Annotated in this window: 61 protein-coding genes; 26 read left to right on the top strand and 35 right to left on the bottom strand. The window is 39.3% G+C overall.

Going from position 1 to position 56,170, the window contains the following annotated elements:
* Positions 1-14: 14 nt before the first annotated feature.
* Positions 15-899, top strand: a complete 885-nt coding sequence (locus DRF67_RS19220) for a ferric siderophore ABC transporter substrate-binding protein (RefSeq protein WP_115929924.1) — start codon at positions 15-17, stop codon at positions 897-899.
* A 15-nt stretch (positions 900-914) separates the two neighbouring features.
* Here DRF67_RS19220 and DRF67_RS19215 read toward each other — a convergent pair whose 3' ends face one another.
* The 10 genes from DRF67_RS19215 to DRF67_RS19170 form a co-directional block, all read right to left on the bottom strand.
* Entirely contained in the window at positions 915-1,307 is a 393-nt protein-coding gene (locus DRF67_RS19215; protein ID WP_115929923.1) for a hypothetical protein, read from the bottom strand.
* Positions 1,308-1,375: 68 nt separating this feature from the next.
* Positions 1,376-1,747 (bottom strand): four helix bundle protein, encoded by a 372-nt coding sequence (locus DRF67_RS19210; RefSeq protein WP_115929922.1) that lies wholly within the window; start codon positions 1,745-1,747, stop codon positions 1,376-1,378.
* A gap of 53 nt (positions 1,748-1,800) precedes the next feature.
* A complete protein-coding gene (locus DRF67_RS19205; protein ID WP_115929921.1) occupies positions 1,801-3,204 on the bottom strand; it encodes a nucleoside recognition domain-containing protein in 1,404 nt (467 codons plus the stop codon).
* Between the two features lie 300 nt (positions 3,205-3,504).
* Positions 3,505-4,014, bottom strand: coding sequence for a DUF6973 domain-containing protein (locus tag DRF67_RS19200; protein ID WP_115929920.1), 510 nt, complete (start codon positions 4,012-4,014; stop codon positions 3,505-3,507).
* A 54-nt stretch (positions 4,015-4,068) separates the two neighbouring features.
* The gene (gene accD / locus DRF67_RS19195; protein ID WP_115929919.1) at positions 4,069-4,923 is read right to left on the bottom strand and encodes an acetyl-CoA carboxylase, carboxyltransferase subunit beta; all 855 of its coding nucleotides are present in this window, start codon (positions 4,921-4,923) and stop codon (positions 4,069-4,071) included.
* A gap of 83 nt (positions 4,924-5,006) precedes the next feature.
* Positions 5,007-6,077: a class II fructose-bisphosphate aldolase gene (gene fbaA, locus DRF67_RS19190; RefSeq protein ID WP_115929918.1), complete on the bottom strand. Its 1,071-nt coding sequence runs from the start codon at positions 6,075-6,077 to the stop codon at positions 5,007-5,009.
* Between the two features lie 70 nt (positions 6,078-6,147).
* The gene (locus DRF67_RS19185; protein ID WP_115929917.1) at positions 6,148-7,014 is read right to left on the bottom strand and encodes an NAD kinase; all 867 of its coding nucleotides are present in this window, start codon (positions 7,012-7,014) and stop codon (positions 6,148-6,150) included.
* Between the two features lie 2 nt (positions 7,015-7,016).
* Positions 7,017-7,670, bottom strand: coding sequence for a CBS domain-containing protein (locus tag DRF67_RS19180; RefSeq protein WP_115929916.1), 654 nt, complete (start codon positions 7,668-7,670; stop codon positions 7,017-7,019).
* A gap of 187 nt (positions 7,671-7,857) precedes the next feature.
* Entirely contained in the window at positions 7,858-8,388 is a 531-nt protein-coding gene (locus DRF67_RS19175; RefSeq protein WP_115929915.1) for an RNA methyltransferase, read from the bottom strand.
* Between the two features lie 5 nt (positions 8,389-8,393).
* On the bottom strand, positions 8,394-9,014 hold the full coding sequence (locus DRF67_RS19170; protein WP_115929914.1) for a toxin-antitoxin system YwqK family antitoxin: 621 nt from the start codon (positions 9,012-9,014) through the stop codon (positions 8,394-8,396).
* Between the two features lie 55 nt (positions 9,015-9,069).
* Between DRF67_RS19170 and DRF67_RS19165 the strand changes: the two genes are divergently transcribed.
* Positions 9,070-9,669, top strand: a complete 600-nt coding sequence (locus DRF67_RS19165; RefSeq protein WP_115929913.1) for a hypothetical protein — start codon at positions 9,070-9,072, stop codon at positions 9,667-9,669.
* 13 nt (positions 9,670-9,682) lie between these two features.
* On the opposite strand, the gene DRF67_RS19160 is transcribed toward DRF67_RS19165, so the two are convergent.
* Positions 9,683-10,561 carry a bestrophin family protein gene (locus tag DRF67_RS19160; RefSeq protein ID WP_115929912.1) on the bottom strand — a complete coding sequence of 293 codons (879 nt, stop codon included), beginning with the start codon at positions 10,559-10,561 and terminating at the stop codon, positions 9,683-9,685.
* 243 nt (positions 10,562-10,804) lie between these two features.
* On the opposite strand from DRF67_RS19160, the gene DRF67_RS19155 reads away from it, so the two are divergent.
* A complete protein-coding gene (locus DRF67_RS19155; RefSeq protein WP_115929911.1) occupies positions 10,805-11,683 on the top strand; it encodes a cupin-like domain-containing protein in 879 nt (292 codons plus the stop codon).
* A 153-nt stretch (positions 11,684-11,836) separates the two neighbouring features.
* Here DRF67_RS19155 and DRF67_RS19150 read toward each other — a convergent pair whose 3' ends face one another.
* On the bottom strand, positions 11,837-12,367 hold the full coding sequence (locus tag DRF67_RS19150; protein ID WP_115929910.1) for a GNAT family N-acetyltransferase: 531 nt from the start codon (positions 12,365-12,367) through the stop codon (positions 11,837-11,839).
* A gap of 124 nt (positions 12,368-12,491) precedes the next feature.
* Between DRF67_RS19150 and mutS the strand changes: the two genes are divergently transcribed.
* Positions 12,492-15,080: a DNA mismatch repair protein MutS gene (mutS, locus tag DRF67_RS19145; protein ID WP_115929909.1), complete on the top strand. Its 2,589-nt coding sequence runs from the start codon at positions 12,492-12,494 to the stop codon at positions 15,078-15,080.
* A 28-nt stretch (positions 15,081-15,108) separates the two neighbouring features.
* On the opposite strand, the gene DRF67_RS21655 is transcribed toward mutS, so the two are convergent.
* From DRF67_RS21655 to DRF67_RS21635, 6 genes are all read right to left on the bottom strand, one after another.
* Positions 15,109-15,270 carry a hypothetical protein gene (locus DRF67_RS21655; RefSeq protein ID WP_165851845.1) on the bottom strand — a complete coding sequence of 54 codons (162 nt, stop codon included), beginning with the start codon at positions 15,268-15,270 and terminating at the stop codon, positions 15,109-15,111.
* 42 nt (positions 15,271-15,312) lie between these two features.
* On the bottom strand, positions 15,313-15,474 hold the full coding sequence (locus DRF67_RS21650; RefSeq protein ID WP_165851844.1) for a hypothetical protein: 162 nt from the start codon (positions 15,472-15,474) through the stop codon (positions 15,313-15,315).
* A 149-nt stretch (positions 15,475-15,623) separates the two neighbouring features.
* A complete protein-coding gene (locus DRF67_RS21645) occupies positions 15,624-15,785 on the bottom strand; it encodes a hypothetical protein (RefSeq protein WP_165851843.1) in 162 nt (53 codons plus the stop codon).
* A 37-nt stretch (positions 15,786-15,822) separates the two neighbouring features.
* Positions 15,823-15,981, bottom strand: coding sequence for a hypothetical protein (locus DRF67_RS21640; RefSeq protein ID WP_165851842.1), 159 nt, complete (start codon positions 15,979-15,981; stop codon positions 15,823-15,825).
* A 35-nt stretch (positions 15,982-16,016) separates the two neighbouring features.
* A complete protein-coding gene (locus DRF67_RS19140) occupies positions 16,017-16,175 on the bottom strand; it encodes a bacteriocin (RefSeq protein WP_115929908.1) in 159 nt (52 codons plus the stop codon).
* Positions 16,176-16,204: 29 nt separating this feature from the next.
* The gene (locus tag DRF67_RS21635) at positions 16,205-16,360 is read right to left on the bottom strand and encodes a hypothetical protein (protein ID WP_165851841.1); all 156 of its coding nucleotides are present in this window, start codon (positions 16,358-16,360) and stop codon (positions 16,205-16,207) included.
* A gap of 149 nt (positions 16,361-16,509) precedes the next feature.
* Here DRF67_RS21635 and DRF67_RS19135 point away from each other — a divergent pair, with 149 nt between their 5' ends.
* The 3 genes from DRF67_RS19135 to DRF67_RS19125 all read left to right on the top strand — a co-directional run bounded on the left by DRF67_RS19135 (position 16,510) and on the right by DRF67_RS19125 (position 18,130).
* Complete coding sequence (locus DRF67_RS19135; protein ID WP_115929907.1) at positions 16,510-16,998, top strand: TlpA family protein disulfide reductase; 489 nt, start codon at positions 16,510-16,512, stop codon at positions 16,996-16,998.
* A 9-nt stretch (positions 16,999-17,007) separates the two neighbouring features.
* Positions 17,008-17,664 (top strand): thioredoxin family protein, encoded by a 657-nt coding sequence (locus DRF67_RS19130; protein WP_115929906.1) that lies wholly within the window; start codon positions 17,008-17,010, stop codon positions 17,662-17,664.
* Between the two features lie 73 nt (positions 17,665-17,737).
* A complete protein-coding gene (locus tag DRF67_RS19125) occupies positions 17,738-18,130 on the top strand; it encodes a ribosomal maturation YjgA family protein (RefSeq protein WP_115929905.1) in 393 nt (130 codons plus the stop codon).
* Positions 18,131-18,143: 13 nt separating this feature from the next.
* Here the strand turns inward: DRF67_RS19125 and DRF67_RS19120 are convergent, their stop codons facing one another.
* The 5 genes from DRF67_RS19120 to DRF67_RS19100 all read right to left on the bottom strand — a co-directional run bounded on the left by DRF67_RS19120 (position 18,144) and on the right by DRF67_RS19100 (position 21,858).
* Positions 18,144-18,560 (bottom strand): energy transducer TonB, encoded by a 417-nt coding sequence (locus DRF67_RS19120; protein ID WP_115929904.1) that lies wholly within the window; start codon positions 18,558-18,560, stop codon positions 18,144-18,146.
* 12 nt (positions 18,561-18,572) lie between these two features.
* Positions 18,573-19,493 carry a YARHG domain-containing protein gene (locus tag DRF67_RS19115; RefSeq protein WP_115929903.1) on the bottom strand — a complete coding sequence of 307 codons (921 nt, stop codon included), beginning with the start codon at positions 19,491-19,493 and terminating at the stop codon, positions 18,573-18,575.
* A complete protein-coding gene (locus DRF67_RS19110) occupies positions 19,490-20,128 on the bottom strand; it encodes a DUF2306 domain-containing protein (RefSeq protein WP_115929902.1) in 639 nt (212 codons plus the stop codon). Before DRF67_RS19110 ends, DRF67_RS19115 begins: the two co-directional genes overlap by 4 nt.
* A 6-nt stretch (positions 20,129-20,134) precedes the next feature.
* Positions 20,135-20,542: an energy transducer TonB gene (locus DRF67_RS19105; RefSeq protein WP_115929901.1), complete on the bottom strand. Its 408-nt coding sequence runs from the start codon at positions 20,540-20,542 to the stop codon at positions 20,135-20,137.
* Positions 20,543-20,655: 113 nt separating this feature from the next.
* Complete coding sequence (locus tag DRF67_RS19100; RefSeq protein WP_115929900.1) at positions 20,656-21,858, bottom strand: BaiN/RdsA family NAD(P)/FAD-dependent oxidoreductase; 1,203 nt, start codon at positions 21,856-21,858, stop codon at positions 20,656-20,658.
* 113 nt (positions 21,859-21,971) lie between these two features.
* Between DRF67_RS19100 and DRF67_RS19095 the strand changes: the two genes are divergently transcribed.
* The 5 genes from DRF67_RS19095 (at position 21,972) to DRF67_RS19075 (ending at position 26,912) form a co-directional block, all read left to right on the top strand.
* Positions 21,972-22,466 carry an acyl-CoA thioesterase gene (locus DRF67_RS19095; RefSeq protein ID WP_115929899.1) on the top strand — a complete coding sequence of 165 codons (495 nt, stop codon included), beginning with the start codon at positions 21,972-21,974 and terminating at the stop codon, positions 22,464-22,466.
* Positions 22,467-22,555: 89 nt separating this feature from the next.
* Positions 22,556-23,608: a thiamine-phosphate kinase gene (gene thiL, locus DRF67_RS19090; protein WP_115929898.1), complete on the top strand. Its 1,053-nt coding sequence runs from the start codon at positions 22,556-22,558 to the stop codon at positions 23,606-23,608.
* Between the two features lie 96 nt (positions 23,609-23,704).
* Positions 23,705-24,526, top strand: a complete 822-nt coding sequence (locus tag DRF67_RS19085) for a helix-turn-helix domain-containing protein (protein ID WP_115929897.1) — start codon at positions 23,705-23,707, stop codon at positions 24,524-24,526.
* Positions 24,527-24,682: 156 nt separating this feature from the next.
* On the top strand, positions 24,683-25,918 hold the full coding sequence (locus tag DRF67_RS19080; protein WP_115929896.1) for a multidrug effflux MFS transporter: 1,236 nt from the start codon (positions 24,683-24,685) through the stop codon (positions 25,916-25,918).
* A gap of 85 nt (positions 25,919-26,003) precedes the next feature.
* The gene (locus DRF67_RS19075) at positions 26,004-26,912 is read left to right on the top strand and encodes a DUF6268 family outer membrane beta-barrel protein (protein ID WP_115929895.1); all 909 of its coding nucleotides are present in this window, start codon (positions 26,004-26,006) and stop codon (positions 26,910-26,912) included.
* Positions 26,913-27,021: 109 nt separating this feature from the next.
* Here the strand turns inward: DRF67_RS19075 and DRF67_RS19070 are convergent, their stop codons facing one another.
* From DRF67_RS19070 to pepT, 7 genes are all read right to left on the bottom strand, one after another.
* A complete protein-coding gene (locus tag DRF67_RS19070; protein WP_115929894.1) occupies positions 27,022-27,756 on the bottom strand; it encodes a LytR/AlgR family response regulator transcription factor in 735 nt (244 codons plus the stop codon).
* Positions 27,737-28,807 (bottom strand): sensor histidine kinase, encoded by a 1,071-nt coding sequence (locus DRF67_RS19065; RefSeq protein ID WP_115929893.1) that lies wholly within the window; start codon positions 28,805-28,807, stop codon positions 27,737-27,739. The genes DRF67_RS19070 and DRF67_RS19065 overlap by 20 nt, the downstream gene beginning before the upstream one ends.
* A gap of 77 nt (positions 28,808-28,884) precedes the next feature.
* Positions 28,885-29,481 carry a porin family protein gene (locus DRF67_RS19060; RefSeq protein WP_115929892.1) on the bottom strand — a complete coding sequence of 199 codons (597 nt, stop codon included), beginning with the start codon at positions 29,479-29,481 and terminating at the stop codon, positions 28,885-28,887.
* A gap of 153 nt (positions 29,482-29,634) precedes the next feature.
* Positions 29,635-29,883 (bottom strand): hypothetical protein, encoded by a 249-nt coding sequence (locus DRF67_RS19055; protein WP_115929891.1) that lies wholly within the window; start codon positions 29,881-29,883, stop codon positions 29,635-29,637.
* A gap of 155 nt (positions 29,884-30,038) precedes the next feature.
* A complete protein-coding gene (locus DRF67_RS19050; RefSeq protein WP_115929890.1) occupies positions 30,039-31,346 on the bottom strand; it encodes a hypothetical protein in 1,308 nt (435 codons plus the stop codon).
* 153 nt (positions 31,347-31,499) lie between these two features.
* Entirely contained in the window at positions 31,500-32,066 is a 567-nt protein-coding gene (locus tag DRF67_RS19045; protein WP_115929889.1) for an energy transducer TonB, read from the bottom strand.
* A 6-nt stretch (positions 32,067-32,072) separates the two neighbouring features.
* Positions 32,073-33,320, bottom strand: coding sequence for a peptidase T (gene pepT, locus DRF67_RS19040; RefSeq protein WP_115929940.1), 1,248 nt, complete (start codon positions 33,318-33,320; stop codon positions 32,073-32,075).
* 188 nt (positions 33,321-33,508) lie between these two features.
* Here pepT and DRF67_RS19035 point away from each other — a divergent pair, with 188 nt between their 5' ends.
* A complete protein-coding gene (locus DRF67_RS19035; protein WP_115929888.1) occupies positions 33,509-34,357 on the top strand; it encodes a hydroxymethylglutaryl-CoA lyase in 849 nt (282 codons plus the stop codon).
* Between the two features lie 183 nt (positions 34,358-34,540).
* Positions 34,541-35,377, top strand: a complete 837-nt coding sequence (locus tag DRF67_RS19030) for a sulfurtransferase (RefSeq protein ID WP_115929887.1) — start codon at positions 34,541-34,543, stop codon at positions 35,375-35,377.
* A 636-nt stretch (positions 35,378-36,013) separates the two neighbouring features.
* Here the strand turns inward: DRF67_RS19030 and DRF67_RS19020 are convergent.
* From DRF67_RS19020 to DRF67_RS19005, 4 genes are read right to left on the bottom strand one after another with little or no spacing between them, the layout of a single operon-like run.
* Complete coding sequence (locus tag DRF67_RS19020) at positions 36,014-36,340, bottom strand: SUF system Fe-S cluster assembly protein (RefSeq protein ID WP_115929885.1); 327 nt, start codon at positions 36,338-36,340, stop codon at positions 36,014-36,016.
* A 3-nt stretch (positions 36,341-36,343) separates the two neighbouring features.
* Positions 36,344-37,045 (bottom strand): 3'-5' exonuclease, encoded by a 702-nt coding sequence (locus tag DRF67_RS19015; protein ID WP_115929884.1) that lies wholly within the window; start codon positions 37,043-37,045, stop codon positions 36,344-36,346.
* Between the two features lie 16 nt (positions 37,046-37,061).
* On the bottom strand, positions 37,062-37,409 hold the full coding sequence (locus tag DRF67_RS19010) for a tRNA-binding protein (RefSeq protein WP_115929883.1): 348 nt from the start codon (positions 37,407-37,409) through the stop codon (positions 37,062-37,064).
* Entirely contained in the window at positions 37,406-37,915 is a 510-nt protein-coding gene (locus DRF67_RS19005) for a hypothetical protein (protein WP_115929882.1), read from the bottom strand. The genes DRF67_RS19010 and DRF67_RS19005 overlap by 4 nt, the downstream gene beginning before the upstream one ends.
* Positions 37,916-38,096: 181 nt before the next feature.
* Here DRF67_RS19005 and DRF67_RS19000 point away from each other — a divergent pair, with 181 nt between their 5' ends.
* Complete coding sequence (locus tag DRF67_RS19000; protein WP_115929881.1) at positions 38,097-38,966, top strand: ATP-grasp domain-containing protein; 870 nt, start codon at positions 38,097-38,099, stop codon at positions 38,964-38,966.
* A gap of 129 nt (positions 38,967-39,095) precedes the next feature.
* Here the strand turns inward: DRF67_RS19000 and DRF67_RS18995 are convergent, their stop codons facing one another.
* Positions 39,096-39,920, bottom strand: a complete 825-nt coding sequence (locus DRF67_RS18995; RefSeq protein ID WP_115929880.1) for a universal stress protein — start codon at positions 39,918-39,920, stop codon at positions 39,096-39,098.
* A 229-nt stretch (positions 39,921-40,149) separates the two neighbouring features.
* On the opposite strand from DRF67_RS18995, the gene DRF67_RS18990 reads away from it, so the two are divergent.
* The 11 genes from DRF67_RS18990 to DRF67_RS18940 all read left to right on the top strand — a co-directional run bounded on the left by DRF67_RS18990 (position 40,150) and on the right by DRF67_RS18940 (position 56,011).
* Entirely contained in the window at positions 40,150-41,268 is a 1,119-nt protein-coding gene (locus DRF67_RS18990; RefSeq protein WP_115929879.1) for a sensor histidine kinase, read from the top strand.
* The gene (locus DRF67_RS18985) at positions 41,265-42,029 is read left to right on the top strand and encodes a LytR/AlgR family response regulator transcription factor (RefSeq protein ID WP_115929878.1); all 765 of its coding nucleotides are present in this window, start codon (positions 41,265-41,267) and stop codon (positions 42,027-42,029) included. Before DRF67_RS18990 ends, DRF67_RS18985 begins: the two co-directional genes overlap by 4 nt.
* 288 nt (positions 42,030-42,317) lie before the next feature.
* Positions 42,318-43,439, top strand: coding sequence for an efflux RND transporter periplasmic adaptor subunit (locus DRF67_RS18980; protein ID WP_115929877.1), 1,122 nt, complete (start codon positions 42,318-42,320; stop codon positions 43,437-43,439).
* A 29-nt stretch (positions 43,440-43,468) separates the two neighbouring features.
* Positions 43,469-46,627, top strand: coding sequence for an efflux RND transporter permease subunit (locus tag DRF67_RS18975; RefSeq protein WP_115929876.1), 3,159 nt, complete (start codon positions 43,469-43,471; stop codon positions 46,625-46,627).
* On the top strand, positions 46,614-48,029 hold the full coding sequence (locus DRF67_RS18970; protein ID WP_115929875.1) for an efflux transporter outer membrane subunit: 1,416 nt from the start codon (positions 46,614-46,616) through the stop codon (positions 48,027-48,029). The genes DRF67_RS18975 and DRF67_RS18970 overlap by 14 nt, the downstream gene beginning before the upstream one ends.
* Positions 48,030-48,289: 260 nt before the next feature.
* Positions 48,290-48,865: a DUF4840 domain-containing protein gene (locus DRF67_RS18965; RefSeq protein ID WP_115929939.1), complete on the top strand. Its 576-nt coding sequence runs from the start codon at positions 48,290-48,292 to the stop codon at positions 48,863-48,865.
* Between the two features lie 97 nt (positions 48,866-48,962).
* Complete coding sequence (locus DRF67_RS18960; RefSeq protein ID WP_115929874.1) at positions 48,963-49,529, top strand: RNA polymerase sigma factor; 567 nt, start codon at positions 48,963-48,965, stop codon at positions 49,527-49,529.
* Positions 49,522-50,922 carry a porin family protein gene (locus tag DRF67_RS18955; RefSeq protein WP_115929873.1) on the top strand — a complete coding sequence of 467 codons (1,401 nt, stop codon included), beginning with the start codon at positions 49,522-49,524 and terminating at the stop codon, positions 50,920-50,922. The genes DRF67_RS18960 and DRF67_RS18955 overlap by 8 nt, the downstream gene beginning before the upstream one ends.
* Positions 50,923-50,957: 35 nt before the next feature.
* Complete coding sequence (locus DRF67_RS18950) at positions 50,958-51,920, top strand: T9SS type A sorting domain-containing protein (RefSeq protein WP_115929872.1); 963 nt, start codon at positions 50,958-50,960, stop codon at positions 51,918-51,920.
* A 443-nt stretch (positions 51,921-52,363) separates the two neighbouring features.
* Positions 52,364-53,899 (top strand): YifB family Mg chelatase-like AAA ATPase, encoded by a 1,536-nt coding sequence (locus DRF67_RS18945; protein WP_115929871.1) that lies wholly within the window; start codon positions 52,364-52,366, stop codon positions 53,897-53,899.
* A gap of 96 nt (positions 53,900-53,995) precedes the next feature.
* Entirely contained in the window at positions 53,996-56,011 is a 2,016-nt protein-coding gene (locus DRF67_RS18940) for a hypothetical protein (protein WP_115929870.1), read from the top strand.
* Positions 56,012-56,170 lie beyond the last annotated feature (159 nt).

Below are 56,170 nucleotides of genomic sequence, written 5' to 3'. Positions count from 1 at the left end.
CATTATTATTGAAGATGAGAAGCTATACAGCAAATAAAAACGAAGAAAACCGGGATAGGATAAAAAGCGCTTTGCTTTCTGTTCTGGTATGGTCTGCCGTTTTGCTTTTTGTTTTTTTATATAAATTAAAACCGGAGCTGGATCAGGAACCGGAAGCTGTGACAACCATGCTGGTCAACTTTGGAGACAACAGAAACGGCGATGGGATAGAGGAACCTGCGGAGCAACCGGGAAGTTTAGCCGCAGTGACGGAGGAAGTGACTCCCGAGCCTGCAGAAACACCAGTACCGGAAACAAAAACCGTAGTAAAACCTGAACCGGCACCCGAGCCTAAAAAAACAGAAGTTAAAGAAAAGGTAATTACAGGAAACAGCTCAAAAAATACAGTTGCCAAAAAAGAAGAATCAAAAAAAACAGTTAAAAAAGAGGCAACAAGCAGCAGTGCTTCCAAGAATACTAAAAAGTCAGGAGCTACAACAGCGAATTCAAAAACCGGAAACGGTGACGGAAAAGGAAATGCTGCGATTGGAAATCTTATTAAAGGAAGAGGAACCAAAGCCGGAAGCCAGGGAACCGGGACCGGAATAGGAAATGCAGGAGACCCTTTAGGTGGAGACGGAAACGGAGATAGTAAAGTAGGGATCGACAGAAAACTGGTAGGCTATATTCCCGGAACCATGGGACGGGGAGGTGCGCAGCCATCTCATAGCTGTACAGCCAGTGGATCTATAACCATTGCCTATACGGTAGATAAAGCAGGAAATGTAGTGTCTGCAAGAAGAGCAGGAGGGGTTTCAGATCCTTGTGTATCATCTACATCTGTAACCTGGGTAAAGAAATACGTAAAAGCAGAGAAAGCCAGTACTTCTTCCACAGGAACGTATAAAATTACCTTCTAACAATACAAAAGCACTTTATTCAAGTGCTTTTTTTAATTCATTTATTCTATTGATTATGGGAAGAGCAAAAATACCACTGGTCTGAAGATACAGCTCGTAAAATGTCTTTGCCTTATCCTGGAAGTCTTTATTCTTATCTTCACGACTCTTAAAATAAAAAAGATTGCCCAGCATTTCATAATAATCTTTATGGTCTCTTTCCTGTCTTTCGTTGACAAGGCTGATCATTTCTTCTTTGGTCATGGAAGATACTTCCGTAAAATCCATTTTGAAGATATCCCTCATTAAAGTATCAAAATCCAGCTCCTTCTGCATTAAACTTTCTTCCGGTTTATCCAGAATAAGTTTCTCCAGGGCTTGTGTTAATTGACGAATGAGTCTAAGTGTGAATTCTTTATCTGTTATCATAATGGTAATTTTGTTGCTAGTTGCTAGTTGCTAGTTGCTAGTTGCTAGTTGCTAGTTGCTAGTTGGGTTTATGTTCGCCAGTTTAACTGGACGTATTTTATAAAGTTATTGATTTTTCCACCCAAGAGTTTGTATTGTTCTGATTTTTCTTTAAAGTCTGAATTTGAATTTAGCTCCGGATAAAGCCTGGTTATTTTAGATAGGTGGCATACCGTTTCGTCGCAGCTTGCCTGAGAATAGGTAAGGAATCTAATGAAGTCACCTTTGTAGCTGTTTCTTCCATATCCCTCTGCAATATTTGTGACAATTGAATCCGCTGATCGTCTTAATTGGCTGCCCAGTTCGTATAATTCATAGTTCGGTAGTTTGAGCGACAATTTATGCGTTTCAATAAACAACTCAAAAGCGATATTATAAATGTCAAGTTTTTCGTAACTCATTAATATTTCTTTTTAACGATTAAAAAACTAGCAACTGCCAACATGTAACTTTATTAAGCAAAAAACAAATAAGCCAGAGCAATTGAAGTAATTACCCCCACCAAATCGGCCAAAAGCATTGCAATTACCGTATATCTGGTATTCTTTACTGCAACAGCGCCGAAGTAAACTGCAATCACATAAAACGTCGTATCTGAGCTTCCTTGAAGGACTGCGGCCAGTTTACCCTGGAAGCTGTCTGCTCCAAATGTGGCCATCGTATCCACCATCATTCCTCTTGCTCCGGAGCCAGATAAAGGTTTAATCAAAGCTGTAGGAAGTCCGTCAACGAATCTCGGGTCAAGGTTGGCCACATTAGCGACCCATTTCATTCCGTCAATGATCACATCAAATACACCAGAAGTTCTTAACAAAGAAATGGCGATAAGCATTCCCACCAAATAAGGAATAATCTTGACACAGGTAGTAAAACCTTCTTTAGCCCCTTCAATAAAGGCATCAAAAACATTGATCTTTTTGTAAACGGCTCCGAGCACAATGGCAAGGAAAATAAAAAGAATAAGTCCGTTGCTCAGTACTTTACTGAAATCATCAAGCCCTTCTTTGCTCAGCTGCACCAAATAAACGACCAATAGCCCTATGATCACTGAGATTCCGCCAACATAGGCAATCACAACAGGGCGAAGAAGATTAATCTTTTGATAAAGAGAAACGATAATCATGGCCGCTAATGTGGCGGCAAATGTGGCGATCATACAGGGAAGGAAGATATCAGTAGGTGTTTTGGAGCCCATGGAGGCCCTTATAGCAATGATGGAGACCGGAATGAGGGTCATGCCTCCGGCATGGAGACAGAGAAACATGATCTGGGAATTGCTGGCGGTATCTTTGTTGGGATTTAAAGTCTGGAGACTCTCCATTGCTTTTAATCCGAAAGGAGTAGCAGCATTATCCAATCCAAGAAGGTTAGCACTGAAATTCATCAACATATGGCCGAAAGCCGGATGGTTTTTAGGAATTTCAGGAAATAATTTTGAAAAAAAAGGTTGAATAAAGCGGCTTAACAGATTGATTCCACCTGCTTTTTCTGCAATACTCATGAACCCCATAAACAAGGTCATGATCCCAATAAGACCCAGACAGATCTTCACTGCCGTTTCTGAAGTTCCGATGACGCCATCAGCCTCCTGCACGCGATATATTTTTACATTTTGTTTTAAAGAATCTGTTGTATAATGAATCCTGCTGTCGGTGAAGTCATTTTTTTTCATCAGGTTGTCTTTCACGAGAGGTGAGACTGTAGCTATGGACTGTGATGCAATCTGTACTGTATCACCTCCTTTTCCTACCACCATATCGTTGAAAATGGTTTTGTAGTGCGTTGATGAAATATATTTTATACTGGCAATGGCAATGGCAATGATAATGAATGCCGACCAAATTCTGCTGAGAACCATCCGATTGATTTAATTGTTTAAACTTATCAAAAATACTTTAAACGACAAAAATAACTAAAGTCTTTTGTTATTCTGTTGTGAAATAGAGCCGCTATTGATGGTTTCAGATTTTAAACCTATTTTAACGCAGTGTACGCAAAGGTTTTTAATCATGAAGTTTGATTTTTTTCGTTCGCGAAGGCGTTAGCACTAAGCAAAGGATTATACGTTGCTGAATGAAATGCCCTTGCGACCGAAATATGCATTAAGTTTATATTTTCTTTGCGAACGAACCTTAGCGTTTAAAATAAAATGATTTATTTAGTCTTCCAAATAAACAAGATATCCTTCAAAATCATCATCCAGATTCTTCAGCACTTTGGCATCATCCATTTTTTTGATTAATGCATCTATAAAAAAGCTTTTTTCGAAGAATTGTCGGTGAATTCCAGGTAAGAGTTCCATGAAATAATCCATTCCGATCTTGTTGTTATGAAGATCCATTTTGGTTTCCAGAGGTTTGTTTGGAAATAGCTCTTCATGCAGATCGGTGATTCTTTTGCAGAAATCCAATGCTTTCTCAGGAGACGAGACCTTAGAGCAGTACATCATAATGAAGCAACACCATAACGCATGTCTGAAAGCATTTCCGATGCCGTTATTGGATGCGGTTTTGGGAAATTTTTTCTGTGCTATTGTAAATGCTTTTACTGTAGCGTGAAAGCTTAATAGGGAAAAGAGAGGATGGGGAAGGACAAGCGATAAAAGACGCATAATCTTTTTAAAGCTCATACTCCGGATGGTGTTGAAAAATATCTTAAAAGTCCTCATAAATAAAAATCTCTCCCCAATTAGAGAGAGATTGTATTGTTTTTGTTACACATACTATGCTTTTACAGCTAACAAATTAACAGTTTTAGCAATAGTATCCTGAATTTCAGTTCTTTTTACGATGAAATCGACAAATCCTTTTTCCTGTAAGAATTCTGATGTCTGGAATCCTTCCGGTAAGTCTCTACCAATGGTTTCACGGATCACTCTTGGCCCTGCAAAACCGATCAGCGCTCCTGGTTCTGCCATGATGATGTCTGCTGTCATGGCAAAAGAAGCGGTGATTCCCCCAAAAGTAGGGTCACAAAGGTAAGCGATATACAGAAGGCCGGCTTCTGAAAGCTGGGCAAGCTTAGCCTGTACTTTGGCCAGCTGCATCAGTGAGTATGTTGCTTCCTGCATTCTTGCACCTCCAGACTGGCAGATGATCATATAAGGAAGTTTGTGCTGGATACAATAATCCACTGCTCTCCTGATCTTTTCTCCCATTACAGATCCTAAGGATCCTCCGATAAAAGCAAAATCCATACATGAAACCACCATTTCAGTACCTTTTACGGTTCCTACTGCATTTCTGATGGAATCTGTCAGCTTTGTTTTTGCTTTCACTTCTTTCAAACGGTCTTTATAAGGCTTTGTATCTTTGAAGTTTAAGATATCAATACTTTCAACATTGGCATCCAGTTCGGTGAATTTACCGCCGTCAAAAAGGATGTCAAAGAATTCCGCACTTCCTATTCTTACATGAAATCCATCTTCAGGAGAAACATAGTTATTTCTCTTTAGTTCATCATGTTCCACCACTTTTCCGGATGGAGTCTGATGCCACAGGCCTTTGGGAACGTCCTTTTTCTCATCAGTAGAGGTGGTAATGTTTTTTGCTTTTCTTTTAAACCAGTCGAATGCCATTTTCTTTGTATTAATGTACGATGTATAATGTAAAATGTATAAAGTATAGATTTATGCTTTATACATTTACTTTTTACAAATTTTTATTTTAAAGTATTTACGTTATTTAAATCTTCAAATGCTTTCACCAATCTTGAAGAGAACGTTTCTTCGCCTTTTCTTACCCAAACTCTTGGATCATAGAATTTTTTGTTTGGCTTTTCTTCTCCTTCAGGGTTTCCGATCTGAGCTCTTAAATAATCAATATTGTTCACCATATAGTCTCTCACTCCTTCTGTGTATGCGAACTGAAGATCTGTATCAATATTCATCTTGATCACTCCATAGTCGATTGCTTCTCTGATCTCTTCCAAAGTAGATCCTGAACCTCCGTGGAATACAAAGTTCACAGGTTTCGGAGCTGTTCCGAATTTCTCCTGAACATATTTCTGGGAATTGTCAAGAATTTTTGGAGTAAGCACTACGTTTCCTGGTTTGTAAACTCCATGTACGTTACCGAAAGCGGCAGCGATGGTGAAATTATCAGAAATAGCTTTTAATTTTTCGTATGTATATGCTACATCTTCAGGCTGAGTATATAGCTTTGAGTTATCAACGTCTGAGTTGTCAACACCGTCTTCTTCACCTCCTGTTACTCCGATTTCTACCTCAAGAGTCATCTGAAGTTTATCCATTCTTTCGAAATACTGAGCTGAAATTTCAATATTTTCTTCAAGTGGCTCTTCAGAAAGGTCTAACATATGAGAAGAGTAAAGAGATTTTCCTGTCTGCTTGAAGAATTCTTCGTTAGCATCCATCAGTCCGTCGATCCATGGAAGTAATTTCTTTGCACAGTGGTCTGTGTGTAGAATTACTGTTGCTCCGTAAGCTTCTGCAAGAGTATGAATGTGTTTGGCTCCTGCGATAGCTCCAAGAATTGCAGACTTCTGTCCGTCATTGCTTAATCCTTTCCCTGCATTGAAAGCAGCTCCACCGTTTGAAAACTGGATAATAACAGGAGAATTTAATTTCGCTGCAGTTTCCATTGTAGCGTTTACGTTGCTTGATCCAATTACGTTTACTGCCGGTAATGCAAATTTATTTTCTTTAGCATACTGAAAAATATCAGTAACTAGCTGACCTGTGGCAACTCCTGCCGGAAAAATTCTGCTCATGTTTTACTTTTTATTATAAATTTATTAGGTGTTTTAATTTCGTGTAAAGGTAATCATTTTTAAGAAATCACTAATTTCTTTTATCTCTTCCCCAAAGAAGCTTCTGGCGAATGGTTTCGTAGAAACTTAAACTGTTGGGCTGTACCAGAAGAAGCTGAAATGCAGCCTTCCTGATAATGATTTCCTTATCTGTCTCAATGTGTATCAATCTGGAGTCCAAGGAAAGAGAATACTGAGGAACTCTGCTTTCTACCTTGAATTTTATTTCTACCTTATCGTTCACTACCAGCGGTCTCACATTCAGATTGTGGGGAGCGATAGGCGTGATGACGAAGTTTTCGTTATTGGGTGAGATGATAGGTCCGCCACAGCTCAGGGAGTAGGCGGTAGAGCCGGTTGGTGTTGATATGATCACTCCGTCACCCCAGAAGACATTCAGAAATTCCCCATTAATGTAAGAATCTACTGTAATCATCGAGGTGGTTTCTTTTCTGGAAACCGTGACATCATTCAAGGCATAAGGGAAGGCGTCTTCCAGTTTTGGGGAAACGACTTCAATAACGGAACGGCGGCTTGTTTTTACATCTCCTTTTAAAATAGCATCCAGTTCTTTAAAGGCTTCCTCTTTTGTAAAGAATGCTAAGAACCCCAGTCTTCCTGTATTGACACCCACTACCGGGATTTCAAGATCTTCGATAAACGTTAAAGAGTTGACAATCGTTCCGTCGCCTCCAAAAGTGAAAAACAGGTCTACCTCCTTATCCAGAAGATCCTGTTTACAGTTGAAGGTGTCGAAAATTTTCGAAAACTGAAGTGCTTCAGCCATTTCATCATACAGAACAGATTTTACACCTCTGCTTTCCAGCTCAGAGATAAACTTACTTAAATATAAAAAAGTATCAAGATCTTTTTTCTGAGAATATATGGCTGCCTTCATTATTATATTTCTATGAATTTTTGGAAAAAACCAAATCGGTCTTTAAACAGATCGGATTTCTCATCAGAATAGTATTTTTCAACAATTCTGTAGTCGTACCGGTCAAAAGTAGAGTCTATTGAGGCCAGATTTTCATTGCTGATCTTTATCGTAATATGGATCACCTCATCCGACATAAAGCTGATGAAGCCTCCATAGAATTTTGAGTTATTACTCTCCACTATATTGGCAATCTCCGTCATCGAGTATTTTCTGGCAGGCGTTTCTATGGTAAGAATAGCTCCGCTTTCCGAAAAAAGAGGATAACGGGAAAGATCCTGGAAAATATCTTCACAGGTAATATAGCCTAAATATTTTTCACCCTTATTAATTACTGGAATTACATTAGAACTGAACGTATAAAACAGGCGGATGCTGTCCATGATATTGCTGTCCTCCAGAATGGCAAACCGCTCGATCTGGTGCTCAAGATTCTTCAGTGTCCCAGCGTCTTCCTCATACAGAAAGTCTGCAGCTAGGGCTCCATAAAAATGATGGGATTTTTTGATGAAAATATGGGAATATCCAAAATCCTCTAACAAATTTCTAGCCGACTCTATTGAATCAGAAAGGCTAAAACACGGGAAGTCTTTTGAGATATAGTCCTTGATAAACATTGTGCTAATTTATAAAAAATTAAATGAATCTTTTTCTGAAAACCTGACTTTTTTTCGATTCCAGGGAAAAAATTGAGGTTAAAATTTGTTTGTAAAGAAAAAAAAAGTACCTTTGTCGCCTTTCATTTTTACTTTTTATTAGATTTATTTCAAACTGCACTGTCTATTAACGACATATGCAGTTTTTTTATTTTAGGGCTTTTGCAAACTCCCACATCACAATTCCACCACATACACTCACGTTGAGAGAATGCTTGGTACCGAGCTGCGGTATTTCCAGAAATACATCTATATCAGTAAGAACATCATCACTGATCCCCTCTACTTCATTTCCTAAGACCAATGCATATTTTTTAGACCGGTCAATCTCAAAATCTGTGATAAGCCTGCTATCGGTGGTCTGTTCAATTCCTATAATTTCATAATTTCTGTTTTTAAGGTCTGAGATCGCTGTTTTGGTATCTTCTTCATGAGACCAGTCTACACTTTCCGTTGCCCCTAATGCCGCTTTATGAATCTCCCGGTGCGGCGGCTGTGGTGTAATTCCACAAAGAATTATTTTTTCGATGAGAAAAGCATCTGCCGTTCTGAAGGCTGCACCTACATTATGCATGCTTCTTATATTGTCTAAAATAATGACTACAGGAATTTTCTCAACCTTTTTAAATGTTTCCACATCTATTCTGTTGAGTTCTTCCAATTTTAGTTTCTGTACCAATTGTTTTATTTTGTTGAGATTAATTTTCCGTCTTTATAGACCTCTGTTTTTTCTATGCTTCCGTCTTCGCGGTAATGAATTCTGTTTCCGTGACGCTTGTCATTTACCAACTCTGTTTCACGCTGTAATTTGCCGGATGGATAATAGTTTTTCCATTTTCCGGTGGCCAATCCATTATCATAGAACCCGATCTGCTTGATCGATTTTCCATCTTCATGAAATACCCTTGTTTCTCCATGAAGTTTGGTGAATTTGTAATGAGAGATCTCCTCTACCTTTCCCGAAGGATAATAGAAAGTCCCTGTAAAGCTGTTATCATAGATGTTTTTTTCACCATTCGTAAAAATTTCCCTTGACGAAAGTACTCCGTTTTTATCATAATACACCCATTCCTTTACCTTGTAATCTTTTTTGAATTCTCCCTTTGCATTTATTTTTCCGTTATCATGGTAAAAAATGGCATCACCGTCTTTTTTTCCTTTTCGCCATTCCACAACATTTTTTACCTGGCCGTTATCATAGAATTCTTTACAGGATCCTTCCTGCAATCCGTCTTTATATCCACAAGGCTTCTGCGCTGATAAGAGGACAGATGCAGAAAAAAAGAATAAGAACGTGTATTTCATAGCTATTTTTATTTCAAAAATACTAAAATACTTATATTTGACTCAAAAATATGCTATGAAAAAAATATTCACTTTATTCATGCTGATGTTTGCTTTTATACATTCTAATGCGCAAAACACTTATTATCCTCAAGCGTTTTTTGATAAAAAGATGGCTAGAGATATGCTTGGATTCGGAAATTCTACCATTGAAGGTGTGGCTTCTACAAAACAGAAAAATAATTGGGGTATCAAACCATTGTTGGGAGAAAAACATTATGCACCGAAAGGAACGGTGGTTATGCTTTTCCCAGTGACTCCTTACTTTCAGGAATTTTATGACATGCGAAGAAAGTATGAGAACAAAAAAACCACGGTTTATATGTCTGAAGAAGCCTTTAAATACAGAGTAGAAGCCTTAACAGATGACCACGGAAGGTTTAAATTCGAGAAACTGAAGCCGGGTAAATATTACCTGGAAACCATTATCAATTTTACTGCAACAGCAAGCTATCAGAAACAGACGGGCACCACAGATACTTATAATGGTATGGGAGGCTATCTGTATTCCACGCCTATTTATAATACCTTTTTCTATGGATATTCTGCAGCCAACAGGGAAAGCAAATTCGTAGAAATAAAACAGGACGGAGAACTTAAAGAAATCAAGCTTTAATAGCTTGATTTTTTTATTTCCTGTTCATAATCTGATGAACGTTTTTCTCAATATTCTGGGCCAAGGTTTCCATAGGGATATCATTTTCATCATTGTTGAAAGGGTCTTCAATCTCTTCAGCAATAAGTTCAAGACTCATCAGAACGTAATACACAAAAACGGTAAGCGGAATCATAAAGAGTCCAATGGTAATGACATAGGCAATGGGAAGAGCAAAAACGTACAGAATGATAAACTTCTTGATAAAAGAAGAGTAGGAATAAGGAATCGGGGTATTCTTGATTCTTTCGCAGCCGCCACATACATCCAGAAACCCTGATAGCTGAGTATCCAGATATAACATGTCAACTTCTGAAATTTTACCTTCTTTTTTGAGCTGGTTCAGCTTGTGGGTCAACAGGATGATTATTTCACTGGGACCATGATTTTTTAACGTTTCTTCAATTTCAGAGTAATCTTCATCCAAAGCCAGCCTTGTGGATTCCTTAGAAAGGTGCTTCGCTAAAAAATGAGGAAAAAATTTCAGATACCTCGCAATCTGCTCTGCATCCTGACGGTTATCCCCAAGCATCGTGTTAATTTTTATGGCAAAATTCCGGGTATCATTCACCAGTTTCCCCCATAGTTTTCTGCCTTCCCACCACCTGTCATAAGCAGTATTGGTTCTGAAAACCAGGAGCAGGGAAAGGACAAACCCCAGCAAAGAATGAATCATCCCCACATTACTGACGCCCGATTTTGAGGTAAGGTGAAGATACTCCACTTCCAGATACTCTATTCCCCAGGAATATAAGGCCACGAGAATCATGCTCGGAAAAAGAATTTTCAGAGTATCACTTTTGTGCAAACTGAATAGGATCTTAAGGAAATGTTTGGTATTGTAGACTCTCATAAACGCTCTTATTATTACAAATATAATTTTTTCATCTGAGCTCTGCTAATAAAGTAAGTAAGTCTGAAGCTGAAGAAGAGGTCTAAGTTTCCATAAAAATCTTCTTTATGGAATGTTGTATAGATGTTTGCAGACAAATCTTAACTTCCGGCATCGCTCTCTTCTATCTTCCAGCCCTTTTAATCTTAATTTTCTCAAGTTTCAAAAAAACATTATTTTTATTTCGCATTAAATACCAAATACATGATCCTCGAAAACGTAGATGTTGTCCATGATATCAGTAAAGAAGATTTTCAGAAAAACTATTTCAGAAAGCATAAGCCTCTTTTGATCAAAAATTTTGCAAGCCGATGGGAAGCCTTTGACAAATGGAATCTTGCGTATATCCGTGAAAGGGCGGGGGAACAGGAAGTACCTTTATATGATAACAAGCCTGCTGATTCTGCTAAAAGCTCGGATGCCCCGGTAACGCACATGAAAATGAAGGAATATATCGATACCATAAAAAGCAGGCCTTCAGATCTGAGAATTTTTTTCTATATCATCACAGATAAGCTTCCGGAGCTGCTGAAAAACTTCACCTATCCGGACTTGGGCATGAAATTCTTTAAAAGACTACCTACCTTATTTTTCGGAGGAAGCGAGGCACACGTTTTAATGCATTATGATGTAGACCTCGGTGACTTTATGCATATTCATTTTGAAGGTAAAAAGAGAATCCTCCTGTTTGATCAGGAACAATCCCCGTTTCTATATAAAGTTCCGTTATCGGTTCATACCATTTATGATCTGGATTACGAAAATCCGGATTACGAAAAATTTCCGGCCTTACGATATGCGAAAGGTTATGAAATCTTTATGGAACATGGTGACGCCCTTTTTATTCCAAGAGCCTTCTGGCATTTTAACCGATATCTTGAGCCTGGATTTTCTCTGTCATTGAGAGCCCTTCCCAATAAACCTGCAGTATTTGCCAACATGCTATATCATGTTTTCATAATGAGATATACAGATAAGATAATGCGTAGATTTTTTAAAGCCAAATGGGTGGATTATAAACAGAAATGGGCCTACAAAAAAAGTACGGAGGCATTGGAGAAGCACCTGAAAGAGGGGAGGTAGCTTTTTGGCTGGAAGATTGAAGATGGAAGTTATTGAGGTTGGGAAAGTATATTTCAACTTCCTTCATACTATTTTATTAATGATCTTCAGATGTTGATCGGCAAATAGTTGCTTCCAGCCTCGTTCTTCAGACTTTCAGCCTTAAACGGTATCTTATTTATTAACCAGCCCGAAGAGGGTTGCATCCACAAACTTTCCTTTCTCAAAAAAATAATCTTTCATGGTTCCTTCTTCCTGAAAATTTAAAGAAGTTAAAAGTTTTTCAGAAGAAATATTAGCAGGATCAATAAAAGCATCTACACGATGTAGTTGCATGCTCTCAAATCCGTAAGTCAGAATGGGAAGAATAGCTTCTTTCATATACCCTTTTCTCCAGAAGGGAGGATTAAGCTCATAGCCAATTTCGGCACGGAAATGTTCCGGATACCAATTGTGGTAACCACAGGTTCCTATGACCTTATTTTCACCTTTAAGTTCAAGCGCCCAGCGGAATCCTTTTCCTTTTTCAAATTCACCGTTGAAATGCTGAATGATATTTTCAGCATCTTCTGCTGTTTTAAATGTTTCCAGATCATAATACTCCATGACTTCATCCAGAGAAAAATACTCAAAAAGGTCTTGGGTATCTTGAGGGGTAAGTTGTCGTAAGATCAGTCTTTCGGTCTGTAAAACAGGAAATTCCATGAATATGATTTTAGGGTGAAAATACAATTATTTATTGACAGGGAAAAGTTTGTTATAAGATTAACGTATAAACAATTCACGAACCCTGAATTTATTTTTTTAAATTTGGGGCTCATTTTTTACTATGGCAAAATCGAAGAAGGAAACTCCACTTATGACGCAGTATAATACCATCAAGGGTAAATATCCTGATGCACTGTTACTTTTCAGGGTAGGAGATTTTTATGAAACTTTTGGGCAGGATGCCGTGAAGACCTCCCAGATTCTGGGTATCGTTCTTACCAAAAGAAATAACGGGGAAGGGAGTGTAGAACTGGCCGGTTTTCCGCACCATTCAATAGATTCCTATCTTCCGAAGCTGGTAAGAGCGGGCATGCGGGTTGCGATCTGTGATCAGCTCGAAGATCCAAAAATGGTAAAAGGAATTGTAAAAAGAGGAGTGACAGAGCTGGTGACTCCCGGGGTAACCTTCAACGACCAGGTTCTTAATTCCAAAAAGAATAATTTCCTGCTTTCTTTGCATAAGGAAAAAGAGAAATATGGGATTGCGCTGGTCGATATCTCTACGGGAGAGTTTCTGGTAAGTGAAGGAAACCTTGAGAAGCTGCTGCATATCGTCAATACTTTTGACCCGAGTGAGATTATTTTCCAGAGGAGTGTGCAAATTCCGGAACAGTTTAAAAATAAAAATGCCTTTAAGCTTGAAGACTGGGCATTCCAGTACAATTTTGCCTACGAAAAGTTAACCGCTCACTTCAAAACTAATTCATTAAAAGGATTCGGAGTGGAAAATCTTCCTCTGGCCATCACGGCAGCAGGGGCTATTTTTGCCTATCTGGTGGAGGATACCCACCATAACCTGCTCTCCCATATTACCAAACTTCAGATCATCCCACAGGAAGATTATCTGATGATGGATAACTTTACCTTAAGAAACCTGGAAATTGTTTACCCAAGCAATCCACAGGGAAAATCGCTTCTGGATATCATTGATAAAACTGCTACTCCGATGGGAGGGAGGCTCTTGAGGAGAAGAATTATTCTTCCTTTAAAATCTGTGGATGAAATTATGAGGAGGCTTTCCCTGATTGATTTCCTGAATGAAAATGATCAGCTTAAGTATGAAATCAGCCAGCTGCTGAAGTCTATTTCCGACCTGGACAGACTGATGGGCAAGCTGGCGGCAGAGAAGATTTCACCTAAAGAGCTGGGTTATCTTCGACAAAGTTTAATCAACATACATAAAATAAAGGCATTGCTGCATCCCTATGCTGATGTACTGGCATGGATTGAGCCCTTATTCAACCTTGAAGAATTGATCACACACCTCCAGAACCACCTTAATGAAGAACTACCGGTAAGTATTGCCAAGGGAAATATCGTCAGGGAAGGAGTGTCTGAAGAGCTGGACAGGTTGAGAAACCTGCAAAGTAAAGGCCGTGGGTTCCTGGATGAGATGTGTCAGCGGGAGATTGAAAGAACAGGTATTACCAGTCTTAAAATAGATTTTAATAATGTCTTCGGATACTATATCGAAGTGAGAAATACTCATAAAGATAAAGTTCCGGACGATTGGGTGAGAAAACAGACCCTGGTGAACGCTGAGCGATATATCACTGAAGAGTTAAAAGAATATGAAAGCCAGATTCTGGGTGCGGAGGAAAAAATAGGGGTTCTGGAAACCTCGCTGTATCGAAATGTATGTGGAGAAACAATGGTTTATATTGACCAAATCCAGGGGAACTCCAATATTATTGCCCAGCTTGATGTTGCGGCAGGACTATCTGAGCTGGCTGTATCTGAAAGCTATACCAAACCTGTACTGAATGACGGATATGCAATCGACTTAAAAGAAGCAAGACACCCAATCATTGAAAATGCACTTCCGTTGGGTGAAAAATATATTCCCAACGATATATTCCTGGATAAGGATTCACAACAGATTATTATGGTGACAGGGCCCAACATGGCAGGTAAATCAGCCATACTGCGCCAGACTGCCATTGTATGCCTGCTGGCTCAGATTGGAAGCTTTGTTCCTGCAAAGCATGCCGAAATCGGAATGCTTGACAAGATCTTTACCCGGGTAGGTGCTACAGATAATATTTCTGCCGGAGAATCTACATTCATGGTAGAAATGAATGAGGCCGCCAATATTCTGAATAACATTTCGGAACGCAGCCTTATCCTACTGGACGAGATCGGACGTGGAACCTCTACCTACGACGGGGTATCCATTGCCTGGGCTATTGCCGAATATCTTCATCAGCATCCTACACAGTCCAAAACCTTATTTGCAACCCACTACCATGAGCTGAACGAAATGACAGTGAATTTTGAACGGGTCAAAAACTTCCATGTTTCAATCCAGGAGAATAAAGGAAATATTATTTTCCTGAGAAAGCTGATTCCGGGCGGAAGTGAGCACAGCTTTGGTATTCACGTTGCCAAACTTGCAGGAATGCCTTCTAAAGTAGTGAATAGAGCAAATGAGATTCTTAAAACCCTGGAAGCCAGCAGAACGCAGGGTGGTGGGACATCCGAAAATATTAAGAGGGTGACCGAGGAAAATATGCAGCTTTCATTTTTCCAGCTGGATGACCCGGTCCTGGAGAACATCCGCGAAGAGCTGACAAAAATAGATATCAATACGCTGACACCTATTGAAGCGTTGATGAAGCTGAATGCCATAAAAAAAATGATTGGAGGATAATCCAATCATTTTTTTTGAGTTCAGTCAATTAGCAGCAAGGCCCGTCCTGAATCCCGTGAACACCATACAATTCCTGTCCGGTGTTTGGATCAATGCAGCTTACCACCAATGGACATACAGGTCCGGCTCCGCTGATTTGTTTCATCTCTTTTTTAGTCAGTTTTCTTTTCTGAATGTTGGTTTTTTTCATAGCAATTTTAATTAGGTTGTGATATAACGTTGAAGGCACTGTTTAACAGCAGTATCCGTTTTTGCCCACAGGCCCGATGATCATGAAATGAGACGGAACCCCTCTCAGTTTACACAGACCTTCCGCACATGCCGCCGCTCCACCGTTAATTTCTTTCAACTCAGTCTTGGTGAGTTTTCTTTTTTGAATGTTCGAATTTTTCATAATGTTGTTGATTTGGTTGTTATATGATAACGTTAATTTGTTGATCATTAGTATGTTATGTTCTCTTCAGTCGCCAAGGTGACTTCAACAGAAATAGTCAATCATGGAAATGACCGGACATCCATCCGGTCATTTGTATGTTTCAGGTATTAGCAGCAAGGTCCGTCCTGAATTCCCTGTACTCCCATCTGCTCTTCTCCTGTATAACGGTCGAAGCAGCTGAATACGATCGGGCAATGAGGTCCTGAGCCATTAATTTCTTTTAAATCTCTTTTGCTAAGCTTTCTTTTTTGAATGGTAGACTTTTTCATAGTATTTTAATTTTGATGATTGTCTTTTTCGGTGTGATTAGCAGCAAAAACCGTCTCTTCCCAGAAGACCTGGGATCAGTTCACCGGTTGATGGATGTACACAAAAACCCCGTATACATAAAGGGGGAGCGCTTCCATTGATTTCTTTCAATGCACTTTTAGTAAGCGCCTTTTTTTGAATTTGTGATTTTTTCATGGTTGTTTTTAGTTTAGTTTTGTAAAAAATGTTGATTAACAGCAGTATCCGTCTCTTCCTACACGTCCTATTCTGTACTCATCCGAACCCGGAACCATACAAAATCCTTCCACGCAGAAAACACTGTTTCCGCCATTGATCTCTTTTAACTCTTTTTTAGTTAGTTTCTTCTTTTGAATGATTGATTTTTTCATGATAGTTATTTTTTTTTGTGATTATTAAATTAACAGCAGTATCCGCCTTCTCCTACAAGACCTGGTTCAAGCATTCCGGAATCATGTATACAAAAGCCTGGACGGCATCTTACAACAATACCTCCATTGATTTCTTTTAATTCTGATTTTGTTAACTTTCTTTTTTGGATGTTTAATTTTTTCATGGTAATTTTAGTTTGATGATAAGCTAAGTTACATTTTATTTTGAATAATTCAATATCAGGTGAAAGAAATTAATGTAATTGTTGAAATTATTAACAAAGTTTAACAGGTTGATGCTCATAGGGAAAGAAAGCATTCGTTACTTTTGAATATGAAGAATTGGATAATATTACTGATGATATTCCTGTTCTGCGCAGCTTTCAAGGCTCAGCAGGCTCAGATTACCATCATGAAGTACGAAGATCTTGAAAAACGGATTCAGTTGGAAAAGAATAAGCTGGTTGTGGTCAATTTCTGGTCGACAACCTGTGCGCCTTGTGTCAAAGAGCTTCCGGATTTTATGGAAGTCAATGGGCAATATGCTGACCGACAGGATTTTAAAATGATTTTGGTGTCTCTGGACCGGCTCGCAGATAAGGACCGCGTATTGAAATTTATCAAAAATAAAAACCTTACCGCAGAGGTAGTGCTGTTGGATGATATCAAAAGGATGAACACGTGGATTCCCAGATTTGAGCAAAACTGGGATGGGAATATTCCCGTTACGTTGTTTTATAAAAATGGAGAAAAGTTTCACTTTAATGATGGTGAAATGAGTAAGGAGGAGCTGGAAAAAACAATTAAAGAAAATTTACAATAAATAGTTGCTATGAAAAATATTAAAATTTTAATGATGGCCTTCGTTGCCGGGCTTGGTCTTCTCAGTTTTACAACGGCAGATCATCATGGAGACAGACAGGGGACAGAACGTTCATCTTCAGTCAAAGGGTATGAAGTAGGAGATGAAGCTGCAGATTTTAAGCTTAAAAATATTGATGGTAAAATGGTCTCCTTAAGTGATTATAAAAGCGCTAAAGGATTTATTGTGATATTTACCTGCAACCACTGCCCGTATGCCAAGAAATATGAAGACAGGATTATCGAACTGGATAAAAAATATAAGGATCTGGGATATCCTGTGATTGCTATCAATCCCAATGATCCTAACGTACAGCCTGAAGACGGTTATCAACAGATGATCGACAGGGCTAGGCAGAAAGGCTTTACCTTTCCGTATCTGGTAGATGAGGGGCAAAAGGTATATCCGCAATATGGTGCCACGAAAACACCTCATGTCTTCGTATTGCAAAAAGAAAAAGGTAAGAATATCGTGAAATATATTGGAGCTATTGACAACAATTATGATAATCCCGCTGATGTATCAGAATACTATGCTCAGGATGCCATAAATGCTCTGATAAAAGGAGAACCGGTAAAAATGACCAAAACGGTGGCCATCGGATGTACAATCAAAGTAAAGAAATAATATATTTCCAGATATTAAAAAAAATCGGTGTTCCCGGAACACCGATTTTTTATGTCATAAATCTCCGATTGAAATGAAATTAAAATTCAGCTTGCCTTACCTGTTCCTTACTGTTTTTATTTTTCTCGCAGAAGTGTTAATAGCCACCATACTGAAGGATATCTTCTTCGTTAGAGCCTACCTGGGTGATGTTATCGTAGTTATGCTTCTGTATACCTTTGTTAAAAGTTTTATCAAAGTAAATGATTATAAACTTATTTTTGGAATACTAATCTTTTCGTGCATTGTAGAATTTGCCCAATATTTCAATATTGCGGAGAAGTTGGGTTTCAGGCCTGGAAGTATAATGTATATAGTAATCGGAAATTCTTTTTCATGGATTGATATTCTTTGCTATGCTGTAGGTTGTCTGTTGCTTTATATTGGAGTAAAAATGAAGCCTTCAAAAGAATTGAAGGCTTTGTAAATCTATATAGGTTCTATTTTGTAGTTTTAAATACTAAAGGCTGTCTGGCTCTTACCCGTACTATTTCTCCATTTTTTTCTCCGGGAATCCATTTTGTTTTGATTTTTTTAAGCGCTTTTATGAATTCGTCTTTAATGGCTTTATTATCATTGGATTCCATCGTAATATTGGACATGCTGCCATCTTTTTCAATGACAAAAGTGGCAACCGCCGATGCTTCTTTAACTCCTGCATCAAGCAATACCTGAGATCGGAACTGGTTTACAAACTCATTTCGAAAGGCAATCATGCCACCCGGAAATTCTGGTCCTTTATCTTCAACGGGAGAAGCGGGTCTCTCTTCAGTGTGTTGAGGAACACCGGAACCCTGTTGGGCTTTTAAAGAAAATGTACCCCATAACAGGATACTCATGATCATAATTTTTTTCATTCCTTTTCGAATTTATCTTCCAAAACTATCATATTTATCTTCCGCATATTTGGTAAACCGATTCAGAAGAGCGACGTTTTCTTTTTCCAAAGGAGAAAGCTCGTTATCTACATTATTTGAAACGGGAATATACCAGTCTGTTTGCTCAAAGAAGTATCTGTAGGTATTCTTTTTGAAGGAGTAGCCGTGTCTTGCAAATACGGAGTTTTTAATAATTTCAAGATCCAGTTTTCTCAGATTTTTGAGCTCCTTTTCAGTTAGTTTTTGTGTAGATGCATTCAGTTTGAAGATCGCTTCAGAAGCCACCCTGTTTTTGGATGTGGTATAGCTCTCCGTTTTTCCGGTTTCTTCATTCGTATATTTTTCTACAAAATCCTTAGGGTTTGACCAGTCGACCAACTCAGAATCTTTATCGAGCATAAAATTCGGATTGTAGACAAAATCTTTCCTGATGAGTTTAAGGTTTTTTAGAGGAGCTTTTACGGCACTTTTATTAAAGGCATTCCATTTTCCGGTCAGGCTGTCGCCGGACAATTTTACCTCGAATCTGCCATCGGTTTTGTCACTTCCTGGCTCGTCCAGTACAAATGATTTGGATGATTCATTGAAAACCCCTCTGAAAGGACGTTGGGTACCTTCTACAATACTTTGCCCATAAACGCTGTCTTTGGTAATTCTGTTGATTTTCAGAGATATCCTTTTGTAAACGCCACCGTCATATTCCGTGCCATCACTTTCATCAATCATCTTTTCCTTACCGGCAAACTCGCCGGTATAAATTCCATAGTATTCCTGATGAACTTCCGGGATGACTACTGAATCTTTTTTTGCAGTCAGGGAGTCCTTTCCTGATTCGTTGTTTTTCCCTTCTTTCTTACAGCCTGCCAAAGAAACTGCGATCAAAGAGATCAAAGTGTAATGTGAGAGTTTCATATCTGTTTTTTTGTAATTAAGTATTCAATAATAAGGATATTGGGAATCCAGCCCAGCCATGCGATGATCTGGTAAACATCCATAGGATTGGGATGGAATAAATATACAATAATAACTTTCCACATCCGTAAGGTTATGGCTGATAATGTGAACGCAAAGCTTCGCCACATCCACTGTTTGTGTTCTCTAAATTTCTTCTGCCTGGCCAGCTGATAGGCTTTAAAGGTAGACAACCACCATGCTGTCCCTAAAATGATAAAGGAGATTTTGGATAAGATTCCACCGTTCGCAAAGATCCCCATATAAATTCCCGATGGTGCCGCGAATATTAGAATGAGAAAAATATAAAATTTACCCATACTTCTGTGAAGGGTTTTTATTCCAAAATCTTTTCTGATAATAGCCAGAAACCCCGAAAGAAGGACAAAAATACTGGTGTAAACGTGAGTGTAGAAAAATGCGAGATACTCCGGTCTTTGTCCTACTTCCGTCTGTTTGATCATTAAAAAGCTGATATTAGGATCAAAAGGGATATACTCCAGAGTGATTTTGAGCATCAGCCAAAAGAAATACCCAAATCCGATTATTAGGAGGACCTTCAGAGAAAAGATGATATTTTTTTTGGCTCCTGTCATAGGGATTTATTCAACAGTAGCTGTAAATGGAACATTCAGCCATACTTTCACTGGCTCTCCATTATAATAGGCCGGTTTCCACTTGGTTTTTATTGACTTTATAACCCGTTCAATTTCTTTGTTGAAAGTCCCGTTGTTTCCCGTGACCGAAACATCTTCAATCTTTCCTTCTGTACTGACCGCAAACTTTGCTAAAGAAGATATTTTGGTTCGCGTTCCACTGAGAAAGCTGAGGTCTGTGCTTTCTGCAGCGGTGATGCGGAACGCCATCATTCCTCCGGGATATTCTGCCGGCTCATCCGCTTTGGGGCCATTGTTATCAGTAGTTTGTTCTATCTGATCTTCTTTTTCCTGCGCCAAGGAGCAGACAGAAGTGCAAAGTAATAGTAATGCTAGAATATAACGCGTCATCATGTAAATAGTTATTAAGTATATGATATCTTCTTACTACCTTCTCCGTTTGGCAGAAGATTTCCGTCTGCTATGTAGATAAGGATTTTCCCGTTGCTGAAATTGAAGCTAGAATATCACAAGCTGTTGAGGTCCTGGGCAATCAACCAGCCTTCACTCCAGCAAGCCTGGAAATTGAACCCACCGGTTACGGCATCGATATTCAAAACTTCTCCGGCAATATAGAAATTAGGAAGCAGTTTTGATGCCATGTTTTTAAAGTTAATTTCCTTTAAATCAACCCCTCCAGCAGTTACAAATTCATCTTTAAAGGTTGATTTTCCGTTGACCAGGAACTTTTTCCGGCAAAGGTTTTCCAGGATCTTCTGAATCTCCTTTCCTGAAAGGTTGGCAACCTGCTTGTTCAGATCTACCTTTGAAATCTCTAAAATCTTCTGCCAGAACCGGTTGGTTACCTCAAATATCTTTGACTGGCCTATGGTCTTTTTAGGATTATTTTGTTTGAAATTATTAAAAATTTCCTCGGCTTCATCTGTTTCTACAGAAACAAAATTAACCTCAATTTCAAAATTATATTTTAGCTCCGCAAGACGTATGGCTTCCCATGCGGAAATCTTTAGAACTGCAGGTCCTGAAAGTCCCCAATGGGTAATAAGCAAGGGACCGCTTTCCTCTGTCTTTAGCTTTGGTATTGAAATTCCGGCATTTTCAAAACTTGTTCCCGGAAGATCTTTCAACAAATCATCTTTGATATTAAATGTAAAAAGGGAAGGAACAAGGTCTACGATCTTATGCCCCAGTTTTTCAACAATTTTCAGTGATTTTGGAGAGCTTCCGGTTGTATAAACGATAATATCTGCCTCAAAGTCACCCAGACTGGTTTTCACAAGGTACTGATCATCCTGTTTTTGAATTTCTTTGACAGAACATTTTGTTTTTACTTCAATATTTTTCTTCCGGACTTCATTCTGGAAAGTATTGATGATGGTCTGGGAAGAATTGGATTCAGGAAAAGTTCTGTTGTCATTTTCAATTTTTAAGGGAACACCACGCTGGTCAAACCATTCCATTGTATCCCCGGGCTGAAATTTTGTGAAAACACTCAACAGCTCTTTGTGTCCACGTGGATAAAACTGAACAAGATCCCTGGGATCAAAGCATGCGTGGGTGACATTACAGCGTCCGCCACCGGAAATTTTCACCTTCTGAAGGACATCCGAGTTCTGTTCTAAAATGGTAACCGTATATTTCTTTTCGTCAAGGTTGGAGGCACAGAAAAAGCCTGCAGCGCCACCTCCGATAATAATGATCTGTTTCATGTATGGGTAATCCTATGCGGAAGATTATTTTTTCAAAAGTACAATTTTTATAAACCATCTTATTTGAGTATTTTTGAAGAATATAATTTAATTATACCAAAAACGATTTTCAAATGACTTTCTACCATAAATTCGAAGTGCGATGGAGCGACCTGGATGCCAATAAGCACCTAGCCAATTCATCATATGTACAATATTGTGCCCAAGCCAGAATGGCTTTTATGACCAAAGAGAAAATGGGGGTTACCCAGTTGAGCAGATGGGGGATAGGACCCGTGATCCTGCATGAGAGGTATTCTTTCTTCAAAGAAATCTATGCAGATCAGATTGTGATTGTAAGCGTAGAAATAGACGGATGTGCAGAAGATTCATCCATTTATCGTTTCGTTCATAAATTCTATACTCCGGATGGGGCCCATTGTGCTACTTCTGAAGCGACAGGAGTATGGATTGATATGATGCTGAGAAAAATGACCACACCACCGGATGACGTAGTGGAAGCCATGAATAAATATAAAACCGAGGAAACTGTTGTGCTGTCCAGAGAAGATTTTAAAAAATTCCCTTTCCACCCGCACAATATCGACCCGACAGAACTTACTATATAATGCAAAGTTTAAGTTCAAGTCAAATGTGCTGAGGATTTCAAAGTCGTTTATTGCATTTTACATTGGACATTGCACAAAAAAAGAAACTTATGTTTGAAGATAAATCACAGGAGCTGACGCCCATTTCAAAATTAGGAGAATTCGGTCTTATCAAGCATTTGACAGAGCATTTTCCTTTGTCTAACGAGTCTTCTGAACTGGGAGTAGGAGACGATGCCGCAGTTATTAACCCCGGTCAGAAAAGAGTGGTTCTTACCACAGATGTTTTGGCAGAGGGAGTTCATTTTAATCTGGGATATGTCCCGTTAAAGCATTTGGGCTATAAGGCGGTTGTCGTTAACCTCAGCGATATTGCTGCCATGAATGCGGTACCTACCCAGATACTGGTTTCTCTTGCCGTTTCAAACCGTTTTCCGGTTGAGGCTTTAGAAGAAATTTATTCAGGAATTCAGGCTGCCTGTACAAGGTATAAGGTGGACCTGATAGGAGGAGATACTACAAGCTCCAACTCAGGATTAGTGATGAGCATAACTGCTGTAGGCATTGAAAACGAAGATCAGATCGTAAAAAGGAGTGGTGCAAAACCCAATGATCTTCTTGTGGTAACAGGAGATCTTGGCGGAGCCTACATGGGCCTGCAGATTCTGGAAAGAGAGCACGCTGTATTCCTTGCAGATCCCAATATGCAGCCGGAAATGGAAGGGTATGATTATATTCTGGAGAGACAGCTGAAGCCTGAAGCCAGAACGGATGTAAAAACGATCCTGGAGGAGCTGGATATCAGACCTACCTCGATGATTGATATCTCGGACGGTTTGGCGTCGGAAATCCTTCACCTTTCAGATCAGTCTGGAGTAGGATTCAGGCTGTATGAGGAGAAAGTTCCTATGGACAGCCTTACGATCTCCACTGCGGATGAAATGAATTTAAATCCAGTGATGACTGCATTAAGCGGTGGTGAAGATTACGAATTGCTGTTCACGATCTCACCAAATGATTTTGACAAAATTAAAAATCATCCTGATTTTACCATTATCGGACACGCTGTGGAAAAAGAAGATGGAAACTTTATGGTCGCCAGAGGTTCCAATCAACTGGTTGCCCTTACAGCTCAGGGTTGGGATGCTTTTTTAAGCCAGTAAAACCGAAATTTATATTTAATTTTAAATATTGTAAGAAAACCGCAGCACTTTTTCGCTGTGGTTTTTGTTTACCGCTAATTATTTTACAGTACCGTGATGAGTACCCCAGAAAAAGAAATTCCTGTTCATCATCTGATTTCTGAAGAATTTCAGATGAGTACGCTGAGTGCAGCAGGTCCCGAGAACTTCCATGATGTTCACCGGCATAATTTTTTTGAAATTATCTGGTTCAGAGAGGTGTATGAAAACAGCTGTTTAGAGCTGGATTTTGAAAGCTACAAACTTCAGAACAATCAAATCTGTATCATTGCGCCAGGCCAGGCCTTCAACATGAAATTAGAAGGAGAAGAAGGATATGCAATGGCAATAAGCAGGGAAATTTTCAACGAAGCCTGCCATATAGAATCTGTGCTTACCGGCGGTGAGCTTCCCTTTTTCTTGAATCCGGAAAATGAAAAAACCTGTGGTACAATTATATCTCTGATTGAGCAGGAATATAAAGCCGCATCAAGACCAGAACTTTTAAAAGCTTATCTGAAAGCATTTTGTATCATCATCGGAGAGCAGATTAATCCGCAGGAACCTTTGTTGAATGACCGTCAGAGAATTCAGGAACTGATAGGACTTATTGAAAGACATTATATAGTCCATAAAGAAACGGGTTTTTATGCTGATCAATTAAAGATAAGCACGCATCATCTTAATGATATTGTACGCCTTTTGAGAGGAACGACAGTGAAAAAAATGATCTCCCAGCGTCTCATCCTGGAAGCCAAAAGAGAACTTAGCTTTGGTGCGCTCACCATAAAAGAAATTGCCTTTAAGCTAGGTTTTAACGATGCTTCATATTTTTCAAGGTTTTTCAAGAAACATACGGGCCAGAATCCTGAAAATTTTAAAAATAATGAAAAAAGATAATCCTCAATATTTGCTGTCATGATAGATTTTAAATAACATTTTTCAATTTTATTCCTCAGTTTGTCCTATACTTCCTTCAGTTCTTGTATTGAAATACGATACTTTTTACAGCAATTTTGCAGCTGAAAAATCGCCTGAGAAGGTTTATGTTATTTTATGAAGAAGAATTTGAATATTGTAGTGTTTATTCTTGCACTACTCAACACATTGGAGTCGCTAAGTATAGATCTTTATCTTCCCGCATTCCCAAGGATGGCCGAAATTTTTAAAACGGATATCGGACATATCCAGATCTCTATTTCGGTGTTCTTTGCCGGTTTTGCTTTTGGGCAGCTTTTGTGGGGCCCTTTATCAGACAGGAAAGGACGAAAGCCTACGCTGTACTGCGGCCTTTTACTTTTTATTATAGGAACAACCGCCATCTATTTTACCTCAGATATTCATGTTTTATGGGCAATGCGCTTTCTGCAGGCCTTCGGTGGAAGCGCAGGAATTGTGATTGGGAGAGCCATAATTATAGATCTCTATGATAAGCAGAAATCTGTCGCCATCTTTTCTCAGCAGTCTCAGATCAGCGGAATCGCTCCTATTGTAGCTCCGCTATTGGGAAGTGTATTTCTCAAATTCTGGGGCTGGAACAGTTCTTTTGCCTTTTTATGTATTATGGGACTGATCACATTTTTCATGGTATACAAATATGTACCGGAAACCAATACCAGAATCAGTCTTTCTGATGATGAACTTATGGATGAAAAAGGATTAAAAGACCAGCTGAAAATGATTATTTCGAACAGAGATTTTATCAACAGTACCATGGTAGGAAGTATTGCTTTTGCGTCTTTGATTATTTACATCTCAAATGCACCGTTTTTATTTATGGAGATCCATGGGTTTTCGAGCAGTACATTTAGCTTTATTTTCGCTTTCAACTCACTGGCGTTGATAACAGCGGCTTATATTACGCCTAAACTGATCAAAAGAATAAGCAATTCAACACTCTTATTTGCGGCTACGATTGTATTGCTGGTTGTGTGTACGCTTCATATTCTGATTGCTGCTGAAAACCTTTCCGTAGCTCTTGAAATCGGGATGCTTTATCTGTCATTACTGGCTATTGGTATTTTGTTTCCTATCACCTCAGCTCATGCTTTATCTCCATTTAAAGAAGGAAGGGGAACGGCAGCGGCATTATTGGGCTTTATGCAGTTGATGGTTACCTTTTTAATATCAGGGCTGATCGGTTTTCTGGAAGCAGATTCTATTATTCCTATGGTCGTAACGCGTTCCGCAATGGCGGTAATCGCGGTGTGGTTCGGGTACCGTATTTTTAAGGCTCAAAAAATTGATGTTGTAAATACCCATTCTAATCCGGAAACTCATCCTCTCATTTGATCCTTTTGTCATACGATTCAAGCACTTAATCAAGTAATTTTTGTAAGCAGCAGTCAAAGGGCTCTCTTTGTATAAAATTTAAAATATGAATAGAAACCTTTTGACAGCTTTCTGCTGTCTGCTGCCGTTAGGGTATGGAGTATTTGCACAAACCGGACTCTCTGCAGAGCTTAAAACCGAATATATTCCCGGTTCCAGTTATATCCGTCCAGAAGACAGTACGAAAACAGGTTCGAAAAGTGACTTTAAAAGGATAGAGCTTAACCTCAGTATTCCTTTATCTGTAAAAAAAGATAAGGAGGGAAGGGTAAAGGCCTGGTCGATGCTGCTCAACGGATCATATGCAAAGATGACGCACAGGAATTACGACACCCCTTTATTTCCGGATGAGATGTTGAATGCTCAGGTGGGAATTCAGCATATGAGGCCATTGGGAAAAAAATGGAGTATGATGATGATGGCATCAGCAGGAATATATACAGACCTTGAAAAAATAGATGTTAATGACATCCTGGGGCAGGGCGGAGTTCTTTTCATCAGACATTTCAGTCCCAACCTTGCATTGGGTGGAGGTCCGGTATTAACCACTGCTTTTGGGGTTCCGATGATTTTACCATGGATTTATTTTGACTGGAAAACCCAGGGGAAGATCAAGTTCAAGATCAACTTCCCGGAAGGTATGGAGGCCGGTTATCTGTTTTCAGACAAATTTGCATTGAAGGGAGTAGTGAACCTCAGCGGAATGACAGTAGAAAGAAATAAAAATGGAAAGTCTATGCTGTTAGGTTACCAGCAGATTACTGCCGGCCTGAGGCCTGAATTAAAACTGAACGATAAACTTACACTTCACATCACAGGAGGAACAGCTCTGCTGAGGGGATTCAGTGAAAACGACAGGAAGATCAAAAGTATTTTCAAAGATAAAAAAATGGATGACCCCAGGTTTGCCAGTACATTTTATGCCGCAGTGTCCCTTCGCTGGAACCTGCCTTAAAGGAAAGCTGAGGAAGGAGGCCGGAAAAAGATCCTGCTATTTTGAAATAAGATGATCCTATACGCTTTTTTTAGCTGAACTTCAGCCTCCTTCTTTTCCTTCTCTACAGCTATTTGCTGATCAGTTTCTTATACACCACCTGGTTCAGCAGTTCTTCTTTCCGGGTACGTGAAATGGGAAGTTCTGTTTTATTAATAAAAAGACGTCCTCCTGAGATCATATCGATATGCGTAATATTAATAAGATAGGATTTGTGAATCCTGAAAAAATGATCAGAAGGCAATGATTCTTCTATTGCTTTCATCGTCTGATGGATGACCAGCGACTTGTCTTTAAAATGAATCTTCGTATAATTTTGCATGCTTTCAATGTACAGGATATCTATCCAGGATACTTTGATAAAGCTATCAGATTGCCTTACATACAGATAAGGATCATCCATAAGGGTATTTTTCTTTGCCTTTTCACTGATGATAAACTGTTGCTGCGCTCTGTTGACAGCCTGATAAAACCGGTTAAAAGCAATAGGTTTTAGAAGATAATCTGCAACCTGCAGCCTGAATCCTTCAAGAGCATATTCGGAATAGGCAGTCGTAAGGATGCATAACGGTGGGTTTTCAAGCTGTTCCAAAAAATCCAGACCGTTGAGATAAGGCATGTTGATATCCAGGAAAAGAAGATCTATTGCAGTCTCTTTTACTTTAGCATCAGCTTCCAGTGCGGTTGCGCAGGTGCCTTCCACTGTTAAAAAATCAATCTGATCTGCCAGTTCTTTCAGATGGAACCTGGCGAGTGGTTCGTCATCTATGATCAGGCATTTCATTTTAGGAATTGTATAGCTCATTTTTTTCAGAAAGGTGTAAGGTTAAAGTGACTTTATAGATAAGATCATCTGTTTCAAGTTTCAGTTCATGGGCGTTGGGATACTGTAATTTTAAACGTTTTTTTACATTCTGCAGCCCGATTCCTCCACTTCCTTCCTTCTTTTTGTACATGGGCATATCTGAATATGAATTTTCAACATAAAAAAATAGCTTGCCGTTCTCTTGCGTAGAGATGATCTTTATATAACCTTTATGCCCGGGCAGCCTGCAGACATACTTAAAGGCGTTTTCAATGAACGGAACCAGCAGCAACGGAGCGATATACGACTTTTTATCAGCCATTTCCCACGTGGCTTTTACGTCCAGCTCATTCCCCCATCTTAGTTTTTCAACCTCCACAAGGTTCTGTAGATATTCAATTTCTTTATCCAGGGGGACAAAGGGTTTGTTGCAGTCATAAAGCTGATACCGGAGAATATCTGAAAACTTCATCAGAAGGAAATCGGCAAGCTGCGTATCGGTTTTCATCAGAATGTGGATGTGATTCATAATATTAAAAACCACATGTGGGTTGATCTGATCCTGTAAGAGCTTAAGTTGGTTCTCCAGATGAACCTGCTGCAGAAGGATATGATCCCGTTCTATTTTTCCGTGCTCCTTGTAGAATTTAATCCCGCACGCAGAGCCATTGATCAGGAATGATGCAGGTAAGGACATATAGAATCCCTTCCATAAAAAAGGCAGCTGATCCTTCAGTGAATCCGGCAGCTCATTTTTCGGAGCTACCTCAAGATAAGTGAAGATAATGGAAAAAATGATGCTCAGGCTGAAAATAACCAACGTCGCCTGAATCAGAAAACGGGGCATTTTCTTAGCTCTTAAGGCTTGGGGAAGCAGCTTATTGGTTAGAAAATGGGTGAATGTAAAAGAACAGATGGCCAGAATGACTGCCTGCACCATAGCCAGATACTTATCCGTGGCGGTCTGAAAGTTACACCATAGTACAATCGTAAAGACCAGCCAGAAAATAAAAGTGACCAGATATTCTCTTGAAACAAAAGATTTTGTCATAGATTTCAAATATGGAGATAAAAAAATTAGAAACTGCAGGGAAAACAGTTTCTAATACGTAAAGATAATTTAAGTTTTTAGAATAAAAAATAGCCTATCCCAAGGGTAAAGCTGTGGGGTTTGGACTTAAACTCTTTACTGATGTTTGAGAGCCCGGTTTCATACCTGAGATCTACGGTGAAATTCTTGTAATCTACCCCAACACCGCCGGTAATGCCGATGTTCGATTTGTCGAATTTTTTAAATCCATTCAAGACTGCATCAGAGGTGGATATCTTGTTATTAAATGCATAGCTGTAAACTCCACCGGCGAATAATCTAACATTAAAATCATCGGCTTTTACAACCTTGTACCCCAAAACAACAGGAATATCGATCGCATTCCAGGTTAGCTTTGCGGAATTTCCGTCTTTTATTTCGTATGACGTTTTTCTTTTGTTGAATAACGCTTCTCCTTGTACATACAGCCTTCCAAGATCTACTCTCGTCATCACTCCGGCCTGATAACCGAAGCCGTATTTTCCTTCCAAGGAAGAAGATTCCGTTGAGGTTTTTGTAAAACTGGTTCCGCCCTTTACCCCAATGTGAAAAGCCGGGGTTTGCTGAGCCTGCATCTCTACTGTGCATGAGATACATAGTAAAAAAGTACTTAGTGCTAAAAATTGTTGTTTCATAAAATTAAATTCTGTTAGAAATTTGATGCAAAACAACGGATAGGAAAGACAGGATGAAATTTTATTTGATGAACGGTACAAATGCAATGACAAGGTCCGGTTTCAGGATGAAAAAGAAATCGGAAGTACTGAATACTTCCGATTGACTGTTATTTAATAAGGTTGTTGTTCTTCACAGATGGTTGGTGGAATACAGCCACCGCCACCGCCTCCTGGATTTCCTCCTCCTACGGCAATGCACTGGCCGGGACTTCCGTCTTCGTACATTTCACAGGCTTTTCCCCAGGCACACTGGCAATCGCTTTGGCAATTATAAGAATCTCCACCCATGTGGCAGTTATCTATTCCACTGCCGATAATTGTGGAAAGATCTTTTCTCAAAAGTTTTTTCAATTTTTTCATGATACAGTTTGGTATTAAATGTTACTGTTTAAAATTGTACATCTGTGTAAATATAATAAAATTGACTTAATTAATTGTAAATGAATTGAATATCTATGTGTTACAAAAGAAGCCACTGCATCAGTGGCTTCATCATATGAATAATAGTTTCAGCCTTAAAAACTGAAATTCTTCTGATACAGCAAATATTCTTTTTTGAACAGAGGAAAAGTACCTTCGTACCTTAAAGGAGCGATTCCGAAACCATAAAACATATCTGCCTGGATTTTACCCTGCACAGAAAACACCCCTTTTTTATCAGGAATAAATGTCATGGCTAACGACGAAACGGCAGAAGTTCTTCCCCGCAGTCCGGAGTTGGCAATTGGTATAGAGATAAACATCAGTCCTACAGCACCTTTGGCTTCAAGTCCAGCTTCTGCTGATAGGTTCCCTTCCACACCGGTGAGGGCAGGATCTGATTTCTTTTTCAGGTTGATATTGAGCGCCGGGGTTTTACCGACCAGAAAGTTTGCATTTCCTTCAATGTCCAGAATTTGTCCCTGTACCTTCCCTGTAGCCTGTACTCCAAGAAATGGCCCCGCAGAGATAGTGGGGCTTAAAATCAATCCCGTAGGGCCTAAAACGACAGGAACGATTGGGATATTCAGATAGTCTGTGGTGCTTGCCGTATAGCCAAGGCTTCCCACCAGGTTTGCAGAACTCTGAAGCTGGATATCATCCATGATGAGGTTGACATAAAAATCGGATAAATGCCCCCATGAGAAGGTAATGTTATAATCAATTTTTGGAGTAAAACCCCCTCTTACATTCACATTGGAAGTTCCCGCAGACGATAGAGGGAATGAAAATGTTTTATCAAAATCAAAGCGGTTGAAAGCAACGATCTTTTGACTGTGGAGATTCCTTGCCTCAATAGCATGTATTTTATTATTGATTTCCTGGGAAACCATCCCTTCTACAGGGACATAATTCACCATTTTTCCATTGATGTTGACAGGAGCCTTGCCTGAAGGATCATAAACACCGCTAAGGGTTCCGCTATAAATAAATTCTTCAAGTTTCGCACTGGAGGTTTGTACCGTGAACTGATTATTGATCTTAGAAACGGCAGTCACTTTTGAGAGGATAGTGCTTACCTGATCATCTTCTACTTTTGTTCCTACAATGACTGTTCCTGCCGAGATACTGTCTGTTTGTGCAGTCGTTCTGCGAAATGTGATTTTCCCGTCATTATGAGTGGAAATAGCATTTATGGATTCATCATTCAGAATAATAACATTTTCCTGCAATGTCAGATTGCCTAATGTCTTCATAGAATGAGACACTGATGGCTTTTCAACAGGAGTATCCGCCGGATCATCCTGAGAACAAGACGTTAAAATAAACAAACAGAAAATAGAACAAAGAAGAGGAAAATAAAATTTTCTGTTGATTTTGAAATAATTAGATTTCATTTTCATAAGCAGTGATTTTTAAGTTTCATTCTAAATTAGATAAATTATATATGGCTTACAAAAGAATTACATTAAACTGGTGTTAATAACATAATGATTTCCATTAATTTTTTACATATGAAAAAAAACAACCCGCTATCATTGTAGCGGGTTGTTATATTATTTTTTAAAAGTTAATGTCATGGGAATTGAAACCGCAGAGGATACCGGTTTTCCGCTGACCTCGGCAGGTTTCCACTTGCCTTTATCTCTGATCCGGTAAAAAGCAGCCTCAATAAACGCATTTACATCTTCATTATTTCCCTTCACCTGGGCGTCCAGAGCATTACCTTTAGAGTCTACAACAAAACTGATTGTGGCTTTATAAGCTTCAGAATAAAAATTCAAAAAGGTAAGATCAATTGCCTCTGATAAAAGCCTCTGAAAAGAAGTTCTGCCTTTGTCATATTCTGCTTCCTTCGTCATTTTGGCTTTTGCAGGCGGATCTGCAGCAATCATTTTCTTCTCTTCTAATGAAACCTTCTCCAGAGCTGCTTTGTATGCGTCTATTTTATCTTCTGTAAGAAGCCATTCCTTCTTGGTTCTTAAATCATTAGGCTTGGGATATTTATTATACAAAGCCGTTTTCTTTCTTTCATAGCGTGAATCTGCCCTCTGAAATTCAGAAACCTGGGCACTGCCGAAAACAAAAGTCAGAATACTTGCTAATGCCAAGAACTTTTTCATAGGTAATTAAGCTTTTACGATATTAATGATCACCTCTGTAGCCTTTTCCATACTTTCCAAAGCTACATATTCGTAAGGCCCATGGAAATTGATTCCCCCTGCAAAAATATTAGGGCATGGAAGTCCCATATACGATAGCTGAGCACCATCTGTTCCTCCTCTGATTGCTTTAATCTTCGGCTCAATACCAGCTTCAGTCATTGCTTTTGCAGCAAGATCCACAATATGCATTTTGCCTTCAAACTGTTGCTTCATATTTCTGTACTGCTCTTTTATTTCTACTTCAGCAGTTCCTTCACCATGCTTTTGGTTGAATTCTGCAATTTTTCCTTCCAGGAATTTTTTTCTCGCTTCAAACTTGTCAGCATCGTGATCACGGATGATGTATTGAAGTTTAGCTTCCGAGATATCTGCTGTAATGTCCATTAAATGATAGAACCCATCAAAACCTTTTGTCGTTGCTGGAGTTTCATTAGCCGGAAGCATCTGTGCAAATTCAGCCGCCAAAAGTGCTGCATTCACCATTTTCCCATAAGCATAGCCAGGATGTACGCTCAGTCCGTGGATTTTTACCACTGCTCCGGCAGCATTGAAGTTTTCATACTCCAGTTCTCCCACTTCGCCACCATCCATCGTATAGGCCCATTCAGCACCGAATTTGGCTACATCAAATTTATGAGCTCCTCTTCCGATCTCTTCGTCCGGAGTAAATCCTACAGCAATTCTTCCGTGTTTGATCTCCGGGTGGGCGATAAGATATTCTGCAGCAGTAACGATTTCTGCACAGCCTGCTTTGTCATCTGCCCCAAGAAGTGTATTTCCGTCGGTTGTTATCAGGGTCTGCCCCACATATTTCTTCAGACTTTCAAATTTTTTGGGAGATAAAGTAAATCCTGTTGTCTGATTGAGCAGAAGGTCATTTCCGTCATAATTTTCCCAAACCTGAGGCTTTACGTTCTCACCACTAAAGTCAGGTGATGTATCATAATGTGAAATAAATCCAATGGTAGGTCTATTATCATTTTCCAGGTTAGAAGGAACATACCCCATAATATAGCCGTTAGCATCTATTGAAACGTCTTCCAGACCGATCGTCTTTAGCTCTTCCGTAATATAATTGGCGATATCCCACTGGCGGGGAGTAGAAGGGGTAGCTTCACTTTCTGCATCACTGGTTGAATATATTTTAACATAACTAAGGAAACGGTTCAGTAATTTCTCTTTCCACAATGGGTTGAATTCTATTGTACTCATCAGATTGATCATAAATTTCAACAAAGTTAGCAAATTTGCCGGTCAGAATGCCTTATTTGCGATTGAATATCAATTATTGAAATTTTAAATCAAATATAAATCTTTGAAAATCAAAATAGTGATAGATTTGTATGTAGAGTATACCAAATTGTTTAGTTTTATTATATTTGAGAAAATCAAAAGTAACAATGTTTCTTACCGAATGTCCTAGAGATGCCATGCAGGGCTGGGGAGAGTTTATCCCTACCCATAAAAAAATAGATTATATCAACTCTTTAATGGATGTTGGTTTTGATGTATTGGATTGTCTGAGTTTTGTATCACCAAAAGCTATTCCGCAGATGGCAGACTCTGATGAAGTTGCCGAAAATATTGATAAATCCCGTTTCCGCACTAAAGTTTCTGCGATCATCGGAAACTACAGAGGTGCTGAAAAAGCATTAAAACATCAGTCGGTGGATATCCTTGGTTTTCCATTCTCAATTTCTGAGACATTTCAGCATAGAAATACCAATAAAAGCCAAGAAGAAGCTTTTGAGGAAATTATGAGAATGCTTGATCTGGTAAAAAGTGAGGGAAAACAGCTGAACATCTATTTTTCTATGGCTTTTGGAAATCCGTACGGGGAAATGTGGAAGTGGGAAGATGTAGACCGCTGGGCCCAAAGGTTCTCCGAAATAGGTGTGAAAGACGTTTTGCTTTCAGACACAACGGGAGTAGCGACCCCTGAAACCATTGCGCTTTTGTTTGAAAAAATTCCTTCCAAATATCCGGAAATCAATTTTGGCGGCCATTTTCATAACCGGTATGAAGATTCTTATTCAAAACTGAAAGCGGCTTATGACCAGGGATGCAGACGATTTGATAGTGCCATCAAAGGCATTGGCGGATGTCCTATGGCAAAAGATGATCTGGTAGGAAATATGCCTACAGAACAGGTCATCAATTTTATGAGTGTTGAAAAAGCAGAGCACAAGCTGAATCTTTTAAACTTTGAAAGTTCTTACAACAAAGCTAAGGATATTTTTCATTTTTAAAATGATTTGAAATCTCCCGCAGATTTAGCAAATGACGCAGATAAGCAACTGAAAATTAGGATCTGCGGAATCTGCGTGAAATTAAAAAAATATAAATAGGAGCGGACTTTAGTCCGCTTTACTCTATTCATTAATCCATTGGCTTTAGCCAAAACCTAATTAGAATAACCTAAAATCAACAAAATGTCTCCAATAATTTCACCTTCTGATTTAAAAAAACTTCCAACGGAAAACCTCATCATTCTTGATGCAAGAGCAGGAAAAGATGTAAAGCAAAATTATCTTGAAAGCCATATTAAAGGAGCGCGACTGATTGATCTGGATACAGATTTGGCGGAAATAGGAGATGATGCGGCTTTTGGAGGAAGACACCCGCTTCCAACTCCTGAAAAATTTGCAGAAACACTTTCCAATCTTGGGATCTCAGAAAACTCTCATATTGTTATTTATGATGATAAGAACGGATCGAATGCTGCTGCCAGGGCTTGGTGGATGCTAAGATCCTTTGGCTTTGCAAACGTACAGGTTCTTGATGGTGGTATACAGGCTGCTGAAAAAAATAATATAGCACTTTCATCTGGAGAAGAGACTTTTGAAAAAGCCCCAACGATAAAAAAGGAAGTTTGGGATCTTCCTGTTTCAAGCCTGGAAGACGTTGAAAACGAATTAAACAGCAATTCTTCCACTGTAGTTGATGTAAGAGATGCTTACCGGTACAGAGGAGAATCTGAGCCTATTGATCTGGTTGCCGGACATATTCCGGGAGCGATCAATATTCCTTTTTCAGAGAATCTTGACGAAAACGGAAACTTCCTGAGACCTGAAATTCTAAAAGAAAAATATAGTCAATTACTGGAAAATAAGCCAGAAAATCTGATTATTCATTGTGGTTCAGGGGTAACCGCATGCCATACGATTTTAGCATTAGCCCATGCAGGTCTTAAGATTCCAAATCTTTATGTAGGCTCATGGAGTGAATGGAGCAGGAGAGAGGGCAAAGCACTCGCAAAAGAAGTGTAACATAACCCCTGAATTTGAGGTTCTGATGATACAAAAAAGGATGTTACAATATGACATCCTTTTATATTTTCCATCGAGAAAATCTTCATTCGCTGCATCGGATCAAAGATTTAGAAGGAAGACAAGTATTCTTAGTTCTTATACAAAAAACGATCGCTAAGGCGTTCCTCTCAGGTATGGGAGCGATCTTTGCTGAACGAAATGCCCTTGCGTTCGGAAAATATGAGGTTTGTTTAATAAGATCTAGCGATTGTTGCGTTAAAAAAAACAGCTTCAAGCTTTACAGCTCTTGTAAAAAGAGTAAACTAAAATTTTTTAAAGCAAATAAAAAACAAAGATAGTTGCCGAAATAAACCGACAACTATCTTATAAATTATTAATTACCTTATCCTATTAATCTGTAACGCTTATCTAGGACCAGTCAGTTTCTAATATTACTTTTTACCGAGTTGTAGCAATGAGATAATGATAAACCCTATTCCGGTTATAGAAGGAGGCTGAGCCTGCATTTTAGATCCTAAATAAAGCATATACACCCCTAAGAAAGCAAGGAGGATTGCTCCTATCTTTTTTTGCCATGATTATTGAATAATAATTGGTAATATTAATTTTATCTGCATAGGAAATGCTTACTATTTACAGCATTCCCAGTTCAAATTTCGCTTCTTCGCTCATCATATCCTTATTCCAGCTCGGTTCGAATGTAAGCTCTAAATCAACACTGTTTACATGCTCTACTTCTGCTACTTTATCTTTTACTTCCTGTGGAAGGGTTTCTGCAACAGGACAGTTGGGAGTAGTCAGGGTCATTATGATTTTCACATCAGCGTCATCGGAAATCTGTACATCATAAATAAGTCCCAATTCGTAAATGTCTACCGGAATTTCGGGGTCATATACGGTTTTCAGCACCATGATGATTTCCTCACCAATGTCAGCAATTTGATCGTCTGTAAATTTCATTTTTTAATCTAGATTGATATTCCTTTTCAACAAATCTTCCTGACGCATCCGCCGGAAAACATTTGCCAAAGTTAAGACATCTTTTTCACAATAGTCGACAATTCGCTGCAAGTCTTTTTCTATGTAGTAAATTGATGAAACCATTGATCCGTCAATATCATCTTTAGGAGTAGGGATCCCGAAGACATGAGCCAATAATTCCAGGGATACGAAACTTTTATAATCTCCGAATTTCCACAGCTCCATCGTATCTATATGGGGAATCTCCCAGGGTTTTTTGCCAAACATCTGGAAGGGTGCCGGTGGCTGCATTCCATTGATGAGATACCGCCTGGCAATCCACGGAAAGTCAAACTCCTTTCCATTGTGCGCACAGAGAATGACATTATACAGCCTTGGGCTGTTGAAAATTTCGCCAAATTCCTGGAGCATTTTTTTCTCATCATGCCCGGAAAAACTTTTTATTTTCAAAGTTTCGTTTTTTTCTACCATTCCGATGGTGATGCAGATGATTTTTCCAAACTCAGCCATAATGCCGGCTCGCTCGTAAAATTCACCTGCTGAAATATCTTCTTTCCGCTGAAATCTTGTTTTTTTATCCCAGAGATACTGCTCGGTTTCTGATAAATCCTCCCACGAACCAGCCTGTGGAACCGTTTCGATATCAAGAAATAAAACTTTTTCTAATGGTATATTCTGTATCATGTGTGTTTTTTGTTTGTTATCCTACCTGCATACCGTTTTTGGTAGGTAATGATGGGGCTAAAAGAGTAACATCCTTTTTATCTTCTCCGTATAACCCCAGCACAAGGCACTCACTGAAGAAATTGGCGATCTGTTTTTTAGGAAAATTGACCACAGCTAAAATCTGCTTACCTATAAGGTCTTCCTTTTCATACAGGGAAGTGATCTGTGCAGATGATTTACGGATTCCGAGATCTCCGAAATCTATTTCAAGCTGATAAGAAGGATTTCTTGCCTTTTCAAAATCGTTGACTGAGATGATGGTTCCGCAACGGATATCTATTTTCTCAAAATCTGCCCAGGTAATGTCTGGTTTTACGGTCATGGTAATGTGTTAATTAAATGTTCTACTTCTGTTTTCTGTTCTGCGTATTTTTGTTGCAGTGGAGAGTCTTCGCCCATCCTGTTATAATACTCTAAAGCTTTTCCACCAAAGAATCTTTTATGAAAATCAGAGACTTCCGGAACCTGTGGAAATACCTTATGAAAAAGCATTTCATAGTAAGCCTGGAATTCTCTTTCATTTTTATCTTTGATCACTTGCCCGGGAGCTTTCTGCCGTACATGAAGCATTTCGTGTGCGACCATATTCAGGACAAGATTCAGATCAAAATCAAATAAATTTCTCGGAATCATCACCATTTGCGGTCCACCCAGTGCTCCCTCTGCCGTAAGCAGCATGGAAGTAGGAGAGAGTTCCTCCCTGAATCCAAATCCTGCAAAATTATCATGTCCCAGATTGAAAGAATGGATCAGGTAATTGGCGGCATCCAGAATCTGGTTGTGTTCTTTGTACGCATCAAGATGCAGATTCACCTGCTCGAAATTCATATTGAAATAGGTTTTAAACAAATGTATTAAAATATTGAGACTTACAGGGAGGTTTTACCAGGTTTGAGTATGAATTTGGATAAGAAATCGTATTGTACCCCTCAAAATAAAAGCATCTGTGTCTGTGGTGATAGTCCGGTTCTTGCGAACTTTATCTGAGAATTTATTCAAAAAGCAGAATATGAAAATCACAATAGTAGGCTATAAAAAAGAAGAAAGGCTTTCCCAGGGCGTTGCCAATGATGAAGACACGGAGCTGATTCAGTTTTTACTCAATAAAGGACTGGATGTTGTGGCAACGATCTGGAATGACGATGAGGTTGACTGGAGCAGCTTTGATGTCGCTGTTATAAAGTCTCCATGGGATTATCATAACCATCTCCCTGAATTTCTGGACTGGCTAGACAATCTTGAAAAGCTGGGTATTAAGGTTTTGAATCCCATTGAAATGATCCGTTGGAACAGTGATAAGCATTATTTAAAGGATGTGGCTGAAAACGGGCTGCCGGTTATTGCTTCAGACTATCTTGAAAAAGGATCATCTTTTCATCAGCATTTTTTTGATAAGCTGGGTACTGATAAACTGGTTGTAAAACCATGCGTAAGTGCCGGGGCGCAGAATACATTAACAATAAGCAAGGATAATTTTAATGAGTGTTCGGGAGAAATTGATCAGCTTTTGAAAGAGCAGGCCTATATAGTTCAACCCTTTGTGGAAGAAATTAAAAACGGAGAATGGTCGTTTCTGTTCTTTAATGGGAAATACAGCCACTGTGCATTAAAAACTCCCAAACAAGGAGATTTCAGAGTGCAGCATTATCATGGGGGAAGCATCAGCTATCCAACACCTGAACCTTTGCATATTGAACAGGCAGGTGCATATCTGAAAAAATTGCCGCAAGCTATTCTTTATGCCCGGGTAGATGGGGTAGTAATCAACAACTTATTTCAGTTGATGGAGCTGGAGTTAATAGAACCCTACTTATTCTTTAATGGAGATGTAAAGCTATTGGAAAACTATTATCAGGCACTGCAGATTATGATTTCATAAACATCGGTAAACGATCATATAAAAAATGACCGGAAGTGAATTCCGGCCATATCAAACAAGATTAAGTGTAAAATTTAACCTTCAAAGGCAAAAAGGATAATTCAAATGTGTACAGATTTCTATTGATTCCTAATCTATGTTTAATGGTATTGATAGTAATGGTACTTTATTTCTGTAAGCCATAATAGCTGTTTTGCTGCGATGGAAAAGAGATTCTACAAAATTGTATTTATGAGGAATCATGGTCAGAAGATCCGGGTTAGTGAGTTTTAGTTCCGCTTCTATGGCTTTGATAACTTCCATAGACTGGATCATTTTGAAGCTGTATTTGATATCATCCATGTTGTATCCTGAGTTGAGATCAATATCATGAATAACCTCGGTGAAGTCTTCCAGGCTTTCACTTACATTGAATACCTCAATTTCAGAATTGAATTCATGGATGAAATAATAAATATCATTCATCGCTGACCAGGTCATATTCCTGTGTGTATCATAAGCAAAAAGAATTTTCCTTATTCCTGTGTATTCTATATGTGCAGGAACAATCAGTATCGGTTTTTTTATTTTATGGATGGCCCTTGTCACCTTATTTCCCAAAAGCTTTTCTTCCAGGGTTTTTTCTGCCATGCCCATTACAATAAAATCACATTCATGAATACTCAGGCATTTTTCAAGCTCCTCAATAAAATTACCAGACGCAAGATGGTTCCCAGATTCTATTTGGTAGAGAGCGGTAAGATTACTGGCCTTTTGTACCAGTTTATCCTGATTTTTAAGCGTCTGTGCATAAAAGAAATCCGCAGAGACCTGAGCATTGAGTGCATGAATGGAAACATTCTGAAGATGAAAAAGAATGATCTTATAATTATTTTCTTTAGCCAGGGATGCCGCATAATGGGTTGCATTTTCGGCTTCCGGGGAAAAATCTGTGCAGACAATTATTGTTTTCATTGTTCCGGATTTGATAGAGCAAAAATAGAAGAGAAATAAGCCACTATATCATAAAAAGATGGTGATGTTGCATAAAATGATGATGAACTGTATTTTTCTGGTGATGAAACGACCGTTTCATTTTAAGGCTTCTATTTTACGTTTCATATGGACTTTTAGCTGTCTCGGTCCAAATGGACACAGGTCTTATAAAATCTATTTCTATATTTACACTCACAAAATCCAGGATATGAATAGGATTTCTGCTATCAGGAAAAATATAATAAGGAACAAAAAGATCCTCTCTGCCATGAAGAGAAGGCTGGTCATCTGGGTGGTGGCTTTCATTACGTTTTATATTTTTTCTTATCTTATTGATCCGTTTGATCCAGCGTGGCAGATTTATCTGAGGGAGCCCTGGCAGGTGATCGTTGAAGATATTGTTTGGGTTTTTCTTATTTCAGTTCTTATCTCTGAAGTCAGCATATTGATCGACAGAATGCTCAATAAGCTTCTTCCATGGAGAAACAGAACCGTAAAGAGATTACTGATCCAGTGTTTGCTTCAGATCGTGGGAAGCGTACTCATTGTGATGATTATCAATTCTATTATCGACTGTACGTCTGTGAATATACCTGAAATGGATGCGCGTAAAGAGTATACATTACTGGGGCAATGGATCGCTACTAATATTGTCATCTCATTGACGATCAGTGCTTTTAACACCGTTGATTACCTGTTGGAGAACTGGAAAAAAACAGCTATTGAAGCAGCACAGCATAAAGTAAGAGCCTCCAAGCATAAGCAGGCTGCTATGGCTGCGGAGCTTCAGGCACTCAAACTGCAGATAGATCCTCATTTTATTTTTAACAACTTAAGCGTACTTTCTGAGCTTATTCTCGAAGACCAGCAGCTGGGGTACGAGTATTCAGAAAAATTTGCCCGCGTATACCGATACCTGCTGGTGAACTCCAAAAAAGATATCATTGCTGTAGAAGAAGAGCTTAAATTTCTGGAATCCTACATTTTTCTGATTGAAAAAAGAATAGGGGCCGGAGTCGTATTTAAGATTGATATTGAAGATGAATACAGATCCATGTATACGCTTCCGCTATCGTTGCAGCTTTTAGTAGAGAATGCCATCAAGCATAATCAGACCTCAAAAGCCCATCCGCTAGAAATCCATGTCTATACCAATTCCAATAAGGAGCTGGTGGTCTCCAATACTTTTTTACCGCTCATCAATAAGCCGGATTCCTCAGGAGTCGGGCTCAAAAATATTATAGCGAGATATGAGATTTTGGGGTATTCAAAACCCATCATAGAAAAAACTGAACATACGTTTATTGTAAAACTCCCACTGATATGAAGCTGAATAAAATTTTAATAATCGAGGATGAAAAACCCAACGCTGACAGGCTCAAAAGGCTTATCGTAAAACTGAGACCCAACGTTGAAATATTGTCTGTAGAAGATTCAATTACCTCAGCGGTGCATTGGCTTGAAAATAATAGTACTCCGGATATGATCTTAATGGATGTACGGCTGGCAGATGGATTGAGTTTTGAGATTTTTAACAAATTTGAAGTAAGAAGTCCGGTTATTTTTACAACAGCTTATGATGAATATGCCGTGCAAGCCTTTAAATATAACAGTATAGACTATCTTCTGAAGCCGGTAGAGGAAGAGGAGCTTGATATTGCCCTTCGACGCTATGAAACCTTTATAGAAACGGTTCCGTTTGTGGGTGCTGCCATAGAAGGACTGCTGAACTATATTCAGCCGAAAGACTACAGAAAACGCTTTCTGATTGCCCACAGAGATGGCTATAAAACGGTTCTTTCCGAAGATATCTTATACTTCTATACTGAGTTGGGGATCAGTAAGGCAATGCTGACAACAGGAATTGTTGAAAATGTTCCTCAAACGCTGGAAGAGCTTGAAAAACAGCTTGATCCTAAATTCTTTTTCAGGGCCAACAGGCAGTTTATTATCCATATCAATTCTGTAAAACAAATCTTTAATCATTTCAATGGAAAGCTTAAGCTGGAACTCCGGAAGCAGCCGGATCTGGAAGTCATCGTGAGCAGGGAGAAAGCTTCTGTATTCAAATCCTGGATGGATTATTAATGTTAACTGATAAAAATGCAACGGGCCGCCTTAGATAATGCGGCTCTTTTTATACACTTATCTTTTCATTTTTCAAAAGACAGTTTGAAAGGACTGCGTTTGGCAAGCAACCTAAATTATTTCATTTGAAAAGTCTTTTTCCTCTTTTTCAAAGCTTAAATACTGCTTTTCCTTTCATTTTTGCTATCATACGCTTCATCTGCGATTAAGTACGCTTCACCCAAATTCTAAGACAATATCCTTAGTATATGACCTTATTTTGCTGCTGTAAAATTTAAAACCAAAGTTATGAATTACAGAAAAGGATATCTGGTACTTACGCTCATGGTGGCGGCAGTACTTTATTCGTGCGGTTCAGGGAATGGTCAGGAAAATGCCCAGCAGATGCAGCAGGCATTACCCACGGACTTTATCCAGGTGAAATCCGGAGATGCAGATGTTTCTACAGGATACCCGGGAAGTATTGAAGGGCAGGATAATGTAGATATTAAGGCTCAGGTAACAGGTTATCTGGAAGCAGTATATATCAAAGAAGGACAATACGTTAATAAAGGCCAAACCCTGTTCAGAATCAATCCTTCTGTATATAATGAACAGGTGAATACCAATGCCGCTGCACTAAAATCTGCCCTCGCTGCGCAGGAGACAGCAAGACTCGAAGTTGAAAAACTGAAGCCACTGGTTGAAGGAAAGGTTGTATCTGATATGCAGCTGAAAACAGCACAGGCAAGCTATAAGGCGGCATCCGCACAGGTGGCCCAGGCCCAGTCTTCTTTGGGTTCATCAAAGATCAATGCTAATTTTACCTATATCAAAGCACCGGTAAGCGGATACATTGGAAGAATCCCCAACAGGGTAGGCAATCTGATCAGTCCGTCTGATCCTTCACCCCTTACAACCCTGTCAAGCATACACAGTGTGAATGTCTATTTCTCTATGAATGAAGCTGATTTTATTGCTCACAGCAGAGCTCAGAATTCAGGAAATGGTGCGCAAAATGTGGAACTTATTCTGGCAGATGGGTCTACTTATCCGCTACCCGGAAAACTTGAAAATGCAAGCGGAAATTTTGACAGAAATACCGGAAGCATCCAGATGAAAGCCGTTTTCCAGAATCCTGACAAGCTCCTAAGAGCCGGAGGAACCGCAAGGGTAATGATCCACAATGCCTTGAATGGAGTGGTGAAGCTCCCGAAAACATCTGTAAAAGATATTCAGGATAGATTCTTTGTGTACAAACTTAACGGTAAAGACAAAGTGAAAATGACTCAGATTACCGTTTCAGGAAGTACCACTCAGGATTATTTTATAAAAGAAGGGGTGAATGCAGGAGACAAAATTGCGGTGAACAGGATCGATGCGCTTACAGACGGAGCACAGGTGATTGCCAAAGTTGTGCCTTCGAAATAGTTTTATAATCATTCTTAGAAAAGTCAATAATGTTAAAAAAAATAATAGACCGTCCGGTACTGGCGACGGTAATATCCCTTATCATTGTTATTTTAGGGATCATTGGGCTTAATCAGCTGGCCGTGACCAGATTCCCGGATATTTCGCCGCCCACGATCACTGTTTCAGGTTCTTATCCGGGAGGAAACAGTGAAACGGTGATCCGCTCCGTGGTGACGCCACTGGAAGAGCAGATCAACGGGGTTGAAGATATGGAATATATGAAGTCTACTGCCAGTAACGACGGAACGTTCTCTATTTCTATCATCTTCAAACAAGGTGTGAATGCCGATCAGGCCGCTGTAAATGTACAAAACAGGGTACAGCAGGCTACTCCAATCCTGCCGCAGGAAGTGGTACGGATGGGATTGACAACCTCCAAGCAGCAGAACAGTATGGTGCTGATCTTCAATATCTATACTGAAGATAATAAGCAATATGACGAAACCTTCCTGCAGAACTATGCCAATATCAACCTCATCCCGCAGGTGAAAAGAGTAAAAGGTGTAGGACAGGCTATGGTATTCGGAATTAAGGATTATTCCATGAGAATATGGCTGAACCCACAGAAAATGTCATCCTACGGGCTTGAACCTGCCGATGTTTCCAGAGCGATTGCTGACCATAGTTTGGAATCTGCTCCCGGTAAGCTGGGAGAGGAATCTGATGCTGCCCTCGAATACGTGATACGGTACAAAGGGAAGAAAAATAAGCCTGAGCAATATGAAAATATTGTGGTCAAAAATAACGGAACGCAGCTTATCAGGCTCAAAGATGTAGCCAGAGTAGAATTCGGAGCAATTTCCAATACCGGAGACAACCTGTCCAATGGGAAGAATGCAGTTACTGTAGCCATCATGCAGACTACAGGATCCAATGCCAATCAGATTGAAATAGGAGTTAATAAAGCGCTTGACCAATTGTCAAAATCATTCCCTCCGGGTATTAAATACACGAAGGTGATGAGTACGAAAGAAAGGCTGGATGAGGCAACAGGTCAGGTGAAATCTACCCTAATTGAAGCCTTTATCCTTGTGTTTATCGTGGTATTTATCTTTTTACAGGATTTCAGATCTACGATTATTCCTGCAGTGGCTGTTCCGGTAGCAATTATAGGAACCTTCTTTTTCCTCTTGGTATTAGGATTTACCATCAATGTGCTGACGCTTTTTGCGCTTGTCCTTGCGATCGGAATTGTAGTAGATGACGCTATTGTGGTGGTAGAAGCTGTACACAGTAATATGGAAGGAACAGACCTTTCGGGTAGAGAGGCTACCCATAAGGCGATGAGCGAGATTACTGGAGCTGTAATTTCCATTACCCTGGTCATGTCGGCCGTATTTATCCCTATTGGATTTATGTCTGGTTCGGCAGGATTATTTTATAAGCAGTTTGCTTATACATTAGCAATAGCCATTATTATTTCGGCAGTTAATGCCCTTACCCTGACACCGGCTTTATGTGCTGTATTTTTGAAAAACAGTCATGCGGGAGAAGGAGAAAAGACGAAAGGATTCGGACAGAGATTCGCCGTAGCCTTTAATGCAGGTTTCAATAATATGACCAACCGCTATGCAAAAGGAGTACGGTTTTTAATAGGGCGCAAATGGATTGCTGCCGGACTGGTTGTAGGAATTATTGGAATCGCGGGATGGCTGATGTCCAGTACACCCAAGAGTTTTGTACCGATGGAAGATGACGGTTTCTTCATGTACACTCTAAGCATGCCACCGGGAACTGCACTGACAAAGACTACAGAGGTTTCTAATAAGATCAATGCAATTTTAAAGGAAGTGGAAGCTGTTCAGGAGAATACCTCCATTACAGGGTATAACCTTTTAAGCAACAGCGCGGGCCCCGCTTATGCAATGGGGTTCGTGAAACTGAAACCTAAAAAGGAAAGAGGAGCGGTTCAGGATATTCAGGAAATTGTGGATATAGCCAGCGGAAAACTTGCTGCTATTAAAGAAGGAAGTGTCATGACGTTCAGAATGCCTCCGGTAGAAGGATATGGGATGACGAACGATGCAGAAATCGTCCTTCAGGACCGTATGGGACGAGACCCACAGGTGCTTAAAGCCAAAGCGGATGAACTTATCGGCCAGTTGATGCAGGTTCCGGAAGTAGGATTCGCTTACACAATGTTCCGGGCAGATTATCCTCAGATGGAGCTGGAAGTCAATGAAGATAAGGCTAAGCAGCTGGGAGTGAGTATTTCCAATCTCCTGGGAACTGTTCAGACCTATTTTTCCGGAGATCAGTCCCAGAACTTTTCAAGATTTGGAAAATTTTACCGGGTTAATATCAAGGCAGATGGTGTTTTCCGAATGGATGAGCAGGCGTTCAATGATATTTTTGTGAAGAATGAGAAAGGAGATATGGTGCCGGTTAATACACTGATCACCTTGAAAAAAGTCTATGGTCCTGAATCTGTACAACGTTATAATCTGTATAATTCCCTAAATATCAATGTATCTCCTAAACCGGGTGTAAGTAATGGGGAACTGATGGATAAGCTTGAACAGACGCTAAGCAAACTGCCTTCGGACTACAGCTATGAATGGACAGGTCTGAGTCTGGAAGAAAAATCAGCGGGAAACCAGACAATTGCCATCTTTGGACTGTGTCTGCTGTTTGTATATCTGCTTCTTGCGGCTCAATATGAAAGCTATATTCTTCCTTTAGCAGTAATGCTTTCGATCCCGACAGGTATTGTGGGAGCCTTTCTGGGGATAAAAGCAATCGGACTGGATAATAACATCTATGTACAGGTAGGATTAATTATGCTTATTGGTCTGCTTGCCAAAAATGCAATTCTTATTGTAGAGTTTGCGATCCAGAGAAGAAAAGCAGGGCTTTCTATTTTGGATTCGGCACTGGAAGGGGCTAAAGCGAGGTTACGCCCAATTATCATGACTTCACTTGCCTTTATTGTAGGGATGATTCCATTGATGGTTTCCAGCGGAGGAATGGCTTCCGGGAATAAATCGATCAGTACAAGCGCAGCGATAGGAATGCTGAGCGGAGTTGTTTTAGGCGTTTTTGTAATACCTGTATTATACATGTTTTTCCAGTATCTGGATGAGAAGTTTTCTTCGAAAAAGAAATATGCTACAACACAAAATCAATTGACAAATGACAGTATTTAATATAAAAAATTTCCTTGTTTCAGGCGCAATGGCATCACTAATGGTGTCTTGTGCCGTAGGGAAAAAATATGCCAGAACGGATCTTCAGGTACCGGAAACCTATAAAGAATCTGTACAGGTAACAGGAGATACCATCGTGCTCCCCTGGAAAACTTTTTTCAAGGATCCCCAACTGATCGGGCTGATAGATAAGGCATTGGCACGGAACAATGAAGTACATATAGCCCTGAAAAATATAGAACAGCTGGATCTTATCTACAAACAGGCTAAGCTGTCCCTTCTGCCGACTCTGGACTTCACGGCAGGTGCCAATAGAAGCTGGGCTTCCCGGAATACGCTTAACGGATCTCTGAACGAACAGTTCATAGGAACCACGCACCTGGATGACTTCAGTGCCGCATTACGACTTTCCTGGGAAGTGGATATCTGGGGAAAAGCCAAAATGCAGAAAGAATCGGCGGCGGCAGAATATTTTGCACAGAAAGAAAATATGAATGCGATCAAAAGCAGGATTATCGTACAGGTAGCTCAGGCGTACTACAACCTGATAAGCCTTGATGAGCAGCTAAAAATTGCGGAGCAGAACATCGAATTGAGTGATCATACCCTTAAAATGATGCACCTTCAGTTTACAGCAGGACAGATCAATTCTTTGGCCGTGCAGCAGTCGGAAGCACAGAAGAAAACGGCTGAGCTGTTGATCCCTCTTGCAAAGCAGAATATTTCAATTCAGGAAAATGCTTTAAGTATCCTTTGCGGGGAATATCCCGGGAAAATCGAAAGACGGGGAGATCTTAAGGCAATGATTCCGGAAAATAAACTCTCGGCAGGATTACCGGCTCAGCTGTTGAGCCGGAGGCCGGATGTAAAGGCTGCGGAACTGAATGTTATCAGTCTGAACTCAAAAACGGGACTGGCTAAAGTGGCTATGTATCCGAGTATAAGTCTGAGTCCTCAGATAGGGGTGAATTCCAATACATTCAGCTCTTGGTTTGATATTCCCGGATCTATTACTAAAGCTATTGCGGCAAATCTTGCAGCTCCTGTTTTTCAAAAAAAACAGTTGAGAACAGCCTACGAAACCGCTCTGATTGAACAGGAAAAGGCAGCCATTAACTTTAAACAGTCAGTCATGATTGCCGTGGCAGAAGTATCTGATGCCATGGCAAAATCTAACGGATCTGCTGAACGGCTGGTTCTTTTAGAGCAGCGAACGCTCATCCTGGATAAAGGGATTAATGATGCGCTCAAGCTGTATAAAAGCGGAATGGCTACCTACCTGGAAGTGATCACAGCACAGAACAATAAGCTTCAGAATGATCTGGAGGCCATCAATGTAACGCTTGAGAGATTAAACGCTGAGGTGGATCTGTACAGGGCATTGGGAGGAGGAATAAAATAAATCTGAAATATCAATAAAAAGGAAGCTGCCATATTCAGCTTCCTTTTTGTTTTCGTACCTATAATGATAAAAAATCAATAGCCGGCTTTTTCTTCTGCCCTGCATTAATCCTCTTTTATTTGCGTTTTTATGTACTGTAAATCAGGTGTTTGTAAATAAATTTCTTTTTTTTTAAGATTTCATGCAAGATTTTTCAAAAATTGGATTTATATAAATGAGTACTCGAAAATAAAGAAATGTTTAATGAAAAAAATAATGTAATGAAAAAATTTACAGTACCTCAGTTATTAAAAATGTTTGTCATTCTGTTGGTAGGTTTTACTTTATCATCATGCAGTCTGGATAATCCTGATATACCACCGGTAAAGCTGGAGAACCTGCCAGGTAATTATAAAGGAAGGCTCATTACCATCCAGGGTGAAATAAAGAAAGAGTCTATCAGAAGCTTTAAAGTAAAAAAAGATACCATAACGTTTGAAGAGTTTCCTATCAATGAGATCGTAAAAACAGTTGTAAAGGATCCGGTGAAAGCTGAAGCAGCTTTAAAAGCATTAGGAAAGGTAAAGTATAACCTTCAATATAAAGCATCAATAAATACACCCAACAATGTATTGGAGCTGGTTTTTGCCCCGGAAACCCTTACTTTACAAATTCCGGTAGACGGAACCACTAAGAAAACGGTTGTTACATTAGCAGCCAAGCAGAAAGGGTTCTATGTAGGGATGGACGGATCACTGAGGTTTTCTCTGATCGCTGAGAAAATTACTGTAGATGATGCAGTACTCAATCCTTATGAGGCTATTAATTATAACTTTCCATTCTGTATAAAGAGTTAATTAATAGATTTGGCTTAAATGGATTGTGTTGTACAAGATACAATCTATTTTTGCTTTGAAATTTAAATCAATATTCAATCGGATACGGCAGCAGTACATGGACGAAAGTAAAGAACAGATTTTGGTAACGCACCTTCTCCGGAAGGAGGAAGCCGCATGGAAAGAGCTTTTTGGTGCTTATTCCGGAAATCTGACCTATGTCTGTTCACGGTATATCTCTGAAAAGGAAGATGTTCATGATGTGCTTCAGAATAGCTTTATCAGGATGTTCCGATCCATTGATTCCTTTGAATACCGGGGAAACGGGTCTTTAAAAGCCTGGATGACACGGATTGTCATCAATGAATCTCTGAAATACATCAGAGAAAAGGGAGATTTTAAATCGGCTCTTGAAGTAGACGATCTTCCTGACTTGCCAGATGATGAAGATCCGGATTTTGAGGAAATTCCACGGGATGATATTATGAAAATGATCAAGGCTCTTCCGGAAGGCTATAGAACAGTTTTTAATCTGTATGTATTTGAGAAAAAGAGCCATAAAGAGATTGCAGGGCTTTTGGGGATTGCAGAAAATTCTTCCGCATCACAGTTTCACCGTGCAAAAGGACTGCTTGTTCAGAAAATAAAAGAGTTTAAAACGTCAAAAAAAGCACAATATGAATAATGAATGGTTAAATAACCTGCGCAGCAGAATGGAAGACCATGAAGAGGAGGTTCCTGACGGGTTGTGGGATGATATCAGGGATGAATTGTTTTCAGAAAAGAATGAGAATAATATCGTGGCTGGTATCGCTCCTGAGGTTCATCATGAAGTGGATAAGCCGAAAGGAGACGTCGGGAAAACAATGGGGAACAGATCTTTATTCTATCGCATCGGAGGTATGGCAGCAGCGATTGCAGTGCTTTTTTTGACATTAAAATTATGGACCGGGTATGACGATCATTTGCATTCCACAAAGCGTGTCGCTTCTAAGAAAGAACACAGGAACGAGTCCGCTTTGGAGACTCCAGAGAAAAAGATAGATACAAAGGGTGAAGAACACCCTGGTAAGCAAACTCCTTTAGCACAAAGTAAAGTAGGCGCAATGTATGAGCATAGAGTCTTACTGCATAAAAGAGATGAAATACAGCAGGAGAAGACCTCCGAAAAAAATGATCTGAAACAGGAAAGTTCAATTATTGGGAAAGTTCCTGAGAGAATAACTCTGGAGAATAGATTCTCGGAGCAAGCCGTTCGTGAACAGCAATCGATCGATATACAGACCAAAGAGGAGTATAAATCTTTATTTGAAAAAACGGAATTAAAGGAAATTTATGCTCGTAATACCCCTAAAAAAGAGGATAAGAATAAGGCTAAAAAATCATGGATGCTGAGTATGCTGACAGGAAATGTATCTTCCAATTCCGCAGAGCAACAGTTTCCGGGTTATGCTTCAATCAATGGAAAACCTATGAATATTGAGCAGGTGTGGATTGCTTCGCAATATGGGGATGATCCTCTTACAGAAATATTACTGGCCAATCAAAGTCATCCGGTAGAGGCTAGAATAAGACATAAAGTGCCCGTAACCTTCGGACTTTCCGTGTACTACAGCCTGGGAAAAAAATGGGGAATAGGAACTGGCCTGAATTATACAAAGCTAGCTTCTGAGCTGCATTCCGGAAGTACTGCCAATTATATCAAAGAAGATCAGACGATTCATTATGTAGGAATTCCTGTCCAGGTCAATTACAACCTTATCCGAAAAGGAAGATTTACAGGATACGTCACAGGAGGAGCACTGGTAGAAAAGCCTATTTCAGGAAAGATTACCACAACCTATGTGGTGAATGATGAGGTAAAGGAAAGTTCAAAGGAGCGCTTGGATCATAAACCTTTACAGTTCTCTGTTAATTCAGCGGTAGGACTTCAGTTAAAAATCATTGACCGGCTGGGAGTTTATGCCGAACCCGGGATAGGATATCATTTCAGGGAAGAAAATGCCCCCAACACCATTTATAAGGAGAAACCTCTGCATTTCAATGTGAAATTCGGTGTCCGGCTCCTGATCGACTAAGATCAACAAAAAAACCAAACCTTAAATGTTTATATATGAAAACAAAACTAATTTTTTTAGGACTCCTGTTTTTCAGTTTTCTGACGATACAGGCACAGTGCAGTCCCACCGTAACAAGCCCGAGGTTGGGATTGAAATATGCAAATACGATCCTGTTCTGTAATGTAGAAGATGAAATCCTCTCTACACAGGCGTACGACACGTACCAATGGTACAAGCAACAATGGACCTGGCAAACGCCCAATACCAATCCTTGGGAACCGATTGCCGGAGCCACTTCACAACAATTAACGGTGAACGGAAACGATCAGCTGAATTATTTTAAAGTAATTGTTACCCAGGGCGACTGTACCGCGGAAAGCCCGGCTGTTTTTGCTGACGGTTTTGTATATGGGCTTCCTGCTATGATGTCCACATATACCCCTGGCACCTATCAGGAAGTTGGTATGGGTGAAGTGAATGTCTGTAACGGAGCATCTGTAAAATTCGATGACATCTTCCCAGCTGTATATGGCACGCATACCTGGTTTAAATGTGTTCCATCCAGCAATCCTCCTACAGCTGGAGATCCATGCATCATTCCAGGGGCCACAGGAGATACTTATGTTGCTACCGCTTCCGGGGAATATGGATTCTATGCCTGTACAGAATATTGTCCTGATCAGTGCGAGATTCTGGATCCGTTTGCATTTGTAAAGCTGCATTTCGGGAACTGGGACTTTTGTGAAAACCTGGCTACGGGAGAAACAAAAGTAAAGGATAACAATCTGAAAATATATCCGAACCCGGCCGCACAGTTTCTGTACATTGGAAAAGAATCGGATAAGGCCTATCCTGAGGTAACCATCATTGATATGTCCGGAAAAGTTGTACTGCAGAAAAACAATCACAGCTATCAGCAGGCGATTGATGTAAATCACCTGGTGCCGGGTACTTATATCATTGTTTCCAAAGATTCAAAAGGGAATGTATACAGAAATAAGTTGATCAAAAAATAGGATTAAATAATTTGAGTTAAGGCACTAAAACTTTTTAAAAAGGATGCGGATGCCGGAAGAGAGCAAGTCTTTGATCAAAGAAATCTAAATGCTGTTGATTTTAATACATTAACTATGTTATTCTCTGTTAAATGACTGTCACTATTACCCCTTATTTCAGCAGCATTCTCTTCTGGCTATCCTGCTTCCGGATTGGAACTTTTAGATGCATTAAAGCGCAGATGAAGTAATCTTTTCATTAGTTTTTAATAATGGTTAGGCCGGTACCCAATGGGTGCCGGCTTATTTGTTCACAGTAGAAAAGAATATTCTTTATGGGGCTGTGAAGCAGGATGTTTTTCATAAATATATTTTTAAAAAAATCATTTTTATAGAAAGTTATCAACATAAGTGTTGGATTTTCAAAATGGTATATTGATTATTTTTATCATAAAAACACATCCATGCTGATTAAAATTTATGGCAGTGCTATTCATGGAGTTGCTGCTCAAACGATTACCATTGAAGTCAATGTAGATACCGGTGGAGTAGGCTATCATTTGGTAGGCCTTCCCGATAATGCGATTAAGGAAAGCAGTTACAGGATTTCTGCGGCCTTAAAAAATGTAGGTTATAAAATTCCCGGAAAGAAAATTACCATCAATATGGCTCCTGCAGACCTCAGAAAAGAAGGGTCAGCGTATGATCTCAGTATTGCTGTTGGTATTCTGGCGGCGTCCGGCCAGATTTCAGGAGAGGAGATTCAACATTATATTATTATGGGGGAGCTTTCTCTGGATGGGAGTTTACAGCCTATCAAAGGTGTTCTTCCCATTGCGATCCAGGCCCGGGAAGAAGGCTTTAAAGGAATTATCCTTCCGATGCAGAATGCCAGAGAAGCTGCTATTGTAAATGATCTGGATGTCTATGGAGTAGAAAACATCAAAGAAGTGATCGACTTTTTCAACGAAGGAAAGATGATCAACAAAATGACTTTAGATACCAGGAAAGAATTTAATGAAAAAATCAATGATTTTCCATTTGATTTCTCTGAAGTAAAAGGGCAGGAAACGGCCAAGCGGGCTATGGAAGTGGCTGCTGCGGGTGGACACAATATCATTCTGATCGGGCCTCCCGGGAGTGGGAAAACAATGCTGGCCAAAAGAGTTCCGGGGATCTTACCGCCGCTCACCTTAAAAGAAGCATTGGAAACCACCAAGATACATTCTGTAGCAGGGAAGATCGGGACCGAGGCTTCATTAATGACTGTCCGCCCCTTCAGATCACCTCATCATACCATTTCAGATGTTGCTTTGGTAGGGGGAGGAAGCTATCCGCAGCCCGGAGAAATTTCCCTTGCCCATAACGGAGTCCTGTTTCTTGATGAGATGCCCGAATTCAAGCGGACAGTGCTTGAAGTGATGAGACAGCCCCTGGAAGACCGTGAAGTCACCATTTCACGGGCAAGGTTTACCGTAAACTATCCGGCAAGCTTTATGCTGGTCGCCTCTATGAATCCCAGTCCTAGCGGCTTTTTTCCCGACGATCCCAACAATACTTCGTCCGTATATGAAATGCAACGATATATGAATAAGCTTTCTGGGCCACTTCTGGATAGGATTGATATTCATATTGAAGTTCAGAAAGTTGAATTTGAACAGCTTTCTGAAAAAAGGAAGGGCGAAAAAAGCGAAGACATAAGAGAAAGGGTTATTAAAGCACGGGACATTCAGAATGAGAGGTATAAGGATCTTGATATCAGCAGTAATGCTCAAATTGGTCCCAAACAAATTGAGGCCTTTTGTGAACTGGATGAAACTTCTTTTCACCTCATAAAGCTGGCGATGGAAAAACTCAATCTTTCAGCAAGAGCTTATGACAGAATACTGAAAGTCGCCAGAACGATCGCTGATCTTGAAGAATCCGAGAAGATTCTTTCCCATCATATCTCCGAGGCGATACAATACCGAAGTCTGGACAGGGAATTTTGGAACGGTTGAACTAGGCATAAATAAATAAGATTAAATCTTGTTAATGTTAAAAAGGGTAGTGCTTTTTATATTATCGGTATATTTATTCTAATAAGTTTTTATAATATGAATACAGTAGATACGATTTTAGAATTAAGATCCTTGGTTGGAACGAGCGGAGATAGTGTTACACTTTTAGGCTATTATGAAAAAGGGGATAAACACCCCATAACTTACTACTTTAAATCAGGTAATTTTATTGATGACGGGGGAAGTGTTATCGTTCTTTCAAATGCATCATCTGCCGGTGCCTGGGTTACTACCTTTAGTGATACGGTTTTTATTGAACATTTTGGAGTCTCTGAAACGAATCCCAATAATTCACAGAGTATGTTAAATGCAATTAAGCTTAATAAAAAATTGATAAGCATTGAAAGTAAGAGGTATTTAATAGACTCCACCATTATTGTTACAACAGATATTGATTTAAGTTTAGGGAAGGATACTGTTTTTTATTCTTTACCTATAACAGCTTCTGGCCTTGAAGCAAGAAGCATCTTTAAAATAGGCAATACAAAATTTGTAAGTTTAAAAGGAATCTTTGATGGTGGCTATATTCTGAATGGTGTTGTCCAAGGACTTCCTCGGGCAGCAGGTAGCTCTTCCGCACTTATACAAATCACCGATTGCACAGAAGTAATGCTTACCATTCAAATCCAGAATTTTGCCTCTAATTGGGGGGCTGCAACTTTTGAAGCATTATTAAATTATGGAGCAATATATGTCAGAAAATGCACGAATGTAAAGTGTCTGTCCTCCAGCTTAACTACATCCAGGATCGAAGGGTTTGTATTTTTAGAAAATGATAATGTTACAGTAGATGGGTTCAAATCTGTAAATAATATTGGGATATGGACTCCCTTGCACTGCTTTTGTAACAATAGAGTAGAAGTTATGAACTGTTCAATTAACCAGCCAATCGATACAAAAGGATCAACTATTAATAGCTATAATAATTTCACCAGTTTTGATAATAACTTTATTGAGGGAGGAGTAGGAATTGATTTTAGTTGGGAGCTGTTAATGGACACGACTCCATTTAACATAACTCCAGTAAAAATAATAATCAAAAACAATATAATTAAGAATTGTGACTCTATTTTGACTGCGATACGTTATTCTTATGAGAAAAAGAAATTATATGTGGGTGTCTTTCAGAATTATTTTGAGAACACAGGGAGGGCTATTAATAAGCTGGTTGGAGTAATAAGGGTTGATGCTTGTGAAAAGCTGGATATTTGTTTTAACATAGCGAAAACTTCCTTCGGATTCCATGGCTTTTTCCAGTCAATTGGTAACTTAGATTATGTTAATATAAGCAGCAACTTGGTGTCCTCTGATTTTTTCATTCGGCTTACTCAGATTATAGATAATAAATATGGAATTGTCAATATAAATAACAATATTTTTAATGCGTTGCCCTTAAATGGGAGAAATGATTCAAGTGCGAATTCTTTTTCATCATTTGCTTATGTTAGTACAAATCAGCCTGCAGATACATTGATATTTAATAAGAATAGTATTACAGCAGAAGGAAGAGTGTTTTGGTTTGTAGGAGGAGAAACGATTAATAAAATACAGGTAATGGAAAATGTTATTAAATCTCCTCATAAAATTAGTTATCTGATATCGAATGTTAATGAGATTATAATGCATAAAAACAGCTCCTTTAATTGTGATATTTTCTCAGTAATAGCAAACTTAAATAACAGTACCCTTGATATCAGAGAAAATAATGAGTTTTCAGATATAACCAAAAGCAAAGGGATGTTCAATAGTATATCTGGCTCAGTGAAGACCTTTACATTTATTAAAAATAAATTTAATGTTCCTAATCCCAATACATTTGGAATTATAAATAATGTAAATAGCGTAACTAACGTTGTAGAAAAAGATGTCAGAGATAATATTCCTGAAGTGTCTCAGACTAAGATTTTATTTTCATCTACAAAATACGGGAATACATTAAATAGGCCTACGAATAAGGTTCTTGCTTATGATGGATATTATGATACGGATATCAATAAATATATAATTTGGGACGGGACGAATTGGAGAGATAGTTTAGGAAATGTTGTATAAATAAAGGAATTAACGAAATAAAAAAACCGTGAAATAAAATTCCACGGTTTTAAAAATATAGGTAGTATCTCACTAACTGTGTAAGTTAAAAAGTTATTCTGGAAAATTTTGAGCCCTTACAGCTCAAAAAATTTTACGGAAATAACTTTTTATTATTTT

Origin of the sequence: Chryseobacterium pennipullorum, assembly GCF_003384725.1 — a bacterium.
Lineage (GTDB): Bacteria > Bacteroidota > Bacteroidia > Flavobacteriales > Weeksellaceae > Chryseobacterium > Chryseobacterium pennipullorum.
The sequence above is the reverse complement of the archived record's forward strand: the minus strand, read 5'-3'. Positions and strand labels throughout refer to the sequence as shown.

What these genes read in the sequence shown, in the direction of transcription:
- DRF67_RS19220 (WP_115929924.1), top strand. Translation starts at nt 15, where the DNA reads ATGAGAAGCTATACAGCAAATAAAAACGAAGAAAACCGGGATAGGATA.
- DRF67_RS19215 (WP_115929923.1), bottom strand. Translation starts at nt 1,307, where the DNA reads ATGATAACAGATAAAGAATTCACACTTAGACTCATTCGTCAATTAACA.
- DRF67_RS19210 (WP_115929922.1), bottom strand. Translation starts at nt 1,747, where the DNA reads ATGAGTTACGAAAAACTTGACATTTATAATATCGCTTTTGAGTTGTTT.
- DRF67_RS19205 (WP_115929921.1), bottom strand. Translation starts at nt 3,204, where the DNA reads ATGGTTCTCAGCAGAATTTGGTCGGCATTCATTATCATTGCCATTGCC.
- DRF67_RS19200 (WP_115929920.1), bottom strand. Translation starts at nt 4,014, where the DNA reads ATGAGGACTTTTAAGATATTTTTCAACACCATCCGGAGTATGAGCTTT.
- accD (WP_115929919.1), bottom strand. Translation starts at nt 4,923, where the DNA reads ATGGCATTCGACTGGTTTAAAAGAAAAGCAAAAAACATTACCACCTCT.
- fbaA (WP_115929918.1), bottom strand. Translation starts at nt 6,077, where the DNA reads ATGAGCAGAATTTTTCCGGCAGGAGTTGCCACAGGTCAGCTAGTTACT.
- DRF67_RS19185 (WP_115929917.1), bottom strand. Translation starts at nt 7,014, where the DNA reads ATGAAGGCAGCCATATATTCTCAGAAAAAAGATCTTGATACTTTTTTA.
- DRF67_RS19180 (WP_115929916.1), bottom strand. Translation starts at nt 7,670, where the DNA reads ATGTTTATCAAGGACTATATCTCAAAAGACTTCCCGTGTTTTAGCCTT.
- DRF67_RS19170 (WP_115929914.1), bottom strand. Translation starts at nt 9,014, where the DNA reads ATGAAATACACGTTCTTATTCTTTTTTTCTGCATCTGTCCTCTTATCA.
- DRF67_RS19165 (WP_115929913.1), top strand. Translation starts at nt 9,070, where the DNA reads ATGAAAAAAATATTCACTTTATTCATGCTGATGTTTGCTTTTATACAT.
- DRF67_RS19160 (WP_115929912.1), bottom strand. Translation starts at nt 10,561, where the DNA reads ATGAGAGTCTACAATACCAAACATTTCCTTAAGATCCTATTCAGTTTG.
- DRF67_RS19155 (WP_115929911.1), top strand. Translation starts at nt 10,805, where the DNA reads ATGATCCTCGAAAACGTAGATGTTGTCCATGATATCAGTAAAGAAGAT.
- DRF67_RS19150 (WP_115929910.1), bottom strand. Translation starts at nt 12,367, where the DNA reads ATGGAATTTCCTGTTTTACAGACCGAAAGACTGATCTTACGACAACTT.
- mutS (WP_115929909.1), top strand. Translation starts at nt 12,492, where the DNA reads ATGGCAAAATCGAAGAAGGAAACTCCACTTATGACGCAGTATAATACC.
- DRF67_RS21655 (WP_165851845.1), bottom strand. Translation starts at nt 15,270, where the DNA reads ATGAAAAAAACCAACATTCAGAAAAGAAAACTGACTAAAAAAGAGATG.
- DRF67_RS21650 (WP_165851844.1), bottom strand. Translation starts at nt 15,474, where the DNA reads ATGAAAAATTCGAACATTCAAAAAAGAAAACTCACCAAGACTGAGTTG.
- DRF67_RS21645 (WP_165851843.1), bottom strand. Translation starts at nt 15,785, where the DNA reads ATGAAAAAGTCTACCATTCAAAAAAGAAAGCTTAGCAAAAGAGATTTA.
- DRF67_RS21640 (WP_165851842.1), bottom strand. Translation starts at nt 15,981, where the DNA reads ATGAAAAAATCACAAATTCAAAAAAAGGCGCTTACTAAAAGTGCATTG.
- DRF67_RS19140 (WP_115929908.1), bottom strand. Translation starts at nt 16,175, where the DNA reads ATGAAAAAATCAATCATTCAAAAGAAGAAACTAACTAAAAAAGAGTTA.
- DRF67_RS21635 (WP_165851841.1), bottom strand. Translation starts at nt 16,360, where the DNA reads ATGAAAAAATTAAACATCCAAAAAAGAAAGTTAACAAAATCAGAATTA.
- DRF67_RS19135 (WP_115929907.1), top strand. Translation starts at nt 16,510, where the DNA reads ATGAAGAATTGGATAATATTACTGATGATATTCCTGTTCTGCGCAGCT.
- DRF67_RS19130 (WP_115929906.1), top strand. Translation starts at nt 17,008, where the DNA reads ATGAAAAATATTAAAATTTTAATGATGGCCTTCGTTGCCGGGCTTGGT.
- DRF67_RS19125 (WP_115929905.1), top strand. Translation starts at nt 17,738, where the DNA reads ATGAAATTAAAATTCAGCTTGCCTTACCTGTTCCTTACTGTTTTTATT.
- DRF67_RS19120 (WP_115929904.1), bottom strand. Translation starts at nt 18,560, where the DNA reads ATGAAAAAAATTATGATCATGAGTATCCTGTTATGGGGTACATTTTCT.
- DRF67_RS19115 (WP_115929903.1), bottom strand. Translation starts at nt 19,493, where the DNA reads ATGAAACTCTCACATTACACTTTGATCTCTTTGATCGCAGTTTCTTTG.
- DRF67_RS19110 (WP_115929902.1), bottom strand. Translation starts at nt 20,128, where the DNA reads ATGACAGGAGCCAAAAAAAATATCATCTTTTCTCTGAAGGTCCTCCTA.
- DRF67_RS19105 (WP_115929901.1), bottom strand. Translation starts at nt 20,542, where the DNA reads ATGATGACGCGTTATATTCTAGCATTACTATTACTTTGCACTTCTGTC.
- DRF67_RS19100 (WP_115929900.1), bottom strand. Translation starts at nt 21,858, where the DNA reads ATGAAACAGATCATTATTATCGGAGGTGGCGCTGCAGGCTTTTTCTGT.
- DRF67_RS19095 (WP_115929899.1), top strand. Translation starts at nt 21,972, where the DNA reads ATGACTTTCTACCATAAATTCGAAGTGCGATGGAGCGACCTGGATGCC.
- thiL (WP_115929898.1), top strand. Translation starts at nt 22,556, where the DNA reads ATGTTTGAAGATAAATCACAGGAGCTGACGCCCATTTCAAAATTAGGA.
- DRF67_RS19085 (WP_115929897.1), top strand. Translation starts at nt 23,705, where the DNA reads ATGAGTACCCCAGAAAAAGAAATTCCTGTTCATCATCTGATTTCTGAA.
- DRF67_RS19080 (WP_115929896.1), top strand. Translation starts at nt 24,683, where the DNA reads ATGAAGAAGAATTTGAATATTGTAGTGTTTATTCTTGCACTACTCAAC.
- DRF67_RS19075 (WP_115929895.1), top strand. Translation starts at nt 26,004, where the DNA reads ATGAATAGAAACCTTTTGACAGCTTTCTGCTGTCTGCTGCCGTTAGGG.
- DRF67_RS19070 (WP_115929894.1), bottom strand. Translation starts at nt 27,756, where the DNA reads ATGAGCTATACAATTCCTAAAATGAAATGCCTGATCATAGATGACGAA.
- DRF67_RS19065 (WP_115929893.1), bottom strand. Translation starts at nt 28,807, where the DNA reads ATGACAAAATCTTTTGTTTCAAGAGAATATCTGGTCACTTTTATTTTC.
- DRF67_RS19060 (WP_115929892.1), bottom strand. Translation starts at nt 29,481, where the DNA reads ATGAAACAACAATTTTTAGCACTAAGTACTTTTTTACTATGTATCTCA.
- DRF67_RS19055 (WP_115929891.1), bottom strand. Translation starts at nt 29,883, where the DNA reads ATGAAAAAATTGAAAAAACTTTTGAGAAAAGATCTTTCCACAATTATC.
- DRF67_RS19050 (WP_115929890.1), bottom strand. Translation starts at nt 31,346, where the DNA reads ATGAAAATGAAATCTAATTATTTCAAAATCAACAGAAAATTTTATTTT.
- DRF67_RS19045 (WP_115929889.1), bottom strand. Translation starts at nt 32,066, where the DNA reads ATGAAAAAGTTCTTGGCATTAGCAAGTATTCTGACTTTTGTTTTCGGC.
- pepT (WP_115929940.1), bottom strand. Translation starts at nt 33,320, where the DNA reads ATGAGTACAATAGAATTCAACCCATTGTGGAAAGAGAAATTACTGAAC.
- DRF67_RS19035 (WP_115929888.1), top strand. Translation starts at nt 33,509, where the DNA reads ATGTTTCTTACCGAATGTCCTAGAGATGCCATGCAGGGCTGGGGAGAG.
- DRF67_RS19030 (WP_115929887.1), top strand. Translation starts at nt 34,541, where the DNA reads ATGTCTCCAATAATTTCACCTTCTGATTTAAAAAAACTTCCAACGGAA.
- DRF67_RS19020 (WP_115929885.1), bottom strand. Translation starts at nt 36,340, where the DNA reads ATGAAATTTACAGACGATCAAATTGCTGACATTGGTGAGGAAATCATC.
- DRF67_RS19015 (WP_115929884.1), bottom strand. Translation starts at nt 37,045, where the DNA reads ATGATACAGAATATACCATTAGAAAAAGTTTTATTTCTTGATATCGAA.
- DRF67_RS19010 (WP_115929883.1), bottom strand. Translation starts at nt 37,409, where the DNA reads ATGACCGTAAAACCAGACATTACCTGGGCAGATTTTGAGAAAATAGAT.
- DRF67_RS19005 (WP_115929882.1), bottom strand. Translation starts at nt 37,915, where the DNA reads ATGAATTTCGAGCAGGTGAATCTGCATCTTGATGCGTACAAAGAACAC.
- DRF67_RS19000 (WP_115929881.1), top strand. Translation starts at nt 38,097, where the DNA reads ATGAAAATCACAATAGTAGGCTATAAAAAAGAAGAAAGGCTTTCCCAG.
- DRF67_RS18995 (WP_115929880.1), bottom strand. Translation starts at nt 39,920, where the DNA reads ATGAAAACAATAATTGTCTGCACAGATTTTTCCCCGGAAGCCGAAAAT.
- DRF67_RS18990 (WP_115929879.1), top strand. Translation starts at nt 40,150, where the DNA reads ATGAATAGGATTTCTGCTATCAGGAAAAATATAATAAGGAACAAAAAG.
- DRF67_RS18985 (WP_115929878.1), top strand. Translation starts at nt 41,265, where the DNA reads ATGAAGCTGAATAAAATTTTAATAATCGAGGATGAAAAACCCAACGCT.
- DRF67_RS18980 (WP_115929877.1), top strand. Translation starts at nt 42,318, where the DNA reads ATGAATTACAGAAAAGGATATCTGGTACTTACGCTCATGGTGGCGGCA.
- DRF67_RS18975 (WP_115929876.1), top strand. Translation starts at nt 43,469, where the DNA reads ATGTTAAAAAAAATAATAGACCGTCCGGTACTGGCGACGGTAATATCC.
- DRF67_RS18970 (WP_115929875.1), top strand. Translation starts at nt 46,614, where the DNA reads ATGACAGTATTTAATATAAAAAATTTCCTTGTTTCAGGCGCAATGGCA.
- DRF67_RS18965 (WP_115929939.1), top strand. Translation starts at nt 48,290, where the DNA reads ATGAAAAAATTTACAGTACCTCAGTTATTAAAAATGTTTGTCATTCTG.
- DRF67_RS18960 (WP_115929874.1), top strand. Translation starts at nt 48,963, where the DNA reads ATGGACGAAAGTAAAGAACAGATTTTGGTAACGCACCTTCTCCGGAAG.
- DRF67_RS18955 (WP_115929873.1), top strand. Translation starts at nt 49,522, where the DNA reads ATGAATAATGAATGGTTAAATAACCTGCGCAGCAGAATGGAAGACCAT.
- DRF67_RS18950 (WP_115929872.1), top strand. Translation starts at nt 50,958, where the DNA reads ATGAAAACAAAACTAATTTTTTTAGGACTCCTGTTTTTCAGTTTTCTG.
- DRF67_RS18945 (WP_115929871.1), top strand. Translation starts at nt 52,364, where the DNA reads ATGCTGATTAAAATTTATGGCAGTGCTATTCATGGAGTTGCTGCTCAA.
- DRF67_RS18940 (WP_115929870.1), top strand. Translation starts at nt 53,996, where the DNA reads ATGAATACAGTAGATACGATTTTAGAATTAAGATCCTTGGTTGGAACG.